Raw genomic sequence first — 57,671 nt, forward strand, 5'->3', positions numbered from 1 at the left:
ACCCGCGACCTCCGGCGTGACAGGCCAGCATTCTAACCAGCTGAACTACCGCTCCACACTCAAACTTTTACCGCGGTGCTGTGGTGGGTGCTGAGGGTTTCGAACCCCCGACCCTCTCCGTGTAAAGGAGACGCTCTACCGCTGAGCTAAGCACCCCAGCGAGCCGCTTAGTTTACAGCATCCTTCAGGGCCTTACCAGCCTTGAACGACGGATTCTTCGAAGCAGCGATCTTGATGGTGTCGCCGGTCTTCGGGTTGCGGCCGGTGCGTGCAGCACGGTCGCGGACCTGGAAGGTACCGAAGCCAACCAGGGTGACCGCATCGCCGTCCTTCAGCGCCTTGGTGACGGCAGCAACGACGGCATCGACAGCGCGGCTGGACTCGGCCTTGGTCAGGTCGGCAGCTTCAGCAACGGCATCGATCAATTCGGTCTTGTTCATTCTCTACAACTCCTTTGGCGGTGGGTTCCGCTTATTCGACAGGGAAGCAACCGCATGCCTTCTGCATGCGGCCGCCATGTGGAAACGGTTCGCCGATTCAGTCATCGCTGACAGCGATCACTCATTCGCGAGTGCTGCTTTTATACCAGTGGCCCTACCCCCACGCAAGCTGGAAAGCCAGCAACGACGCGGGTTTCGGGCCATTGGACAGCGCGCGTCAATGCTTGACGCGCGCGCTTCCACTCGGTTTGGCCTTGCTGCGCACCGTGACACGTTGCGCACTCTTGCGCGCCTTCTTCGGTGCCAACGGACGCTCCAGCGCCAGGTCCAGGACTTCTTCGATGTACTTCACCGGCACGATCTCCAGATCGCGGGTGACGTTGGCCGGAATGTCGGCCAGGTCCTTGCGGTTCTCTTCCGGGATGATGACCGTGCGGATGCCGCCCCGCAGTGCGGCCAGCAGCTTCTCCTTCAAGCCACCGATGGCGGTGACACGACCACGCAGGGTGATCTCGCCGGTCATCGCCACGTCGGCACGCACCGGCACCTTGGTCAGCATCGACACCAGCGAGGTGACCATTGCCGCACCGGCACTCGGGCCGTCCTTCGGCGTGGCGCCATCGGGCACGTGCAGATGCACGTCGTGCTTCTGCAGGAAGTCGCTGTCGATGCCGAAGCCCACGGCGCGCGAACGCACCACCGACAGTGCCGCCGACGCCGATTCCTTCATCACGTTGCCGAGCTGGCCGGTCAGGATCAACTGCCCCTTGCCCGGCACCAGCGTCGATTCGATCTGCAGCAGATCGCCACCGACTTCGGTCCAGGCCAGGCCGGTGACCAGGCCGATCTCGTTTTCTTCCTCGGCACGGCCGAAGTCGAAGCGACGTACGCCCAGGTACTTGTCCAGGTTCTTGCTGGACACGCTCACCAGCGCCTTGGACTTCTTCGTGCCCTTCTTCGCCTTCACCGCCGGCTGCGGGCCGGCCAGTGCTATCTCCTTCACTACCTTGCGGCAGATCTTGGCGATCTCGCGTTCCAGGTTGCGCACGCCCGATTCGCGCGTGTAGTAGCGCACGATGTCCTGGATGGCATCACTGCCGATCTCCAGCTCTTCCGGCTGCAGGCCGTTGGCCTTGATCTGCTTGGGCACCAGGTAGCGGGTGGCGATGTTGAGCTTCTCATCCTCGGTGTAGCCGGGGATGCGGATCACTTCCATGCGGTCCAGCAACGGGCCCGGAATGTTGAGCGAGTTCGAGGTGGCCACGAACATCACTTCGGACAGGTCCAGATCCACTTCCAGATAGTGGTCGTTGAACGCGTTGTTCTGCTCCGGGTCGAGCACTTCCAGCAGCGCCGAAGACGGATCGCCACGGAAGTCCATCGACATCTTGTCGATCTCGTCGAGCACGAACAGCGGGTTCTTGCTGCCGACCTTGTTGAGGTTCTGCACGATGCGGCCCGGCATCGAACCGACGTAGGTACGACGGTGGCCACGGATCTCGGCCTCGTCACGCACGCCGCCCAGCGACATGCGCACGAACTTGCGGTTGGTGGCCTTGGCGATGGACTGGCCCAGCGAGGTCTTGCCCACGCCCGGCGGCCCGACCAGGCACAGGATCGGGCCCTTCATCTGCTTCACGCGCGACTGCACCGCCAGGTACTCAAGGATGCGCTCCTTGACCTTCTCCAGGCCGTAGTGATCGGCATCGAGCGTGTCCTGCGCCACCTTCAGGTCCTTGCGCACCTTGCTGCGCTTCTTCCACGGCACGCCCAGCAGCCACTCCAGGTAGTTGCGCACGACCGCGGCTTCGGCCGACATCGGCGACATCTGCTTGAGCTTGTTCAGTTCGTTGCGTGCCTTGGCTTCAACGGCCTTCGGCATGCCGGCTTCGGCGATCTTGCGGGCCAGCTCTTCCAGCTCGCCCGGCGCGTCGTCCAGGTCACCCAGTTCCTTCTGGATGGCCTTCATCTGTTCGTTGAGGTAGTACTCGCGCTGGCTCTTCTCCATCTGCGACTTCACGCGGCCGCGGATGCGCTTTTCCATCTGCTGCACGTCGATCTCGCCATCGACCAGGCCGACCAGCATCTCCAGGCGATCGCCGACGGCCAGCGTTTCCAGCAGGCGCTGCTTGTCGGCCAGGCGCACGCTGATGTGCGCGGCGATGGTGTCGGCCAGGCGCGCCGGCTCATCGATGCCCGACAGCGTCTGCAGCAGTTCCGGCGGCAGCTTGCGGTTGGTCTTGACGTACTGCTCGAACAGCGACATCAGCGAGCGGGCGATCGCCTCGACCTCGCGCGCTTCGCGCTCGTCGGTGGCGTCAATTTCCACCGCCTGCCCATGCAGCGAGCCGTTGCGCTCGTCGACGTGGGTGACCTGCACGCGCGACAGGCCTTCGACCAGCACCTTGATGGTGCCGTCGGGCAGCTTCAGCAGTTGCAGCACCTGCGCCAGCGTACCGACCTGGTAGAGGTCGGCCGCATGCGGGTCATCGGTCTCGGCCGACTTCTGCGCCAGCAGCAGGATGCGCTTGTCCGCCTCCATTGCCTGTTCGAGCGCGTGCATGGACTTGTCACGGCCGACGAACAGCGGGATGACCATGTGCGGGAACACCACTACGTCGCGCAGCGGCAGGACCGGCAGGTCGAGGGTTTCACTTGGGGAACGGGCCATGGGGGCTCCAGGGAAGGGGAAAACCGCCTCCGGGAGGGCATCTTCCGGAGACAAAAAAAGCCGATGGCCCCGTTATGGGGCCATCGGCTTTCAGATGCAAGGCATTCCTTGAAAATCCTTTCCAATCAACAACCTGGAAGGATCACTCAGCGCCTGCGGCCTTCTGTTCAGGGGCCGCCGGGGTCTGGTAGATCAGGTACGGCTCGGACTTGTGCTCGATCACCGATTCGTCCACCACCACCTTGCTGACGTTTTCCTGCGACGGCAGGTCGTACATGGTGTCCAGCAGGACCGATTCGACGATGGTGCGCAGGCCACGGGCGCCGGTCTTGCGCTTGAGCGCCTTGCGGGCGATGGCCGACAACGCGTCCGGACGGAACTCCAGTTCGACGCTCTCCATCTCGAACAGCTTCTTGAACTGCTTGGTGATGGCGTTCTTCGGCTCGGTCAGGATCCTGATCAGGGCCGGCTCGTCCAGCTCCTCCAGGGTCGCCACCACCGGCAGGCGGCCGACGAACTCGGGGATCAGGCCGAACTTGATCAGGTCTTCCGGCTCGACTTCGGCCAGCACCTTGCCCACTTCCTGCTTGCGCTCGCTGCTCTTCACCTTGGCGCCGAAGCCGATGCTGCCGACGTCGGTGGAACGGGCCTGGATCACCTTGTCCAGCCCGGCGAACGCGCCGCCGCAGATGAACAGGATGTTCTTGGTGTCCACCTGCAGGAATTCCTGCTGCGGATGCTTGCGGCCGCCCTGCGGCGGAACGCTGGCCACGGTACCTTCGATCAGCTTCAGCAGGGCCTGCTGCACGCCTTCGCCGGACACATCGCGGGTGATCGACGGGTTCTCGCTCTTGCGCGAGATCTTGTCGATTTCATCGATGTAGACGATGCCCTGCTGCGCCTTCTCGACGTCGTAGTCGCACTTCTGCAGCAGCTTCTGGATGATGTTCTCCACGTCCTCGCCCACGTAACCGGCTTCGGTCAGCGTGGTGGCGTCGGCCATGGTGAACGGCACGTTGAGCAGGCGGGCCAGGGTCTCGGCCAGCAGCGTCTTGCCCGAACCGGTCGGGCCGACCAGCAGGATGTTCGACTTCGCCAGTTCGACGTCGTCGTTCTTCTGCCGGCTCTCGATGCGCTTGTAGTGGTTGTACACGGCCACGGCCAGGGTGCGCTTGGCGCGGTTCTGGCCGATCACGTACTGGTCGAGCACCTCGAGGATCTCGCGCGGCTTCGGCAGCGAACTGCGCGCCGACTGCGCCTTTTCCTCAAGTTCCTCGCGGATGATGTCGTTGCACAGCTCCACGCATTCATCACAGATGAACACGCTCGGACCCGCAATCAGCTTGCGCACTTCATGCTGGCTCTTGCCGCAGAAAGAGCAGTAGAGGATCTTGCCGGTGTCCGTGGAACGACCTTGGCGGTCTTCGCTCATGCTTCGCTTACCCAGTTACCCCACCCGCTGAACGGGGGTTCGATTCGAGAATAGCACAGGGCCGAGGGGACACCAGTCCCGCTCGACCCTGCAGGAACGGGGCCTCCATGGCCCCGTGAAGGCCGGTCAGCCGGCCTGGATCGACTCATCCGGACGACGCTCCAGGACCTGGTCGACCAGACCGTAGGCCTGCGCCTCGAAGGCGCTCTTGAAGTTGTCGCGCTCGGTGTCACGCGCGATCGTCTCCAGCGACTGGCCGGTGTGCTTGGCCAGCACCTCGTTCAGGCGCGAACGCAGGGTCAGGATCTCACGTGCGTGGATGTCGATGTCGGTGGCCTGGCCCTGGTAGCCGCCCAACGGCTGGTGGATCATCACACGCGAGTTCGGCAGCGCATAGCGCTTGCCGGCTTCGCCTGCGGCCAGCAGCAGGGCGCCCATCGAGGCCGCCTGGCCGATGCAGGTGGTGCTCACATTCGGCTTGATGTACTGCATGGTGTCGTAGATCGCCATGCCGGCGGTGACCACGCCACCCGGCGAGTTGATGTAGATGTTGATGTCCTTTTCCGGGTTCTCCGATTCCAGGAACAGCAACTGCGCCACCACCACGTTGGCCATGTGATCGTCGATCGGGCCCACGAGGAAGATCAGGCGCTCCTTCAACAGGCGCGAATAGATGTCGTAGGCACGCTCGCCGCGGCTGGTCTGCTCGACCACCATCGGAACCAGGTTCAGGGCTTTGGTTCGGTTGTCCATTACGTGAGGTACCTATCTTGGGGGGCAACAACCCCGCGCCGGCAAAGGCGCGGGGCATCCGGTGATCCGCCCGGGCTTACTGGCGGATCGCGTCCTGGAACGACAGCTTCTCTTCGGTGTGCTGGGCACGCTCGGCGATCCAGTCGATCACCTGCTCTTCCATCACACGGTTCTGCAGGCCAGACATCAGCTGGGGGTCATTGCGGTACATCTCAATGACCTGCTCCGGCTCTTCGTAGGTCGAAGCGATCAGACGCATCGTTTCGTTCAGGCGCTTGGCTTCCAGGCGCAGGTCGTTGATGCGGGCCACTTCACCGACCAGCAGGCCGACCAGCACGCGCTTGGCGGCCGCTTCCTTGAAGCCTTCGTGGGCATCGGCCGGGATCTCGCCAACGTTCTGGCCGTTGCGGCGGATCTGCTCGACCTGCTGGGCCAGCATGGCGCGGGCTTCGTTCTCGACCAGGCGCGGCGGCATTTCCACCGAGGAATAGGCGGCGATCAGCTGCTCGCCGACCTCGCGGCGCAGGCGGTTCATCAGGGCACCCTTCAGCTCGCGCTCCAGGTTGGCGCGGATGTCGCTGCGGAACTGCTCCACGTCGCCGCCCTTCACGCCGAAGCTCTTGATGAAGGCTTCGTCGACCGCCGGCACGACCGGCTCGGAGACTTCGGCAACCTTGACGGTGACCTGCACGGTCTTGCCGGCCAGCACCGGCACGCGCCAGTCAGCCGGGAACTCGACGTCCAGGGTCTTCTCTTCACCCTTGGCCAGGCCGACCAGGCCCTTTTCGATGGTCTCGAACATCATGCCCTGGCCGAGCACGATCGAACCCTTCTCGGTGCCTTCGGCCGGCAGGCGCTCTTCGCCGGCCTGCGACCAGGTTTCCACCGCGACCAGGTCACCGTCCTGCGCGCCACGGCTGACCGGGGCCCAGGTGCGACGCTGGTTCTGCAGGTTCTCGATCATCTGGTCGATGTCGGCGTCGGTGATCTCGGCGGTATGGCGCACGACGGTCAGCTTGCTGACGTCGATGTCGCCGAAGTCCGGCACCACTTCCACGGTGGCCACGAAGGAGAACTCACCCTCGTCGCCCTTGTCGATGCGCGGGCTGCCGACGATGCGCAGGTCGTGCTCGCGCACGGCCGCGTCGAAGGTTTCGCGCAGCAGGCCGTCCAGCGCCTCACCACGGACCTGCGCGCCGAAGCGCTGCTCGATCACCTTGGCCGGCACCTTGCCCGGACGGAAACCCTTGATGCGGGTGGTACGGGCGATTTCGCCCAGGCGGCCGACGATGTGGCTCTGCAGACGCTCTTCCGGCAGCGAGAAGCTCAGGCGGCGTTCCAGGTTGCCGGTGGATTCGATCGAAGCTTGCATGTTGACTCCTGCCACCGGTGGCCCACGCCCCCGGCTCGATGATTGGGATGAAACGGTTGTAAGGACACGACGTCTGGGACGCGCCTGCTTGCCGCAGCCCTTTAGTTTCGCCCAATTCGGCCTGCACTGCCAGCGCGTGCCGGTCAAGTGGGCGTCGATGGCCCGATCAGGGCGGGGACAGGCCGGCACTGGTGCGAAAGGGGGGACTCGAACCCCCACGCCTTGCGGCACTGGAACCTAAATCCAGGGCGTCTACCAATTCCGCCACTTTCGCGTGGCCGGCTCAGGCATTCATTGTCGCAGGCGACGGCGGGAATCGGAAGGCCTGCACAAAACTGAACATGACAGCCCTGTGCTCATTGCCCGCGCCAAAGGCCGCCCCGAAGGTCGTGCGACCGTTCGGGACGGCGGCGACTCAGTGCTTCGCCTCGGCAGGGGACGCAGGTGCGTCAGCGCCCTGCCCGGCCGCCACATCCACCTTGCGGATGTCCACGCCACCCTTGTCGGTGCGACGCAGCCCCATCGCCTCCGGCGCAGCCTCACCCTCCACCGGCTGCGCCGGCTGCATCTGCATGGTGTCACCGACCGGGCGCGCCGGAACCGCCCCTGTACCTGCATCGCGCTCCATGGTCTGCGCCGGATCACGTTCCGGCGCGCAGGCCACCAACACCAGCAACGCAAATGAAACCCACAGCCCCCGGTGCAGTCGTTTCATATCGGCCATCTGGATCTTCCTTCGTATATGCATGCGCCCTCGGCGCGGAAGATCCATTGGGTGCGATGAAGGGCGCAGCGCGGTGAGAAGCAGCGCACAGCATTGAAAACACTGATGACGCGTATGCCCCTGATTTCAGCATCGCTTCAGTAGATCCACGCCATGCGCGGATGAAACGCCACCCGGCGAACAGGCAAGAAAAAAGCCACTTGGCGAACCAAGGGGAAGCTGCTGCGCATTCGCGCCGCAGCCCCACGCTTTGCATGGCAAAGTGCGGGCCCCACTTCACCAGCCCCCACATCCCCGCGGCTTCGCCGCGCCCCCTTGACTCAAGGGGGCTCCACTCCAGCCAGCACCGCTGGTATCTGCAGACGCCACCCGGCGAACAGGCAAGAAAAAAGCCACTTGGCGAACCAAGTGGCTTTCGTCTGGTGGGCTGTCAAGGATTCGAACCTTGGACCTATTGATTAAGAGTCAACTGCTCTACCAACTGAGCTAACGGCCCGTGAAACTCAGACGCACATTGTAGCGTGCTTTCTGTTTATTGCAATACCGTTTCGGCTGCGCCGATGCGGTTGAATCAGTGGGGTGGCTGAGGGGATTCGAACCCCCGACCACCGGAATCACAATCCGGTACTCTAACCAACTGAGCTACAGCCACCACTGAAACTTTCGCTCCACCGCCGATGAGGCTGACGTTGGAACTTGATGCTTTGCTACAGGGCCGAACCAGAAGTCCGTCCCCCGAAGCGAGTCCGGCATTTTCCGGGAGTCGCGAAGGAATTGCAAGCACTTCTTCACATTGATGTGCAGGGGCCGGAACAGGAGATCAGAGCTGCTCGGCCGAGATCACACGCACGGCGTCCCCGTGCTCGTCCAGGAATGACAGCGTGGCCTCCCCCTTCGGCGTGACCTGCAACTGCTGGCGAGGCTGGCCCGCTCCGTCGAGCAGCTGAAACATCGCATTGTGCGACTGCGTCCTGCCAGGAAACACACGACGGGTAATGGCTTGCACACCTGCGCGTGCAAGCGCTCATCTTCGGCCGAGAACATCGGCCGCCGCTGTCCATCGGCAACATCGTTTCGATCACGTCGATCGACGCACTGCGTTGGTCCGTCGCCCCGTCAGAAGGCCAGTCAACGCCAGCGAGGTGACACCGCCGCAGTACAGGGCAAGCCGCCGTTGGCAACTGCGCAGACGATGCACTTCGGCCAGCACCTGCTCTACCTCTCCCGCGCCTTTCCAAACTGCATCTCATGCCGAGCGCCAGAAGGTGCGTGCCGCCTGCGCCGAAGGTCAGGCGCAGGCAAACAGCTCGCCATGGTCGGACGCACTCCCGACGGCGTGAACGATTGGTGAACGAATCGTGAATGAATCTCAAACGGGAATGGGGGAGATCCATTCATACAACGTTAGCTGCAGGACATGGAACGCGAGGCGCGCGTTTGCAACCATGCCGGTTCCTGCAATGAAGGTGAGATCAATAGATGAGCAAGCGGCTAATCGGATTCGTCACGCTGGCAGCGGTGCTGGCAGTGGCAGCCGTTGCAATGTACGGCTACCGGCAGCAGCCAGCTGCCGATGCCACGGCAGAGGAATCCGGGAACAGTGGCAGCCTTGATGAAAGGCCCGACCAGGGAAGGCAGCTTCCGGCGTCAGGTGCGGCGGCCGCGCAGAGGCTGGAGCGGGACAACAAGATCCCGCCGGGCTCGTACAAGGCGGTGGGCCCCAAAGCCTACGAGATCGTAAGAGGCAATGAGTTCCGGCCTCCCGGTGACGCGCTCGCCCACGTCAAGCAACTGATGCTGCGCTCCGAATCCGGAGATGCCACGGCAACCTACGAAATCTATCGAACCATCGAGCAGTGCCAGACCTTCATCTCGGATCGCGCTGACAAGCTGGCGGATTCAGCCACCACGGTCGGGTCCGGCAACTGGTTCCTGGAGCGATCGGAACGAATCCTCAAAGAGTGCGAGTCGCTGGCTCTGGATCAGGACATCTATCACGCCGATTGGCTTTCGAAGGCCGCCGCCATGGGCTCGCAGGAAGCGATGCGCGCTTACTCGCGATCGCCGGAGAAAGTCATCGGTTCGCTTGATGACGCAATCCGTGATCCCGCGGCGCTCGAGGCGTGGAAGGACACCGCCACCGGATATCTGCGCGAACTGGAATCACAAGGGAACGTCAATGTCATCAGCGACATGGCGATGGCCTACACGTATGGCGGCATCGTTCCTGCGGATCCCGTTGCCGCCCTGGCGTACACCCGCGTCCTCAACCGGCTGGACCCACGTTTTGCCACCACCACTGACATTGCCAACCATGAGAAAAACCTGAGCAGCCAAGAGAAAGAGAAAGCCCGCATTTCATCGAACGAAATCTTCAAGAACTGTTGCATCCCACGATAAGGACCTATTGTGAAAGCTAGACTGATTGGGATTATCCCTTCGCTTGGTAGAAACTCCATTCCCGCCATTGCAGGCGTGCTGCTGTTCATGGCAGCCGGGAGTCTTCAAGCGAAAAAGCTTCCTGGCGTCATCAACTGCACCGCCGGATGCACGCTGACAACCCCGTATCCCGATCCGGTGACCAACCAGCAGCTTTCCCAAGAGGTCCAGAAGCTCAATGACGGCCGGACCACCGTCTGGACAGCCCAGACGCGAGTCCAGACCGGCGATGTCCTGACCGTCTGCAACGGTATTTCCTGCGTCAACTACACGTGGCGAGGTGCAGGTTTCGACTCCGGCGAAGTGATTTCGACCGTCCTCCCGCCCAACTCCCGGGGCGGTGGTGGTGGCGGCGGTGGTGGTGGCGGCGGCGGCGGTGGCAGCGGCCCGATCAGCGGCGGCTGCCACGGCAACTGCGGTGGCGGCAAGGTCCGGGTGGGCGAACTGGAACAGATGTGATCCATCCAGGGCGCACTCGACCAGAGTGCGTCCATCGCGACCATCGCGACTTGGGAAAGGCCAGCGCATAGCGCTGGCTTTTTTTCGTTGCCGGGCACATTGCCCCAACCCAGGCGGCGCTGCTCAAGCACCTGCGGAGTGAGCCGATCATCGCCAGACGCAGGTTCACCGCAACCCGCTTGGCATCACGCCGTGCGACTGCCCCCCAGGCAAAGGGCATCTTTCATCGGAAAAGAGGAAGGTGGAATGCTCGCCACCCAGGATTGCCCAGCCATCGAATGGGAACCGATGTTCGCGGGCGTGAGTTCATAAACCATTGATTCCAATGGCGCGCCCGACAGGAATCGAACCTGTAACCGCCGGCTTAGAAGGCCGGTGCTCTATCCAGTTGAGCTACGGGCGCCCGAACCGGAACGGTGTCCAATCCGACGTGATGTGGGATTGGTCGGGGTAGAGGGATTCGAACCCCCGACATCCTGCTCCCAAAGCAGGCGCGCTACCAGACTGCGCTATACCCCGGTCTTGCAATCCCCTCGGGCCATGCCCGGGGAGTTGGTCATTGTCGCCAAGCGCATTGGGAACTGTCAACGCAGGATGTGCAGATCCGGCGCCTGCCACAACGCCGAAAGCAGTCATCGGCTATGCTCACGCCCATCGGCCGGATGGCCGTCCAGACCCTCATTCGCACGGAGAACGCGCATGCGCAGCGGCAACCCGGCTCTTTCCGAGTCCACCTTCCTCGACCTCGCCAGCGGCTCGGTGGTGACCAGCCCCGACCAGGCAATGACCCTCAACGGCACCGTCAACAAGACCGGTTTCCTGCTGCTGTTGACCGTGCTGACGGCCGCTTTCGCCTGGAACCAGACCATCGGCGACTACGGTCAGGTTTTGCCTGGTGCCAGGCTGTATGCCATGGGCGGCGCCATCGGCGGCCTGGTGCTGGCGCTGATCACCGTCTTCAAGAAGGAATGGTCGCCGGTCACCGCGCCGATGTACGCGCTGGTGGAAGGCCTGTTCCTCGGCGCCATCTCGGCCGTGTTCAACGCCAAGTTCCCGGGCATCGTGTTCCAGGCCGTGCTGCTGACCTTCGGCACTCTGTTTGCGCTGCTGTTCGCGTACCGCAGCGGCCTGATCAAGGCCACCGAGAACTTCAAGATGGGCGTGGTCGCGGCCACTGGCGGCATCGCCCTGCTCTACCTGGCGTCGTTCGTGCTGGGCTTCTTCAACATCGACGTGCCGGTGATCCATGACTCCAGCTGGCTGGGCATCGCCTTCAGCCTGTTCGTGGTGGTCGTGGCCGCGCTGAATCTGGTGCTGGACTTCGACTTCATCGAGACCGGTGTCGCCCAGCGTGCACCGAAGTACATGGAGTGGTATGGCGCATTCGGCCTGATGGTGACCCTGGTCTGGCTGTACGTTGAATTCCTGCGCCTGCTGTCGAAAATCCAGCAGCGCTGAGCCGCAACATGCAATAGACGACAAAGGGCGCCCTTCGTGGCGCCCTTTGTCGTTCCTCCCTCAGCGCGCCAGCAGCACCGGCAGCGACGATGCCAGCAACGCGATGCCTGACGCGGTCAGCAGGCCCAGCACGAGCTGCCGGAAGCGCGCCTCGCTGATGCCGATGTAGACCCTTGCACCCAGCAGGGTCGGCACCAGCATGGCCGGTGCCACGATGGCGAAATACGGCAGCATCTGCCGGCTGACCAGGCCGCTGCCGACATAGGTGGCCATGGTCACCGCCAGCATCGCCAGGTTGAAGTTCTGGATGACCGCGCGCTGTTCGTCCTTGCCGAAGCCTCGCAGGGTGCTCCACAACGTCGGCACCGGCCCGGCAAAGCCGCCAATGCCACTGAGCACGCCACCGGCCATGCCAGCGATCGCATCACCGATACGGCCGCCGACGCGGACCGGAGGCAACGAGCGCGTCATCAGCATCACCGGGCACCACAGCGCCAGGAAGCCGCCCAGCAGCGCCTTGAACCAGTCCATGTCCAGCTGCGGCAGCACCATCACGCCCAGCGGAATGCCGGCCAGCCCGCCCAAGACGAAGGGCAGCAACAGGCGCAGGTTGAAGCCACGGCGCACGGTGAACACAGCCACCAGCTGACCGACCAGCGCACCAAACACCGACAGCGTCGCCGCCAGCCGCGGCTCCAGTCCCCATGCCCAGAACGACATCGCCACCATGCCAAAGGCGAAGCCGGACAGGCCCTGCACGAATCCGGCGACGATCGCGCCCAGCGCGACCAGCAGATACACCGACTCCATCACCACCTCGGTTGCAGCCGCGCGACTATCCTGCCGCGCCCACCTGTGCAGCGTAGTGCGCCGCGAGGTGCTCGACCAGCGCACGCACTTTCGGCGCCAGCGCACGTGCATGCGGATACAGCGCGAAGTAGCGGCGCTGCCCGGCATGCCAGGCCGGCAACACGCGGATCAGACGACCGGCGCGCAGGTCCTCCTGTACGGTCAGTGCGGTGAACAGGCTGATGCCCATTCCGGCCAACGCCGCGGCATACAGCGCGGGCGTGGCATCCACGCGCAGGCGCTGGCCGGCCTCGATGCTCACGCTGGCACCGCGCGGCCCCTGCAGCTGCCAGGGCGGCATTGACGGCGTGGGACTGAATCCCAGCAGCGTATGTTGTTCGAGATCTGCAGCCTGTCGCGGCAGACCACGACGTGCCAGATAGGCCGGCGCAGCAACCAGGATGCGCGGGCAGCTGGCCAGTTCGCGCGCGACCAGCTGGCTGTCCGGCAACGAGGGCGCGATGCGAAGAGCCAGGTCGAAACCGCCCCCCACCACGTCGACCAGTTGATCATCGGCCGACAGGTCCAGCGAGACCTGCGGGTAGCGCTGCAGGAACGACGGCAGCCACTGGGGCAGCTCCTGGCTGGCGACCACCTGCGGCACGCTGATGCGTACGGCGCCACTGGGCTGCGCCTGCCCGGCGCGCGCGCGGTCGTCCGCTTCCTGCAGGCGATCGAGCAGCACGCCGGCCTCCCGGTGATAGTCGCGCCCGGCTTCGGTCAACGACAGCCGCCGACTGTTGCGATCGAGCAGGCGAACCTGCAGGTGATCTTCAAGCTGCCGCAGTTGCCGTGACATCGCCGAGTGGGTCGTGCCCAGGCGTTCAGCCGCAGCGGTGAAGCTGCCTGCGTCGACGATGGCGCGCAGCGCACGCAGGGCGGCGAAGTGATCCATCGGCGAGCGACTCCAGGTGACGGGGCCCACGGCATGCGGGCCCCACCAGCTTATCAAGCGCCGTCGCCGGCCTTGCGCACCGGCAGCGCCAGGATCGCGTCGGTGTTCATGACATCACCGAAGGCGTCTTCGATCTGCGCCAGCGAGGCGTCATGCAGCGCGCGATGATCGATGCGCTGGCCACTGGCCAGGTCCAGGTCGCGGCTGGCGCTGGCATCGGACGATACGATCACCCGGTAGCCGCGCGGTGCCGCCGCCGCGTCGCGCGCAGCACCGGCCACACAGGCATGGGTCTGCAGGCCGGTGACGATCAGCGTGTCGATGCCGGCATCCTTCAGCACCGTGTCGAGCACCGCGGCCGAGTTGCCAGCGAACACGCTGACATTGTCCTTCTGCACCACGGTCTCACCCTTGCGCGGCTTCAGGTCGTGATGGAAGGCGGCATTGACGCTGCCCTGCGCGAACAGCGGTGCGCCGGCCGGCAGCACATGCTGCACGTGGATCACGCGGATGCCGTGAGCATCGGCGAACTCGACCACCCGCCTGGCCTGGCGCAGTGCGGCCACGCCATCGGGAATGACCATGCGGCCACCAGCAAAGCCGGGCGCGGCGCTGGCATCGAAGTATTCGTTCTGGAAGTCGATCACCAGCACGGCGGTCTTCGCTGCATCCAGCGAGGCCGCGACCGGCGCGCCGGCCATGTGGCGGATGGTGGGATGGGACGGTTCGGCGGCAGCGACCGGGGCGGTGGCGGCCATGCCGATCAGGCTGGCCAGGCCGAAGGCGGTGAGGTTCATGGGAGGGTTCCTGTGCGGTGGGTGTGGGGCACAGGATGCGGAGCGATTGGCGCACGAACCAGCCGTGCGGGGGCACATGACCTGTGCGAAAACCGCACAACCGATCATTCCGTCATCCACGCATGGCGTGGATCTACCGGAAAACGCAACGGGGCGCCCGAAGGCGCCCCGCTGGGATCCAACCGAGGCCGACCGGCCGCTTACAGGCGGCTGGCGATGGCCTTGGCGAAGCTCATGGTGGTGCCGGTGCCGCCCAGGTCGCCGGTCAGCGAGTCCTTGGCTTCCATGGTCGCCACGATGGCCTTGCGCAGGCGCTCGGCGTTTTCCGGCTGGCCGACGTGGTCCAGCATCTGCGCGGCTGCCAGCAGCAGCGCACACGGATTGGCCTTGCCCTGGCCGGCGATGTCCGGCGCGGTGCCGTGCACGGCTTCGAAGATCGCCGCATCCTTGCCGATGTTGGCACCCGGGGCCAGGCCCAGGCCGCCGACGAGGCCGGCGCACAGGTCGGAGATGATGTCGCCGAACAGGTTGGTGGTGACGATCACGTCGAACTGTTCCGGACGCATCACCAGCTGCATGCAGCAGTTGTCGACGATCATTTCCTGGAATTCGATGTCCGGGTACTGCGCGGCCACTTCACGGGCGACATTCAGGAACAGGCCCGAGGTCGACTTGATGATGTTGGCCTTGTGCACGGCGGTGACCTTCTTGCGGCCGGTGCTCTTGGCCAGCTCGAAGGCATAGCGCACGATGCGCTCGGAGCCCTTGCGGGTGATGCGGGTGCCGGAGAAGGCGGTCTCGCCGTCGGCCGACACTTCCTGGCCTTCGGCCAGGTACGCACCTTCGGTGTTCTCACGAACGGTGATCAGGTCGACGTTGTCGAAACGCGACTTGGTGTTCGGGAAGGTGTGGGCCGGACGCACGTTGGCGTACAGGTCGAAGTGACGGCGCAGGCTGACGTTGATCGAGGTGAAACCACCACCGACCGGGGTGGTCAGCGGGCTCTTCAGCGCGACCTTGTTGCGCGCGATCGATTCCAGGGTCACCGCCGGCATCAGGTCGCCGTGCTTTTCCAGGGCCACCAGGCCGGCGTCGGCGTCTTCGTACTCCAGGCCAGTCTTGAGCTGGTCGAGCACGAACAGGGTGGCGTCCATGATTTCCGGGCCAATGCCGTCGCCGCGGATGACCGTAATTTTCTGCGTCATTGATCGATGTTCCGAACAGGGGGAAAAACGCCGTCCGGACGTGCCCGGAAACGCCGGCGCAAAGGAAGTTTCACCGGCAATTATGCCTTAGCCGGGCCCGGCTACCCAAGTAGACCATGGTCCTGACCCCGGCAAAGGCATAATTGCCCGCGCATTTCTCCTCTACCCCCGCCTGTCGGCGCGCCCCTTCAACAAGAAGGGGCTCTTGGGCGGTTGGATCGCGGGAAATGCCCCGGCGCTACCTCAGTGTTCGTGCGCTGCCGGGGCGGCGGCGCCGCCTTCGAGCTGGTCGAGGAAGTCGACCGCGCGGCGCAGGTGCGGGATCACGATCGAGCCGCCCACCACCAGGCCGACCGAGAAGGTCTCGAAGAACTCCTCGCGGGTCACCCCGGCGTCCTTGCACTGGGCCACGTGGTAGCTGATGCAGTCGTCGCAGCGCAGCACCATCGAGGCCACCAGGCCCAGCAGTTCCTTGGTCTTCACGTCCAGCGCACCGGCCTGGTAGGTCTGCGTGTCCAGCGCGAAGAAGCGCCGCACCACCTGGTTCGGCTCGCCCAGGATGCGCTCGTTCATGCGCTTGCGGAACGCGGTGAACTCGGCGATGCGGTCCTTGCTGCCGTCGTCGGCCGCGCTCATGCCTGGCCCTGCCCGGCCAGCAGCGGCTCGAGCTTGCCTTCACGGTGCAGGGCCATCATGTCGTCGTAGCCGCCCACATGGACGTCGCCGACGAAGATCTGCGGCACGCTGGTACGGCGGGTCTTGGCCATCATCTTCTCGCGCTCGACCGGGTCCAGGTCGATGCGGACCTCGGTCCACTGCTGGCCCTTGCTCTTCAGGAAGTTCTTGGCGGCCACGCAGTACGGGCAGACGGCGGTGGAATAGATGGTGATGGCGGGGGCACCGCCGGCGGTCTGGGCTGTCACGGGAAACTCCACGATGGATCGACGGTCTACATATGGTACCGGTGCGCTGGAATTTCCACGCCACCGCCGCAACACTGTGGATTAACGAATGGTTGCCCCCCGGCCTGCCACGCTTGGCGCGCCCTGCCCGAGGACCTTCTGCTTGCGAGCCCTGCTGCTGACTACCGCCGTCACCCTGGCCCTGGCCATGCCGCTGGCCCAGGCCCAGGAGAAGCTGCCCGACATCGGCTCGTCGGCGGGCGAGCTGCTGACCCCGGCGCGCCAGGCCGAGTACGGCGCCATGATGCTGCGTGAGCTGCGCAACTACGGCTACCTGCTGGACGACCCGTTGGTGAACGACTGGCTGCAGACCATGGGCACCCGCCTCGGCTCCAACAGCGACCAGCCGCGCCAGCCTTACACGTTCTTCGTGATGAAGGACCGCCAGATCAACGCCTTCGCCACCCTGGGCGGCTACATCGGGGTCAACGCCGGCCTGGTGCTGACCGCCGAGCGCGAAGACGAAGTGGCCGCGGTGCTGTCGCACGAAATCGCCCACGTCACCCAGCAGCATGTGCTGCGCGGAGTCGAGCGCGCCCAGCGCGACCAGATCCCGATCCTGCTCGGCATGCTGGCGGCGGTGGTGGCCGCGCAGGCCAGCAACAGCACCTCCTCCGGCAACGCAACGATGGCCGCGATCAGTTCCGGCATGGGCCTGATGCAGCAGCGGCAGATCAACTACACCCGCTCCAACGAGTCCGAGGCCGACCGCCTCGGCATCCGCACCCTGTCGCGCAGTGGCTACGACGTGGATGCCATGGCCGGCTTCTTCGAGCGGATGGCATCGGCGATGCGCGGCAACGAGGGCGGCTACAGCGTGCCCGAGTTCCTGCGCACCCACCCGGTCAACATCACCCGCATCAGCGAGGCCAAGGCCCGCGCCGAGCAGATGAAGAAGGACACGGTGCTGCTGACCACCACCACCCCCAGTGGCGAGCGCAGGGAGCGCGTGGACCCGACCGATCCCAGCCTGGCCGAACCCCTGTTGCGCGGAAACAACCCGCTGCTGCCCAGCAGCGTGCTGCGCATCCCGATGGGCCAGCTCAGCCGCGGCGCCAGTGGCGACTTCGACTGGGCGCGCGAGCGCCTGCGCGTGCTCAGCGCGGACTCCACCCCCGAGCTGGAACGCGAGTACGCCGATCTGGCCAAGCGCCAGAAGGACGGCCTCAACGATGCCCAGCGCTATGGCCAGGCGCTGGCGGTGATGCGCAGCGGTCGCGCCGGCGCCGCCCAGGCCCGGCAGACCCTGGCAGGCCTGCTGCAGACCCGCCCGGACAATCTGTGGCTGGCACTGGGGCTGGGCGAGGCCGAATCGCGTGCGGGCCAGACCGCCCAGGCCAACAGCCGCTTCGAGCAGCTGCTGCGCCAGCACCCCAACAGCCGTCCGGTGGCGCTGACCTATGCCGAGATCCTGAACGAACAGGGCAGCCGCGAGGCCGGCCAGCGCGCGCAGGCCATGCTGCGGCCCCTGCTGTCGCAAAGCGGTAACGATCCGGTCTTCCAGCAGCGGTACGCCCGCGCCAGCGAACTGGCCGGCGACAGCGTGCGTGCCAGCGAGGCCTACGCCGAGGCGGCCTTCCTCAGCGGCCGCCCGGAACAGTCGCTGATGCAGCTGCAGGCGCTCAAGCGCAACCCGGCGCTGGACTATGTCGGCCGGGCACGGGTGGATGCGCGCATCGAGGCGATCACCCCCACCGTGCTGGAGCTGCGCCGCCAGGGCGTGCAGGACCCGGATCTGGACCGCCGCTGAGCGCTGCATGACCGGCCGATGGCAATCCAGGCCGGTTCCGGCCAGGCAGTCACAAACATGTCATCAAACCGTAGTCTACTGGCACCACTCCAGTAACCGAGCCCTACGGTGTCCTCGTGCAGAAACGCATCCTGATCGTCGATGACGAGCCCGCGATCCGTGAAATGGTCGCCTTCGCCCTGCGCAAGGGCGATTACGAACCGGTCCACGCCGGCGACGCCCGTGAGGCCCAGACCGCCATCGCCGACCGCGTTCCCGACCTGATCCTGCTGGACTGGATGCTGCCCGGCACCAGCGGCCTGGACCTGGCCCGCCGCTGGCGCAAGGAAACCCTGACCCGCGAAGTGCCGATCATCATGCTGACCGCCCGCGGCGAAGAGAACGATCGCGTCGGTGGCCTTGAAGCTGGCGTCGACGACTATGTGGTCAAGCCGTTCTCGGCGCGCGAACTGCTGGCCCGCATCCGTGCGGTGATGCGCCGCGCCCGCGAAGATGACGAGGACGGCAGCGTGGCCGTCGGCCCGATCCGCATCGACGGTGCCGCCCATCGCGTGTTCGCCAACGACCAGCCGGTGCCGATCGGCCCCACCGAATACCGCCTGCTGCACTTCTTCATGACCCACCCCGAGCGCGTCTACACCCGCGCCCAGCTGCTGGACCACGTGTGGGGCGGCAGCGTGTACGTGGAGGAGCGCACCATCGACGTGCACATCCGCCGCCTGCGCAAGACGCTGGAACCGTTCAACGCCGAAAACATGGTGCAGACCGTGCGCGGCGCCGGCTACCGCTTCTCCACTGCTACCTGAGTCTCGTCGTGCCGGCGCCACGCACCTGCGGGTGCCGGCGCCGGCAACTCTGCTATAACCCTCGGTTCACCCCAGTGAACCGCCGCACCTCAACGACGAGATCGCAATGCCCCGCCACATCCGCTCTGCCTGGTTGAAGACCCTGGCCACCGTTGCCGCGGTACTGCTGTTCGCCGGACTGGTGGGGTGGTTCACGGGCCATCTGTGGTTGTGCATCGCACTGGGCGCACTGGCCACGCTGGCATGGCATTACTGGCGCCTGCGCAGCGTGCTGCGCCGGCTGACCGCGCGCCAGCGCTGGGACACCGCCGAAGAAGGCACCGGCGTCTGGAACGAGCTGGACCGCCTGCTGTACCGCAACCAGGTGGAAATGCGCGTGCGCAAGCGCCGCCTGCTGGACATGCTGCGCAGCTACCGCGCCGCCGCCGCCGCGCTGCCCGATGCCGTGGTGGTGCTGGATCGCAACAGCCAGCGTGTGCAGTGGTTCAACGAAGCGGCCACCGCCCTGCTCGGCCTGCATCATCCGGGCGACCTCGGCGAGGCCCTGGTCGAACGCCTGCAACCGATGCCGCTGGCGCATTGGCTGGCTGGTGGCCGCAATGCCGAGCCGATCCTGGACGTGCCCTCGCCGGTCGACCCGGCGATCCGCCTGAACCTGCGCCTGATTCCCTATTCCTCCGATTACTGGCTGCTGATCGCCCGCGATGTCAGCAAGCTGCTGCGCCTGGAGCAGGTGCGCCGCGACTTCGTCGCCAACGTTTCACACGAGCTGCGCACGCCGCTCACCGTGGTCCACGGCTACCTGGACATGATGGACCCGGAGGATTTCCCGGGAACCGGTCCGATGCTGGAAGAAATGCGCAAGCAGAGCCAGCGCATGGCCCAGCTGGTGGAAGACCTGCTGACGCTGTCGCGCCTCGAGTCGCAGGAACACAGCGAGGAAGAGACCGTGGCCATGCAGCCGATGCTGGCCACCCTGCGCCGCGAAGCCGAAGCGCACAGCCAGGGCCGCCACCAGATCAGCATCGACGATCTTGCCGGCGTTGACCTGCAGGGCTCGACCAAGGAACTGCACAGCGCCTTCTCCAACCTGGTCACCAACGCGGTGCGCTATACGCCGGCCGGTGGCCGCATCGCCGTGGAATTCCGCCGCGAAGGCGACGGCGCCGTGCTGGCAGTGCGCGATTCCGGCTACGGCATCCCGGCCACCCACCTGCCGCGCCTGACCGAACGTTTCTACCGTGTCTCCAGCAGCCGCTCCCGCGAAAGCGGTGGTACCGGCCTGGGCCTGTCCATCGTCAAGCACATCCTCGGCCTGCACCATGCGCGGCTGGAGATTGAAAGCGAGGTTGGCAAGGGCTCGGTGTTTTCCTGCCATTTCGATGCCGACCACGTGCGCCCGCGCGAGTCCGCCCCCCTGACTTCCATCGAAGAATGACGCCATGAGCAGCCTCGGATCCCTCCCCCTCCCCGTGAGCCCGGACAACGATCCGCTGCGTGACCCGGCGCTCTACATCAACCGCGAACTGTCGCAGCTGGATTTCAATTTCCGCGTGCTGGCCCAGGCGATGGACCCGCAGGTGCCGCTGCTGGAGCGGCTGCGTTTCATGTGCATCTCCTGCACCAACCTGGACGAGTTCTTCGAGATCCGCGCCGCCGCCGTGCGCCACGCGCAGGAATTCGGCCTGCCGCCGGCACCGGACGGGATGAGCCCGCAGGCCATCCTCAATGCCATCCACGACCGCGCCGCGGAACTGGTGGACCAGCAGTACCGCTGCTGGAACGAGACGCTGCGCCCGGCGCTGATGGAGGCCGGCATCGGCGTGCTCGGCCGCCATTCCTGGACCGACCGCCAGAAGCGCTGGCTGCGCGCCTACTTCCGCAACGAGATCATGCCGGTGCTGTCGCCGCTGGGCCTGGACCCGGTGCATCCGTTCCCGAAGATCCTCAACAAGTCGCTGAACATCGTGGTGGTGCTGAAGGGCACCGACGCGTTCGGCCGCGCCGGCCATCTGGCCATCGTACGTGCGCCGCGCTCGCTGCCGCGCATCATCCAGCTGCCGGAGAAGCTCGGCGGATCGCAGAACTTCGTGTTCCTGTCGTCGGTGCTGTCCACCTTCGTCGATGAGCTGTTCCCCGGCATGGAAGTGCAGGGGGCCTACCAGTTCCGCGTTACCCGCAACTCCGAGCTGGTGGTGGACGAGGAGGAAGTGGAGAACCTGGCGCTGGCACTGCGCGACGAACTGGTCGACCGCGGCTACCGGCCGGCGGTGCGCCTGGAAATCGCGCAGGACATGCCACGCGACATCGTGCGCACCCTGCTGCAGAATTTCGGCCTGACCGAGAACGCGGTGTACCGCATCGACGGCCCGGTCAACCTCAACCGCATCATCCAGCTGTACGACCTGATCGCGCAGCCGGACCTGAAGTACCCGCCGATGACCCCGCGCACGCTGCGCGACAGCGACGGCATCTTCGAGACGGCGGCGCGCCAGGACCTGCTGCTGCACCACCCGTTCGATGCCTTCACCGCAGTGCTGGACCTGATCCGGCAGGCGGCGATCGACCCCAACGTACTGGCGATCAAGCAGACCCTGTACCGCACCGGCAAGGATTCGCTGATCGTCGACGCGCTGATCCAGGCCGCGCGCAACGGCAAGGACGTGACCGTGGTGGTTGAACTGCGCGCACGTTTCGACGAAGAGGCCAACCTGGGCCTGGCCGATCGCCTGCAGGAAGCCGGCGTGCAGGTGGTGTACGGCGTGGTCGGCTACAAGACCCACGCAAAGATGCTGCTGATCGTGCGCCGCGAGGGCCGCAAACTGCGCCGCTACGTGCACCTGGGCACCGGCAACTACCACAGCGGCACCGCCCGCGCGTACACCGACATCAGCCTGATCACTGCCGATGCGGACATCGGCAACGACGTGCACCTGCTGTTCCAGCAGCTGTCCGGGCTGGCCTCGAAGATGAAGCTCAAGCGCCTGCTGCAGTCGCCCTTCACCCTGCACACCGGCATCCTCGGCCGCATCGAGCGCGAAACGCGCATCGCCGCCGCCGGCCGCCCGGCGCGGATCATCGCCAAGATGAACGCACTGAACGAACCGCAGGTGGTGCGCGCGCTGTACGCCGCCTCGCAGGCCGGCGTGCAGATCGACCTGATCATCCGCGGCGCCTGCACCCTGCGCCCGGGCGTACCGGGCATCTCGGACAACATCCGCGTGCGCTCGATCGTCGGCCGCTTCCTGGAGCACAGCCGCGTCTACTGGTTCGGCAACGACGGCGCACCGGAGATGTACTGCGCCAGCGCCGACTGGCTGGAACGCAACCTGCTGCGCCGTGTCGAGACGTGCTTCCCGATCCTCGACCCGGAGCTGGCCAAGCGGGTCTACCGCGAAGTCCTGCAGAACTACCTGGACGACAACCTCAACGCCTGGGAGCTGGACGCCGACGGCATCTACCACAAGCGTGCCCCGGCGCACGACGAAGCCCCGCATTCTGCGCAGATGGCATTGATGCAGGGGCTGTAACCCGGTGTGTCGACCAAGGTCGACACCTACCAACAGCAGCGGAATTCTGTCGAAGGCGGGGTGGGTCCGGTGGCAGGGGTGTGAGCCGCATGGATGCGGCGACCAAGCCCCCATGGACGGGTTAACGGCGTCCCCTGCCATCGGACCCACCCCGCCATCCTACAGATAGCCCGCTTTTGCTTTTGCTTTTGCTTTAGCCGTTGCCGTTGATTCGGCGGGTGCAGGGCGCAGCCCTGCCGCACTCCCCTCTTCCAAAATGTGAAGACCGCGCGGTGACGAGCACACCGCCCCTTCGGCTAACATTCGTCCATGCCGCATACCACCACGACTCCGCCCGCATTGCAGGATGGCGACCTGCTGGCCGCCATCGACCTTGGCTCCAATAGTTTCCACATGGTCATCGCGCGCTACACGCTCGGCCAGCTGCGGGTGATCGACCGCCTGCGCGAGACCGTGCGCATGGCCGATGGCCTGGATGGCAAAGGTGGGCTCTCCTCCGCTGCGCGGCAGCGCGCGCTGGAATGCCTGGCCCGCTTCGGCCAGCGCATCCGCAACGTGCCGCCGCACCGGGTACGTGCACTGGCCACCAACACCGTGCGCCAGCTGCGCTCGCCGCAGTCGTTCCTGGTTCCCGCCGAAACCGCGCTCGGGCATGCCATCGAAGTGGTCAGCGGCCGCGAAGAAGCGCGCCTGATCTACCTGGGCGTGGCCCACGCGCAACCGCCCAAGCCCGGCCAGCGCCGGCTGGTGATCGACATCGGCGGCGGCTCCACCGAATTCATCATCGGCATGGGCATGCAGACCCTGGAGCGCGAAAGCCTGCAGGCCGGCTGCATCGCCAGCACCCGGCGCTTCTTCCCCGGCGGCAAGCTGAGCAAGAAGCGCTGGAAGGACGCACTGGCCGAGATCGGCCGCGAGTTCCAGCCCTTCGCCAGCAAGTACCGCGCGCTGGGCTGGCAGGAAGCCTTGGGCTCGTCCGGCACGCACAAGGCGATCAGCGAGATCTGCGCCACGATGAAGCTGAGCAAGGGCGCGATCACCGCCGAGGCCCTGCCCCAGCTGCGCGACGAACTGCTGAAGGCCAAGAAGATCGACGACATCCAGTTGCCGGGCCTGTCCAGCGACCGCCGCCCGATCATCGCCGGCGGCATCCTGGTGCTGGAGGCCGCCTTCCAGGCACTGGGCCTGCAGAAGCTGCTGGTCAGCAAGGCGGCGATGCGCGAAGGCATCCTGTACGACATCGTCGGCCGCGCTGGCGAAAACGACCTGCGCGATGAATCGGTGTCCGCACTCAGCCAGCGCTACGGCATCGATACCGTGCAGGCCGATCGCGTGCAGGACACCGCGCTGTCACTGCTGGAACAGGTGCAGGAACGCTGGCGGCTCGATGCCGACGACGCGCGGATGCTCGGCTGGGCCGCACGCCTGCACGAGCTGGGCCTGATGATCGCGCACAGCGGCTACCACGTGCATGGCAGTTACGTACTGGAACACTCGGATATCGCCGGCTTCTCGCGGCAGGAACAGCAGATGCTGGCCGCGCTGGTGCGCAGCCATCGCCGCAGCGTAACCAAGACCGCCTTCGACGCCCTGCCCGAGCGCCTGTTGCTGACCGCTCGCCGGCTGGCCGCCCTGCTGCGCCTGGCGGTGCTGCTCAATCGTGCCCATGAGGACGATCCACTGCCCGCGCTGGAACTGACCGCCGACGACAACCGCCTGTCGCTGATCGTGCCGCAGGCCTTCATCGATGCCCGGCCGCTGCTGCGCGCCGATCTGATCGGCGAGACCGACGGCATCGCCGGGCTGGGCATCCAGTTCCGGCCGTTCGTGGCCTGAGGCTCACGCTTTCCCACGAGGGGAAGAAGGTCACACACCGTTACGATTCGCGCATGCGCCCCCCGTTGACCTGCTGCGATGCAGCAGATCATGTCGGGGGAGCGCATTCAGGGCTACAGCTAAGCGACTGCTTTTGTTGAGCTTTCGTGAAATCTGACGATGAAGCTTGGTACAAATCGACACGCCCTCTTTACATGGCATTAACCAACGAGACTACTATCGGGTCATCGGTCCGCTTATCGGCGGCCGATTCCTTCGACGCCCCTTTTGGCGTCCCTGCACGACCTGAGAGAGAGAGAGCTCGTCATGACTTCACGCACCCCCCCCCTGGGGCAGGCCATCCGCTACGCCCTGGCAACCACTGCGACGCTGGCCGCGCTGCCTGCGTTCGCCCAGAGTGGCAGCACTGCCGCGCCGACCACCCTGGATCGCATCGAGATCACTGGCTCGCGCATCCGCCAGGTGGACGTGGAGACCGCACAGCCGGTCCTGGCACTGAGCCGGCTGGACATCGAGCGCCAGGGCTTCAGCTCGGTGGCCGACATCCTGCAGAACGTCACCGCGATGGGCAGCCCGGCGATCAGCCGCGCCAACGCACTGAGCTCGGGCGAAAACACCGGCGGCACCTACATCGACATGCGCAACCTGGGCGCGCAGCGCACCCTGGTGCTGGTCAACGGCAAGCGCCTCGGCATCAGCACCTCGGGCCTGCAGGACGTGTCCTCGCTGCCGGTGTCGGCGGTGGAACGCATTGAAGTACTGAAGGATGGCGCTTCGGCCATCTACGGTTCCGATGCGATGGCCGGCGTGATCAACATCATCACCCGTTCCAACGTCAACGGCGTGACCGCCAACGTCTACCACGGCCAGTACAGCGAAGGCGACGGCGCCCGTGACCGCTTCGACGTGGTCGGCGGCTGGAGCAATGACCGCGTGTCGCTGACCCTGGCACTGGAGCACTCCGAAGAAAAGAGCGTCTGGGCCAAGGACCGCTGGTTCAGCAAGTACGGCGTGAGCGACCGCCACCCGAACGATGCCTCCAACTGGACCACGCTGAGCCAGTGGGGCCAGGTCACCGGCCTGAAGGGTGGCCCGGGCTGCACCAACACCAGCCAGGGTTGCGGCTACTCGCTCAACCGCGGCGCTGATCCGACCAACCCGGCCAACTACCACCTGACCGACGCGACCCCGTTCACCGGCGATGTCAGCAACGCCAACGAGCAGATGCACGTCATGTATCCGCTCAAGCGTGACTCGGTGTACTTCGACGGTCGCTTCAAGATCACCGACCAGGTCAACCTGCGCACCGAATTCGGCTACAACAAGCGTTCGGCCGAGCGCCAGATTGCAGGCTACCCCCTGCAGTCCAGCTCGGTGTCCATCTCGGGCGACCCGACCGCTACCGGCTTGATGTCCAAGGACAGCTACTTCAATCCGTTCGGCAACCAGCACGGCTATGCCAAGCCAACCGACGTGGCCTGGAACCGCCGCACCTGGGAAATCCCGCGTGTGAGCACCAGCGAACTGAAGACCTACCGTGCGGTGGTGTCGCTGGATGGCAGCTTCGAGATCGGCCAGCGCTACTTCGACTGGGACGTGGGCTACCAGTACAACCGCAACGAGCTGACCGCTACCGCCACCGGCAACCTGCACAAGAAGCGCGTGCGTGACGCCGTGGGTCCGTCGTTCCTGGATCCGGCCACCGGCAAGGTGATGTGTGGCCGTCCGGGCGCGGTGATCAGCGGCTGCACGCCGTGGAACCCGCTGGTGCCCTACGGCAAGAACGATCCGAACGGACTGACCGGCAATGAAGAACTGATGGCCTGGCTGTTCCCGGCGGAGCACACCACCGGCCGGACCACCACCAAGAACGCGTTCGCCAACCTGTCCGGCAGCATCATGACCCTGCCGGCCGGCGACCTCGGCTTCGCTTTCGGCGTGGAAAGCCGCAAGGAAGATGGCCGCTACACCCCCGATGCCCTGGCCCAGACCGGCGCTACCACCAACCTGGCCGCAGGCCCGACGGGTGGCAGCTACAACGTGAAGGAAGCCTACCTGGAGCTCAGCGTGCCGGTGCTGGCCGACCTGCCCGGTGCGCGTGAGCTGAGCTTCAGTGCCGCCACCCGCTACTCCAAGTACAACACCTTCGGCAACACGCTCAACAGCAAGTTCGGCTTCAAGTGGAAGCCGATCGACCAGCTGCTGGTCCGTGGTACCTGGGCCGAAGGCTTCCGCGCACCGACCATCAACGATCTGTACGGTGGCGGTTCGGAAACCTTCGCGCAGTTCAGCGACCCGTGCGACACCGTGTTCGGCTCGGCCAAGGGCAGTGCTGAAGTCCGCTCGCGCTGCGCACGTGACATCGCCGATGCCGCCAACTTCCGCCAGCTGAAGCAGGGCAACACGCCGGTAACCACGGCACAGGATGCGACCCCGACGCCGTTCGTTTCCGGTTCCAACCCACTGCTGGTTCCGGAAACCTCGACCAGCAAGACGCTGGGCCTGGTGTGGAGCCCGACCTTCGTCAGCAACCTCAACGTGGCGCTGGACTGGTGGAAGATCCGCATCGACAACACCATCGTCGGTGACAGCCCGAACCAGATCCTGAAGGACTGCTATGAGCAGGGCATCGAATCGCGCTGCAGCCGCTTCACCCGCGACCCGTCCAACGGCATCGTCACCGGCCTGAAGTTCGGCAACCGCAATGCTGGCTTCGCCGAGACCGAAGGCTATGACCTGGATGTCAGCTATCGCGTCGACACCAGCTACGGCAAGCTGAGCGCAGGCTGGACCAGCACCTATGTGAGCAAGAACGTCTACCGCTCCACCAATGATGTCCGTGATGCGATCACGCCGATCAACGGCGTGGCCAACACCATCGGCACCGCCACCAGCCTTGCCTTCCGCGTGCGCTCGAACCTGGTGCTGGGCTGGGATGTGGGTGACTTCGGCGTCAGCTGGACGGCACGCTACTACTCCGGTGTGAAGGAGCGCTGCCTCAACGCCTCGCGGTATCCGGACGAATGCTCCGATCCGACCTTCCTGGCTCCGTGGCTGAAGTCGCCCACCGCTTACAACGAGCGCGGCGCGGTGACCTTCCACGACGTGCAGTTCCGCTACAACCTGCCGTGGGATGCCACCGTTTCGGTGGGCGCGAACAATGTGTTCGGCAAGGAAGCTCCGGTGATGTACAGCAAGCCGAACTCGTCGTTCTCCTACTACGGTGGCTACGACATCGGTCGTTTCATGTACATGAAGTACCAGCAGCGCTTCTGATCCATCCACGCTGTTGAAGCTCGACGACCACGGCCCTTCGGGGCCGTGGTTTTTTTCTGCCCCGCGCAGACTGTCGCTTTCCACATTGACCCTGATGCGTTCAATCAGGGGCACGGTCCTCTGCGCTGCGTCCGCCGCAATGCCACAGGTTGGAGCAATCGGTTGATTTGCTTCTGCTTTGTGCAGAAGCGTCACGGCCGTCTGCGGTGCTTTCGTCGCTTGCCCATACGTCTCCGCGCCCGCTTTCACTAGGTTCGAACATCCACCGCCGCGGTGGAATTGACGCAGCCCCGCTTGGCTGTGTTCCGAAGACTTCGAAGACTGAGAGAGAGACCCATGACCATCCGTATTCCCGAACTCGGGTTGGCGATCCGTCGTGCACTGGCGTTGGCGGCCACCACCACACTGGCCGCCCCCGCATTCGCCCAGCACGCACCGGAAGCCACCACGCTGGACCGTATCGAGATCACCGGTTCGCGCATCCGCCAGGTCGACCTGGAAACCGCACAGCCGGTGCTGACCATCAGCCGCGCCGACATCGAGCGGCAGGGCTTCAATTCCGTCGCGGACATCCTGCAGAACCTGACCGCGACCGGCAGCCCCGCGCTCAGCCGCGCCAGCCCACTCAGCAGCGGCGAAGCCTCCGGCGGCAGCTACGTGGACATGCGCGGGCTGGGGGCGCAGCGCACGCTGGTGCTGGTCAACGGCAAGCGCCTGGGCATGACCACTTCGGGTTACCAGGACATTTCCAGCATTCCCGCCGCTGCCGTGGAGCGCATGGAAGTACTGAAGGACGGCGCTTCGGCCATCTACGGTTCCGACGCGATGGCCGGCGTGGTCAACATCATCACCCGGCGCAACGTCCAGGGTGTGACTGCCAACGTCTACCATGGGCAGTTCAGCGAAGGCGACGGTGCCCGCACCCAGTACGATGTGGTTGCCGGCTGGTCGAATGACCGCGCCTCGATCAGCGTCGCCGCCGAGCATGTCGAAGAGAAGGGCGTGTGGGCGAAGGACCGCGGCTTCAGCGCCTACACCTATACCGATCGTCATCCGGACGATGGCTGGACCACGGTCGGCCAGTGGGGGCGCATCGTCGGCTTCAAGGGCCCGGGCTGCAGCAGCGCCCGTGGCTGCAGCTATTCACTCGATCGCGGCAGCCAGCCGGGCGGGCCGGACAGTTTCCACCTCAGTGACAACACACCGTTCACCGGTGACGTCAGCAACAGCAACGAACAGATGCACGTGCAGACGCCGATCAAGCGCGATTCGCTCTTCGTCGACGCACGCATGGACCTGAACGACCAGATCCGCTTCAACACCCAGTTGGCCTACAACCGACGCACCACCACGCGCCAGGTTGCCGGCTATCCGTTCCAGTCCGGTGCAGCCGGCATCACGCCGATGTCCGCCGACAGCTGGTTCAACCCGTTCGGCAGCCACCACGGCTATGAACGCCCAAGCGATGTGCACTGGAACCGCCGCAGCTGGGAGATTCCGCGCGTCAGCATCAGCGAACTGACCACCTGGCAGGGTGTCGCAGCGTTTGAAGGCAGCTTCCAGTTCGTCGGTCGCGAGTTCGATTGGGAAGCCGGCTACCAGTACAACCGCAGCGAGCTGGAGCAGCGAGCCACCGGCAACCTGCACAAGCAGCGCGTCGCCGATTCCACCGGTCCTTCGTTCTACAACCCGGCCACCGGCAAGGTGGAATGCGGCACACCGGACGCGCCGATTGCCGGCTGCAAGCCCTGGAATCCGCTGGTGCCGTATGGCCAGGATGACCCGTACGGCCTGACCGGCAACGGCGAACTGCAGGACTGGCTGTTCCCCGAGGAACTCACCCGTGGCCGAAACACCACCCGCAACCTGTTCGCCAGCCTCAGTGGCGGCCTTGCCACGCTGCCCGCCGGGGAACTGGGCTTCGCCCTGGGCGTGGAGAGCCGCCGCGAGGAGGGTCGCTTCATTCCCGACGCGCTGGCCCAGACCGGTGCCACTACCAACCTGGCGGCGGGCCCCACCGGCGGTGGCTACCGTGTCGACGAGGCCTATCTGGAGCTGAGCGTGCCGTTGCTGCACGACCTGCCCGGTGCACGCCAGCTGACCCTCGACACGGCGACGCGCTACTCCGACTACACCACCTTCGGCGGAACCCTCAACAGCAAGTTCGGCGTCTCCTGGAAGCCGATCGACCAGTTGCTGGTCCGTGGCACCTGGGCCCAGGGCTTCCGTGCGCCGACCATCTCGAATCTGTACGGTGGCGGCTCGCAGACCTTCACCACCGGCTTCCGTGATCCCTGCGATACCGTCCATGGCGCGGCCGCCAGCAGCCCGGAGGTACGTGCACGCTGCGCCGCCGACATCGCCAACGCAGACAGCTACCGCCAGCTAGGCCAGGGCAACGAGCCGATCACCGGCAGCAGCGGGCAGACGCCCCTGCCCTTCACCAACGGCTCCAATCCCGACCTGAAGCCGGAAACCTCGACCAGCCGCACGCTGGGCCTGGTCTGGAGCCCGACGTTTGCTGAAGGACTGAACATCGCGCTGGACTGGTGGAAGGTCCGCATCGACAACACCATCGTTGCCGACCATCCCAATGACATCCTCCGCGACTGCTACGAACTGGGCATCGCCGAGCGCTGCGGCAGCTTCACCCGCGACCCGGAACTGGGCATCGTCAACACGCTCAGCTATGGCAGCCGCAACAGCGGTTTCCGCCAGGCCGAAGGCTATGACCTGGAGATCGGTCACAAGTTCGAAACGTCCTGGGGCACGCTGAGCGCCGACTGGAAGACGACCTATGTGGTGGCTGCGGAAGAACGGACCACCAACGAGGCGGATGCCCCCCCCATTCCCAGCAATGGCATTGCCACCAACGGCGGCATCGGCTTCCGTGTGCGCTCCAACGCATCATTGGGCTGGGAACGTGGCAACCTCGGCCTGGGTTGGGGCCTGCGCTATTTCTCCGCGGTCAAGGAACGTTGCCTGGATGCGGCCACGTACCCGGGTGAGTGTTCGCACCCGGGGCAGCGCGCACCGTGGTTCAGTGGCAGCCGTGACTACAACCGTCGCGGATCGGTCACCTTCCACGACGTGCAGGCACGCTACAACCTGCCATGGGATGCGACCGTCTCGATCGGTGCCAACAATGTATTCGGCCGCCAGGGGCCGATCATGTACAGCCAGCCGAGCGCCAACTTCTCCTACTACGGTGGCTTCGACATCGGTCGTTTCATCTACATGAAATACCAGCAGCGCTTCTGATCCACCGCGCTCCCTGCACCACCGCCACGGCCCTTCGGGGCCGTGGCTCCATGGGAACCGGACCGCCGTCATCCCGTGGTCGCAAAGCGGTCATATCCGCTACATCGCCAGGCCCGAGCATGCCGGAAACCCGGAGGCCCGCCATGCGCTATGCCATCGTCACCGAGACCTACCCGCCGGAAGTGAACGGCGTTGCCCTGACCGTGCAGGGCCTGGAGCAGGGACTGCGCACTTCCGGCCATGACATCGACCTGATCCGGCCACGCCAGACCAGCGAAGCGCTGGACTCGGCGCCAGGCACGCTGCTGGTTCCGGGTGCCGCATTGCCGCGCTACCCCGGCCTGCGCTTCGGCCTGCCTGCACCGATCCGGCTCAACCGCCACTGGCAGCAGCAGCGTCCCGATGCGGTCTACATCGCCACCGAAGGCCCGCTGGGCTGGTCGGCGCTGCGCACCGCGCGCCGCCTTGGCATTCCAGTCGCCAGTGGTTTCCACACCCGCTTCGACGAGTACCTGCCCGACTACGGCGTCGCCTGGCTGCAGGCCGCTGCGATGCGCTGGATGCGCCGGTTCCACAACCAGGCCGACGCAACGCTGGTACCCACCCGCGAACTGCAGCAGTTCCTCGGCGAACAGGGTTTCGAACGTGTACGCCTGCTGGCACGTGCGGTCGACAGCCAGCAGTTCGATCCGGGCCGGCGCGACCCGGGGCTGCGCGAGGAATGGGGCGTGGACGGCAATGGCCTGGTCGCGATCCATGTCGGCCGCATCGCTGCGGAAAAGAACCTTGGCCTGGCGGTGAAAGCCTTCCGGCGCCTGCAGCAGATCCGGCCCAAGGCCCGCTTCGTCTGGGTGGGTGATGGCCCGGCTCGCGAAAAACTGGCACATGAAAACCCGGATTTCATCTTCTGCGGCATCCAGCGCGGCGAGGCCCTGGCGCGGCATTTCGCCAGCGGTGACCTGTTCCTGTTTCCCAGCCGCAGCGAGACCTTCGGCAACGTGACCCTGGAAAGCATGGCCAGCGGCCTGGCCACCGTCGCATTCGACTACGGTGCGGCCCGCGAATACCTGCGTAATGGCGAGAACGGGGCGGCCGTGGAAAACGATGAGCAGTTCATCGAGGCAGCCGTGCAGCTGGCCGCCGATGATGCACGGCGCCGCGAATTCGGCAGCAGCGCCGCGCGTGCGATGAAGCGCCTGCATCCACAGCAGGTGGTTGCCGAGTTCGATGCGCTGCTGTCCGAGCTGGCCCAGTCGCGGAGGAGAGGCCATGCGCACCACGCCGCTTGAGCTGTTGGCCGGCCGCGAGGCGCGGCTCTGCCGCCGGGCCAACCACTACTGCCGGCGTCGCCGCGTGCGTCGCCTGTTCTCGGTCATCAGCCGTCTCGGCGATGGCGTGTTCTGGTACGTGCTGATGGGCGCGCTGGTGCTGCTCGACGGCTTCGACGGACTGCGCGCCTCCGTGCACATGGCCGCCACCGGTCTGGCCGCGCTGCTGCTCTACAAAGGCCTCAAGCGCTGGACCCGGCGTCCCCGCCCGTATGCGGCCGATCTGCGCATCCGTGCCTGGGTGGCACCGCTGGATGAGTTCAGCTTCCCCTCCGGGCACACCCTGCACGCGGTGTCGTTCACCATCGTCGCGTTGCCCTACTACCCGTGGCTGGCACCGCTGCTGGTCCCGTTCACCTTCGGCGTCGCGCTGTCGCGGGTGGTGCTGGGCCTGCACTACCCGTCCGATGTACTGGCCGCCACCGGCATTGCCATCCTGCTGGCATCGGCCAGCCTGGCCTGGTTGCCGCTGCCGGTGTGATGGCCGCCACGCATGGCCCGGCGCTACCGTCATCGTTGATGGCCTAGAATGCAGGCATGACCACGCTGTTCATTTCCGACCTGCACCTGGACCCCAGCCGTCCGGAGATCACCGACCTGTTCCTGCGCTTCCTGCGCGAACAGGCGCCCGGCACCGATGCGCTGTACATCCTCGGCGACCTGTTCGAAGCCTGGATCGGCGACGACACGCCCTCGCCCGCCGCCGATGCAGTGGCCGACGCGCTGAAGGTGCTCTCCGACAGCGGCGTGCCGGTGTATTTCATCCGCGGCAACCGCGACTTCCTGCTCGGCGAAGACTATGCGCGCCGTGCCGGCCTGCGCATCCTGCCCGACCCGTGCGTGATCGAGCTGTACGGTCGCCCGGTGCTGCTGCAGCACGGTGACCTGCTGTGCACGGACGACATCCCCTACCAGCAGTTCCGTGCACAGACGCGCGACCCGGCATTCCAGGCGCAGTTCCTGTCGCAGCCGCTGGCCGCACGCATCGCCTTCGCGCAGAAGGCACGCGACGCCAGCCAGGCCCGCCAGTCGGAAATGAAGCAGGGCGATCGTGCGCAGTTCGAGACCGTGACCGATGTGGCTCCGGCCGAAGTCGACGCCACCTTCGTGCGCCATGGCGTGGACACCATGATCCACGGCCACACCCATCGCCCGGCGGTGCACACGCTGCAGGCCGGTGGCCGCACCTGCAACCGCATCGTGCTGGGCGACTGGTACGAACAGGGATCGGTACTGCGCGTGGATGCCGGCGGCTGGTCGCTGGATACGCTCGCGCGCGAATGATGGATCGCAGGGTGCCAACCAAGGTTGGCATCTACCAGGGCAGGTGCACGCACCCGGGTAGACGCCGACCCCGGTCGGCGACTGGCTTCAGCGGAAGGCCGCGATGGTGGCCTTGGTATTGACCAGCACGCGCTGGTTGTCGGCGGTACTGGCATTGCCCATCGGGATGCCGTTGTAGCTGATGTTCGGGTTGGACCAGTAGTTCAGGCGCGGGCAACCGGCCGAGCAGTCATAGGCCATGATCGTGCGCCAGCGCGAACCGGAGGACGGCTCGTAGCGATAGCCGTGCCCATAGGCATAGGGCGACGTGCTGGGATCACTGGCGATATCGTGCCGCGCACTCTGCAGATGGCCGATCTCATGCGCGAAGGAGTAGTAGCCGGTCGCGCAATCCCAGTACACCGCCGCGAAGGCCGTCGATGCCGTCGAGCCGATGCCCGAGGCCAACCCGCAGTAGCTCGTGTTGTTGATCAGCAGGACGCCGACATCGGCCGCGGTGTTGTTGCGGCTGGTGTGGATGCTGTCCATGTAGCCGTCGCTGGTGTTGCGGAAGCGGGTCAGGTCGGTGGTGAAGTTGCCGGACTCGGTGTAGTTGGTGGTTTCATAGCCGGCCAGCTGCAGGGTGATGCCAACGTTGCTGTTGACGTAACCCTGGTTGGATTCGGCCACCGCCAGCTGCACCAGCGACTGCATGTTGCCGCCATAGGCCGTTACCGCTGCATTGGTCGCCACCACCAGCACGCGGATGGTGGCTGGGGTGCCGGACGAGGCCTGCGCGATGCCGATGCGGTCATTGTTGCCCATCGGGATTTTCGGCAGCTGGTTGTAGTCGGCCGGATGATCGGCCGGCATCCGCGATTCATCCACTTCCACCAGTACATGGCGGTTGCCCAGCGGACGCAGCCGGTAAAGCTTGCCGTCCTTGCGGATCGAGCCGGTGAGGGTGTTGCCCGAACGCACCAGGATCACTGAATTGCCAGGATCATCCTGACCGTTCGAAGTGGCGGCAGTCAGCCGATCGGACGGCGAGCGCAACTGGCCGTACCAGATGCTGCCGCCATCGGGCAGGGCTTCCACCTTGCTGCGCACCGCCTGCACGCGCTGGCCAAGCAGTTCGAACTCCAGTTGCGGCTGCGCGGTGGCAGCAGCGTCGACACGCACTTCCTGTACCGTCGCGGTGGACGGGGTGGCCAGCAGCTTGCCCAGCGCGGGCTCACTGTTTGCCGATGCCCGGCTGATGACCGTCACCGGCTCGAACAACGGTGCCGCATGCGCGGCCGCTGCCACCGACAAACCCAACACCAGGCCACCTGCCGCTTTGCCAATCGATCTGGACAACATTGCGTCGCTCCTTGAATGATGTGAACAGCGTTGATGCAGCACGCCCGGGTTTGCCGGGTCTGGCCATATGGCCTGCGCGGGTCGTGTGAATTCAATAGAAGATGGGAATGAAAATCAGGAACTGTGATCGACCGCATCTGCGTTAAGTAAGGTCAAAAGCGTCACTACACTTCGTCAATACACCGCTTTCGCGCTACCGTGACGCAGTCACGACGGGACATGCACATGGCACCATCGCAGGACACGGATGAAGATGTCGGCATGCTGCGGATTGGCCTGTTCTTCGATGGCACCCGCAACAACGCACACAACCTGGCACGCGGTCGCCCACAGGTTCCGCAGCCACGTCCGGCGCAGCTGCGCGCGGATGATGATTCGACCTACCAGAGCCGGCTGACCAGCAGCTACGACAACGGCCTGACCAACATCGCGCGCCTGCAGCAGCTGTATCCGGACAGCCGCCGCAATGCGATGGGCGCACCTTCGTTGTCGATCTATGTGGAGGGCGTGGGCACCCGCGATGATGCCGATGATGATCTGATCGGACTGGCCTTCGGTATCGGTGCCAGTGGCGTTCGTGCGAAAGTGCAGCGCGCGCTGCAGGTGCTGCTGCCGGCGGCACTGGCCGAGCTGTCCGCGCGCTGGCAGCGACCGTTGCGTGGCGTGCAGCTGGATCTGTTCGGCTATTCGCGCGGCGCTGCCGCGGCACGTGATATCGCCAACCAGCTGCAGGGCTGGGACAGCGCGCGCTGGCGCCAGCTGCTGCAGGGCGCCGGCCTGTCCTGCACTGCGGACTTCGCCCCCGCCACACCGGTGCTGCGCTTCATCGGACTGTTCGACACCGTGGTCGCAGTCAATGGCGGCCGCGCCGATGAGCAGCCGCAGCTGGCCCTGCACAGCGGCATCGCCGGTCGCGTCGTGCAGCTCACTGCACGCGATGAACATCGCCAGCACTATCCGCTGACCAGCGTGGCGCCGCCATTCGCCGAGATCGTCCTGCCCGGTGTGCATGCCAACATCGGTGGTGGCTACAACCAGCTGGAGGAAGGCCCCAAGCTGCTCAGCCGACCGCGCCGGCAACAGTTGCGCCGCCCAGCGGTTGCCGACTACCAGGTCCCGCCATTGGCGTTGCTGCAGGCCACCACGGCCTACGCTGAAACACAGGCCGATGCCGAACGCTGGCGGCAGCAGCTGGGCGTTGGGGAAAAAGAGATCTGGGTGGATGTCTGGCACCAGTGGCAGCAGCAGCGTCGCGCCGGCAGCCGCAGCGTGCTGCTGTCACCGGTGCTGTATGTGACTGCCGCGGTGGTGCTGCGTCGGCGCATCGACTGGCGTTATCAACTGATCGCACTGCAGGTGATGCAGCAGCAGGCCATCGATGCCGGCGTGCAATGGACCGCCAATGCGGCCGGAGTTCCCGGCTGGGAGCTGCCATCCGCCCTGCAGCCGATCGCACGCCGCCTGCTGGCCGGACAGCCGCTGACGCAGACACAGGAGGCGCTGCTGCGGCGGCGTTACCTGATGCAGTCGGCACACTGGAATTTCGACGCCCTGGGCGACACCGCACTGACCTACGCCGCCGATGCCGGCGTCAGCGAACTACCGTACCGGCCGGGCCCAGGCCTGTTCTACATCAACCGGCCGACCGTGGACGGCAAGCGCGTGGTGTTGCCGAATGCATAAGAAAAAGGAGACGGAGGGGATCAAGTCGTTTGTGGCATTAACGACTTGATCCCCTCCGTCCCCTTCTTCTCAACCGGCCTGCTCGACCAGGTTGGCGAGCTCATCCGCATCAAAACCAGCCAGCAGGCGCGCTTCGATGTTGAACGGCCCGTGCAGGTAGCCGCCGGCGTACTCCACCAGCAGTTCCTTGAAACGTGCGCGCGGTTCGACATCGGCGCGGTCGCAGTACCAGCGGTACCAGCGCGAACCGGCGGCAACATGCGCCACTTCCTCGCGCAGGATCACTTCCAGTACGTCGGCGGTCTCGCCATCGCCGACATTGCGCAGCTTCTCGATCATCCCCGGGGTGACGTCCAGGCCGCGCGCTTCCAGCACGCGCGGCACCAGCGCCATGCGTGCCAGGCCGTCATGCGCGGTCTTTTCGCACATTTCCCACAGGCCGTTGTGCGCGGGGAAATCGGCATAGTCGTGGCCATGCACCTGCAGGCGTTCGCGCAGCAACATGAAGTGCCGCGATTCGTCGTCGGCACAGCTGACCCAGTCGGCATGGAACGCCGGCGGCAGGCCGCGGAAGCGGTACACCGCATCCCAGGCCAGGTCGATCGCGTTGAGTTCGATATGGGCGATGGCGTGGATGAAGGCGGCCCGCCCTTCCACGCCGCCCAGTCCGCGCCGCGGTACCTCGCGCGGATGCACCAGCACCAGTTGCGCGGGCCGGCCAGGCATGCGGATCGGTTCCGGCGGCGGCGCATCGGCGGCCACTCTCAGGCGACCGGCACGGAACGCGGCGGCGTACGCCTGAGTCAGCGCGACCTTGCGCAGCGGGTCGGCTTCGGCCAGGCACTGCTGCGCCGCACGCAGCAGGTCACCACCAACGTCGGGCACGTCAACCACGCCTAGACCTCAGGCGCGGCGCCTGTGCTTGGCATCGTCCGAACGCAGCTGCTGGATGCGCTCGAAGTAGCCCGGCTCGATACCGGTCGGGTAGTGGCCGTTGAAGCAGGACGAATCGAAGTTGCGCAGCGCCGGATTACCCTCGCTTACCGCCGCTTCCATGTCTTCCAGATCCTGGTAGATCAGCCAGTCGCAGCCCAGGTGCGCTTCGATCTCTTCCACGCTGCGGTTGTGCGCGACCAGCTCTTCGGCGGCCGGCATGTCGATGCCGTAGATGTTCGGGTAGCGCACCGGCGGCGCAGCACTGGCCAGGTAGACCTTGCGTGCGCCTGCATCACGGGCCATCTGCACGATCTGCTGGCTGGTGGTGCCACGCACGATCGAGTCGTCCACCAGCAGCACTACGCGGTTGCGGAATTCCAGGTGGATCGGATTGAGCTTGCGGCGCACCGACTTCACGCGCTCGCCCTGCCCCGGCATGATGAAGGTGCGGCCGATGTAGCGGTTCTTGATGAAGCCTTCGCGGTACTTCACCCCGAGTACGTTGGAGATCTCCAGCGCGGCGTCGCGCGAGGTGTCCGGGATCGGGATGATGGTGTCGATGTCGTGGTCCGGGCGCAGGCGCAGGATCTTCTCGCCCAGCTTGATGCCCATGCGCATGCGCGCCTTGTGCACCGACACGTTGTCGATCATCGAATCCGGGCGTGCGAAGTACACGTACTCGAAGATGCACGGGGTGTGCTCGGCCGGCTCGGCGCAGATCTCCGAGAACAGCTCGCCACGCGCGGTGATCACCAGCGCTTCACCCGGCTGCACGTCACGCACGCGCTGGAAGCCCAGCACGTCCAGCGCGGCCGATTCGGACGCCACGATGTACTCATCACCCTCGGCGTGGCTTCGCTTGCCCAGCACCAGCGGGCGGATACCATGCGGGTCACGGAAGGCGACCAGGCCCAGGCCCAGCACCACGCTGACCACCGCATAGCCGCCCTTGCAGCGGCGGTGCACGCCAGCCACGGCACGGATGGCCGCTTCCGGGCTGAGCTGGCGCTGCTGCTCCAGTTCGTAGGCGAACACGTTCAACAGCACTTCGCTGTCCGAATCGGTGTTGACGTTGCGCCGGTCCTGTTCGAACACCTGCTGGCGCAGCGCCTCGGTGTTGATCAGGTTGCCGTTGTGGGCCAGCGCGATGCCGTACGGCGAGTTGACGTAGAACGGCTGTGCCTCGTCCATGCCTTCCGAACCGGCGGTCGGGTAGCGCACATGAGCGATGCCGACGCTGCCTTCCAGGGTGGACATGGTGCGGGCATCGAACACGTCGCGGACCAGGCCGGTGGCCTTCTGCACCCGCAGGCGGCTGCCATTGACGGTGGCGATGCCTGCTGCGTCCTGGCCGCGATGCTGGAGGACGGTCAAGCCGTCATACAACTGCCCGGCGACGTTCTGGTTGCCGACGATTCCGACGATGCCACACATGGTGCGAGGTCTCCGCTGGGCTTTGCCCAGTTACAAGGAAGGTGGCCGTACCTGGCCGCGGTGGTCGCCGCGCGCGCGGTCGACATTGGCCGGATCGCCCGGCTCGATACTGTCCGGCAGTGCTGGGGCGTCCGGACGCACTTCGGCCGGATCGTAGGAATCGCCCTGTTCCGCTTTCGCAGGCCGCAGCCATCCGCTGCCTGCCACTACCTGGTTGAGGATGCCATTATCGCCTGCCGCGCCCGGCTTTCCCAACCCGGCGCCTGCGTTCTTCCCCAACTCCATCAATGCAGATGGGGACAGGGCGTCGGTGGGCAAGCCCTTGGGCAGCAGATCGGCGCCGGGAACCTCCCAGTGCGGCAGCTTGCTGTTCATCCAGGCAACGGTGGGGTTCAGCAGTGGGCGCACCGCCGAACGCTGCCAGGAAGGCTCGGCGGTCAGCGGGGTGAAACTGCCCAGCAGCAGCAGGATCGCGGCGATCAGGCCGCCCCGCACCGCGCCCAGCACCCCGCCCAGCAGGCGGTCCAGGCTGGTCAGCATGCTGCGGTGGACCAGGGCCTTGATGACCATGCCGATCACCGCGACCACGATCATCACGCCGATGCCGACCCCCAGGTAGCCACCGACGAAGTGTTCGCCACCGGGGGCCGCCGGGGCGGCCCACCAATGGGCGGCATCATTGCCGAAGGCGAAGGCCGCCCACGCCGCCAGCAGCCACGACAGGGTGCCGATGACGATTCCCACAAAGCCGCGCAGCATCCCCAGCAGGGTGGAGGCGGCGATCACGATCAGCAGCACAACGTCGATCATGGCGCCCCGCTCCTTCGGCGGCGCTGGCAACGGGGCTGCGCGTGGGTCATGGGTGCGGTCGCACCATGCCGGCCACGCCGACCTTGGCGGCGACCTGCGCCTTCAGCTGCTCGGCATCGGCGCGGTTGGCCACCGGCCCGACGCGGACGCGATGCAGGGTGCCCTTGTCCGTGCGCACCTGTTCAACGAACGCGCTGAAACCGGCGGCGCGGACCTTGTCGCGCAGGGCATTGGCATCGTTGGCCTGACCGAACGCGCCCAGCTGCACGGCAAAGCCGACGCCGCTGGCAGCCGGTGCCGCCGGCGTGGTCGGCGCCGTCGCCGGCTTGCTGGCGGTGGCCTCCGGCTTCGGCTCGGGCTTCGGCGCCGGCTTCGGCGGTTCCGGCCTGGCGGCCGGGGTGGTCGTTGCGGTCGGCGTACTCGGCGGAAGGCTTTCGCTGCGGACCGGGTTGCTGCTGGCCGACGGCGCAGTGGCTGCGGACGGAGTGCTGGCGCTCGGCGTAGCCGATGCCGGAGTGGCCGCGACCGGGGCACTGCTGCCGGCCGCCGCGTCCAGAGTGATCACTTCGGCCTTCACATCCGCGCGGATCTTCACCGCCTGCAGGCGGGCCGCCTCGGCCTGGGCGCGGTCGGCATACGGCCCGACCCGCACACGCCATGCCTGACGGCCGCCAATGGTGGCGGTTTCAGTGAAGCCCGGCAGCTGCGAGCGCTTCAGGTAGGCGATCACGGCATCGGCATCGGCCTTGCTGCCGTAGGCACCGAAGGTGACCGCATAGTTGCCGGCGGCAACCGTCGGCGACGTGTCCACGGTCGGCGGCGTGGCCGGCGTGGCGGCATCCTGCAGCGGCTTGGCCTGTCCGGTCTGCAGGCCGGTGGCGCCACCGGCCGGGGCGACCAGGGGCAGCTCACGGGTTTCGAACTGGCCATCGGCCGGTGCATCCGGCGCGGCGATCGGCACATTGGCCACACCGCTGTCCGGTGCCGGTCCCTTGACCAGCATCGGCAGGAAAATCACGGCCAGCGCCACCAGCACGATGGCACCAATCAGACGCTGTTTCAGAGGCGTATCCACGTGAGGCAGGCAACTGTCCGGAGGTTGCCGTCGATTATACGGGTGCCGGACCGGACGGCGTCGGCGTTGGCTGAACGCGGATCAGGCATCGCCCTGCAGCATCTGCAGGGCAGCCGCGGCGGTATGGAAGGAGCCGAACACCAGCACGCGGTCGCCGCGCTCGGCCTGGGCCAGCACCTGCGCCAGTGCCTGTTCGACGCTGTCGGCCAGCGGCGCCTTGGCCGCAGCCGTGCCAGCCAGGCGCGCCTGCAGCTGGGTGGCGCTCTGCCCACGCGGGCCATCCAGCCCGGCCAGAGTCCACTCGCCCACCACATCCTGCAGCGCCTGCACCACGCCCACCGCGTCCTTGTCCTGCAGCGCGGCGTACACCGCCAGGGTGCGCCCGGCCGAGACCTCGGCCTTCAGCGCACGCGCCAGCTGGCCCGCTGCCTGTGGGTTGTGGCCCACGTCCACACGGATCTGCACGCCATCCCGCTCGAATGCCTGCATGCGGCCGGAAATACGCGCCGCCGCGATACCGGCGGCCCACGCCGCACGCGGCACCGGCTTGTCCAGCGCGCGCAGGGCGGCGATGGCGGCACCCGCATTGGCCAGCTGGATCGGGCCGGCCAGCGCCGGGGTCGGCAGCTCCATGCGCAGGCCGACATCACGCCAGCGCCAGCGCTGTGCATCGATCGGTTCGTAGAAATAATCGCTGCCGCCGCGGATCGCGTTGGCACCCACCAGATAGGCACGTGCGAGCACGCTGGACGGCGGATCGGTCTCGCCCAGAATCACGGGCTTCCAGCCACGGATGATGCCGGCCTTCTCGGTGCCGATCGCTTCGCGGTCCTCGCCCAGCCACTCGGCATGGTCGATGTCCACGGTGGTGATCACCGCCACGTCGGCATCGACGATGTTGACCGCATCAAGGCGGCCACCCAGACCCACTTCCAGTACCGCCAGATCCAGCCCGGCGTCGGTGAACAACTGCAGCGCGGCCAGCGTGCCGTACTCGAAATAGGTCAGCGTGGTCTCGCCCCGCGCGGCCTCGATGGCGTTGAACGCAGCGACCAGCGCTGCATCGTCCACATCCTGCCCGTCGATGCGCACACGCTCGTTGTAGCGCAGCAGATGCGGTGACGTGTAGGCGCCGACCTTCCAACCAGCAGCACGGCCGATGGCCTCGATGAAGGCCACCGTGGAGCCCTTGCCGTTGGTGCCACCGACCACGATGGTGCGCCCGGCCGGCGCGCCAAGACCCATCGCCGTGGCCACGGTGCGCACGCGCTCCAGGCCCATGTCGATGGTCGCCGGGTGCTGGCGTTCAATGTAATCCAGCCAATCGGCCAGGGTGGTCGGGGTGTTCGTCACGGCAGTGCTTCCAGCAGGTACAGGTGGTTCGGTGTGGCGGGTCAGAGTGCGCGGTGCTTGGCTTCGCCGAAGAACGGCGTGTGGTGGGCGCAGTCGTTCAGGCGCACCACTTCCAGGCTGTCCAGGTCGGCGCCCTCGAGCAGGTTGAGCGTGGTCGGTGCCTGGCGGAAGGTCCACAGGCGGGAGATCGGCAGGCCCAGCACCTTGCACAGAATCACGCGGTTGACCGCGTCATGCGCGACCACCAGCAGGGTGTCGTGCTCGCCGAGGCCTTCGGTGGCACGGGCCAGGCCACGCCAGCTGCGTTCCAGCACCAGGCGCAGCGATTCGCCGCCGGGCATCAGCACGGTATCCGGTTCCTCGCGCCAGGCCTGCAGGCGCGACGGATCCTTTTCGTTGATTTCGCTGGCCAGCAGGCCTTCCCATTCGCCGTGGGCGATTTCCTGCAGCTCCGGCTCGGTCAGCAGCATGTCGGCGCGGGCGGCGCCAAGCGCCAGCTGCGCGGTGCGCTGCGCGCGCGACAGCGGCGAGGCAACGGCACGGGTGATGTCCACCGAGGCCAAGCGGGCGCCAAGCGCCTGGGCCTGGGCTTCGCCGATCGGCGAAAGCGGAATATCGATCTGGCCCTGGTAGCGGCCTTCGGCGTTCCACGGCGTTTCGCCGTGGCGGGCAAGCAGGATGCGCATGCGTGCAAGGGGTCCTGGGGGAAAGAGGTTTCCGCGTTTCGTTCACATCCTGTGAAGTGCGCGGAACAGGGATGATACCTGTTCGGCGCACCGGGCCGGGCCGGGCATGAAAAAACCCCGCGACGTGGGTCGCGGGGTTTTGGAACTCCGGCTATCTGGTCGAGGTTGCCGGCCAGCGGCCGGCACTACCGCAACCGGTTTATTTCGCCAGGTTCAGTTCCTTCAGCAGCTGCGGCGCCGGCGCCACTTCCTGCATGATCCACTGCATGTAGCGGCTGTCGACGGCGATCATGCGGGTCATCACCGGATCGAACACCCAGTTGGAGCTGACCGATTCCCAGTTGCCATCGAATGCCAGACCGACCAGCTTGCCGTTGGCGTCCAGCACCGGCGAGCCCGAGTTGCCGCCGGTGATGTCCAGATTGGACAGGAAGTTCACCGGCACCGAACCAATGCGCTTGTCTTCCAGGCCGCCGTAACGCTTGGCCTTGACGGCATCGAGCAGCGCCTTCGGCGAATCGAACGGATCTTCGCCGGTTTCCTTCGCCGCTACGCCTTCCAGGGTGGTGAACGGGGTGTACTTCACGCCGTCCTTGCCATAGCCCATGACGTTGCCGAAGGTGATGCGCAGCGACAGGTTGGCGTCCGGGTAGACGAACTCGCCCTGGCTCTTCTTGTAGTCGGCCACGGCCTGCAGGTACAGCGGGCGGGCGGTCAGCGATTCGCCTTCGCGGATCTTCTTCTGCTCTTCCTGCTTCAGCAGTGCCGGCATCACAGCCACGGCGTACTGGATGGCCGGATCGCTGCTGGCTTCAAATGCGGCACGGTCGGCCTTGAACCACTTCAGGCGGGTGTCCAGGCTGCCCAGTCCGGTGCCGCCTAGCTTGGCCACCAGCGACTTCACCGCAGCGGCATCGCTGCCGGCCAGCCACTTGTTCAGCACTTCGTTGTCACGCTGCGCGGCCGGCAGCGCCACGTACTGCTCCAGCCAGTAGGCCTGCAGCTGCTGGTCCATCTTCGCCACATAGCGGCGGTCCATCTGCTTGAGGCCACCTTCGATGGTTGTCAGGTCGCGTTCCTGGTAACCGGCTTCGCGCTCGGCATCCGGCTTGCTGCGCTCGATCGACAGGCGGTACAGGGTGATCGCTGCGCCAACGGCCGAGGTGTTGTTGAACTGGCCGACGAACAGGTCGCGTTCGCGGGTCGACTTGCTGGTATCCAGATGCTTGAGCAGCTGCGCGTGTGCGGCCAGCGCCGGCTTGCCGGCAGCGCCCTGCTTCTTCAGCCACGCCAGCACGGCGGCTTCTTCAGCCTGCTTCTGACCAGCGGCGTCGATGCGCTTGAAGCCTTCCAGCTGGCCCAGGTAGTTCTTGGCCACGTTGTTCATGCTGGCGGCGGTGGCGGCGTACTTCACCTTGACGTCGGCGTCGGCCTTGCCGGCGTCGGCGATCATCTTCAGCACCGCGTTGTAGTGCTTGGCGATGGTCGGGTAGGTGAAGCTGGCGGTTTCGTTGAACTCACCGGCCAGTGCATAGCGGTTGGTGCGGCCCGGGTAGCCAGCCACCATCACGAAGTCGTCGGCGCCCAGCGGCTGGTCGGCGAACTTCAGGAAGTGCTTGGGCTGGTACGGCACGTTGTCGGCGGCGAAGGCGGCCGGCTTGCCGTCCTTGCCCACGTAGGCGCGGTAGAACGAGAAATCGCCGGTGTGGCGCGGCCACATCCAGTTGTCGACGTCGCCGCCGAACTTGCCGACGCTGCCCGGGGGCGCGTAGACCAGGCGCACGTCCTTGATTTCCATGTTGCGGAACAGGCGGTAGGTGTTGCCGCCGGAGAAGCTGTACAGGCGGCAGCGGAAGCCGGCATCGGCTTCACAGGCCGCAACCTGGGCCTTGTCGAAGGCGTCCAGCGCGCGGCTGCGGGCCAGCGGGTCGTTGCCGGCGGCAGCGATGGCGGCCTTGGCCTGGGTGGTGACGTCGGTGATCTGGTCGAGCACGAACACGCGGGCGTTCGGGCCGGCGCTCAGTTCGTCCTTCAGGGTCGGCGCGTTGAAGCCGTCCTTGATCAGGTTCTTCTGCGCGGTCGAATTCAGCTGGATGGCGCCATAAGCGCAGTGGTGGTTGGTGACCACCAGGCCCTGCGGCGAGACAAAGCTGGCGGTGCAGCCGCCGAGGGCGACGACCGCACCCATCGGGTCGCCGGTCAGGTTGGACAGCTGTTCCGGGGACAGCTTCAGGCCGGCCTTCTGCAGCGGGCCGGCGATTTCCGGCAGCTGCTGCGGCACCCACATGCCTTCAGCGGCATGGGCGACCTGGGCCAGCCCGAGGCTGGCGACGATGGAGAATGCAAGCAGGTTCGAGCGCATGGAGCGGCCCCTGGTAGTGGAACCTTCGATTGTAGCCCGCCGCCCTGCCCCGGCCCGAACCCCGGAAGTCATGCAATCGGATGCTTCCATCGTTCAGCGTCTCCACTGCGATCGGACGGAGGCGGGAGGCCAGGCCGATGCAGGACACGCCGTAAACCCCGCTCCGCGGCCCGGCCCAGCCGCTGGCGGCTGTGCGTTCTGGCGCTTGCGAAGCAGTGCTTCGCGAGCAAAGCGCCCTCACCCATGGGGCTCGATCGCGCCATCCATGGCGCTCACGGTCCTGCATCGGCCTGGCCTCCCGTCTCCCGACAATTGCCTGGCCTCGGACGGTAGCGCCGGGCCATGCCCGGCGAGTGCAGCGGCCACGTTCGAAATGCCCGCCGGCGCACGCCTTTCGTTCCACCACTGCACCCGCAGCGCAACATGGGAAATCCGTGCGGCACCCTATAATCCGCGCTTTCCCCCTGATGAGTTCCACCCCGATGGCGCAGCAAACGATGAAGGCCCTGGTCAAGCGCGAAGCGGCCAAGGGCATCTGGCTGGAAGAAGTTCCGGTTCCGACCCCGGGCCCGAACGAGGTCCTGATCAAGCTGGAGAAGACCGCGATCTGCGGTACCGACCTGCACATCTACCTGTGGGACGAGTGGAGCCAGCGCACCATCAAGCCGGGCCTGACCATCGGCCACGAATTCGTCGGTCGCGTCGCCGCACTCGGCTCGGCCGTGACCGGCTATGAAATCGGCCAGCGCGTCTCGGCCGAAGGTCACATCGTCTGCGGCCACTGCCGCAACTGCCGTGGCGGCCGCCCGCACCTGTGCCCCAACACCGTCGGCATCGGCGTCAACGTCAACGGCGCCTTCGCCGAATACATGGTGATGCCGGCCAGCAACCTGTGGCCGATCCCGGACCAGATCCCGTCGGAGCTGGCTGCGTTCTTCGACCCGTACGGCAACGCCGCGCACTGTGCGCTGGAGTTCAACGTGATCGGCGAGGACGTGCTGATCACCGGTGCCGGCCCGATCGGCATCATCGCCGCCGGCATCTGCAAGCACATCGGTGCACGCAACGTGGTGGTGACCGACGTCAACGACTTCCGCCTGAAGCTGGCCGCCGACATGGGCGCCACCCGCGTGGTCAACGTGGCCAACCAGTCGCTGAAGGACGTGATGAAGGAACTGCACATGGAGGGCTTCGACGTGGGCCTGGAAATGAGCGGCAACCCGCGTGCGTTCAACGACATGCTCGACTGCATGTACCACGGCGGCAAGATCGCCATGCTCGGCATCATGCCCAAGGGCGCCGGCTGCGACTGGGACAAGATCATCTTCAAGGGCCTGACCGTGCAGGGCATCTACGGCCGCAAGATGTACGAGACCTGGTACAAGATGACCCAGCTGGTGCTGTCCGGCTTCCCGCTCGGCAAGGTGATGACCCACCAGCTGCCGATCGACGATTTCCAGAAGGGCTTCGACCTGATGGAAGAAGGCAAGGCCGGCAAAGTGGTATTGAGCTGGAACTGATCCGCCCCACGGTAGCGCCGGGCCATGCCCGGCGTCACCGGAATGAAAAAGGCGCCCGATGGGCGCCTTTTTCCAATGCGTGCCAGGCAAGCCTGGCACCTACCGTAACGCCTGCGGCGTTACTTGCCGACGGCCACGCTCAGCATCACCCGGCTGTGGGCCAGCTTGCCGGAGTTGTCGCGGCCGTTGCCGTCGGTGCCGTAGTAGCCCAGGCCGACGTTGAACAGGCCGAACTGGCGCGCGACGCCGACGTTCCAGTCGGTGTAGTCCTTGGCGATGCCGTCCTCGAAGGTGCTGCGACCGACGTTGGCATTCAGGGTGAAGTCCTTCGGCAGGCCCCAGCTGCCGCCCAGGCCGAAGTACCAGCCATCGGTACTGCTGTTCCAGACATCGTTGGTGTAGGCCACCGTCAGCTTGTAGGTGTCATCCAGCGTGGTGGTGGTGATCAGCTCGTTGTAGTTCTGGTGGCTGGACTTCAGGTAGGTGTAGCGGTTCAACAGCACATCGACGTTCACGCGCTCGGTGACATCCACGCCGTAGCCGATCAGGTAATCGACCTCGGTCTTCGGGTCACCCGCACCAAAGTCCACACCCGAACCCCACACGCCGGCATACAGGCCAACCGGGCTGGTGTAGGTGAAACCGGCCTGCAGGGTCGGATCCTCGTCGGTCTGCGACACACCACGGAACAGGTAATCGGAAACGGCGGTGACGTTCCAGCTGTACGGCGATTCGTTTTCCTGGGCGCTGGCGGCGAACGGGGCGGCCAGGGTCAGGGCAGCGGCAATGGCGAGGCAGGCACGGGCATGCTTCATGAGCGTCTCCGGTGGGGGCGGTGGCGTGGAAGGCGGGGAGCAGGCGTAGCGGCCGGAGCGGGACAGCTCCGGTTCACGAATTTTTAACCAGTTTGCTATTGCGATGCAACATGTGCCGGCCGTGGCGATGCCCCGCCGGGCCGGTCGGCACGCGGCGATGCCCGGTAGAATCAGCGGTTTCCCCGTTCAGAGCCGTGCCCACGCCATGACCGACGCTTCCTCCGCCCTGACCCGCCACTACGCCGAGGAACTGGACGCCATCCGCGCCCAGGGCCTGTTCAAGTCCGAACGGATCATCACCAGCCCGCAGTCGGCCGAGATCACCCTCGAGGACGGCCGCAAGGTGCTGAACTTCTGTGCCAACAACTACCTCGGCCTGGCCGACCATCCGGACCTGATCCAGGCCGCCAAGGATGCGCTGGATACCCACGGCTTCGGCATGGCCTCGGTGCGCTTCATCTGCGGTACCCAGGACCTGCACAAGCAGCTGGAGAAGCAGATCGCCGACTTCTTCGGCAAGCAGGACACCATCCTGTATGCGGCCTGCTTCGACGCCAACGGCGGCCTGTTCGAACCGCTGCTCGGCGAGAACGACGCGATCATTTCCGATGCGCTGAACCATGCTTCGATCATCGACGGCGTGCGCCTGTGCAAGGCCAAGCGCTTCCGCTACGCCAACTGCGACATGGCCGACCTGGAAGCGCAGCTGCAGGCCGCCGATGCCGCCGGCTGCAAGACCAAGCTGATCACCACCGACGGCGTGTTCTCGATGGACGGCTTCATCGCGCCGCTGGACGAAATCACCGCGCTGGCGAAGAAGTACAACGCGCTGGTGCACATCGATGAGTGCCACGCCACCGGCTTCCTCGGTACCACCGGCCGCGGCTCGGCCGAGGTCAAGGGCGTGCTGGAGAAGATCGACATCATCACCGGCACCCTGGGCAAGGCCATGGGCGGCGCACTGGGCGGCTTCACCTGCGCCAGCGCCGAGGTGATCGAGCTGCTGCGCCAGCGTTCGCGGCCCTACCTGTTCTCCAACTCGCTGCCGCCGCATGTGGTTGCCGCCGGCATCAAGGCATTCGAGATGCTGGCCGCCGCTGACGACCTGCGCGACACCCTGGTGGAGAACACCCGCTACTTCCGCGAAAAGATGGTCGCTGCCGGTTTCGACGTGAAGCCGGGCGTGCACCCGATCAGCCCGGTGATGCTGTACGACGCGCCGCTGGCGCAGAAGTTCGCCGAGCGCCTGCTCGAAGAAGGCATCTACGCGATCGGTTTCTTCTTCCCGGTGGTGCCCAAGGGCCAGGCGCGCATCCGCACCCAGATCAGCGCCGCGCACAGCCGCGAGCATCTGGACCGCGCGATCGATGCGTTCACCCGCATCGGTGTAGAGCTGGGCGTGATCAAGGGCTGATCGCCCCGGGGTCGGATCCCCACGGGTAGCGCCGGGCCATGCCCGGCGGTTTCCCGATAGCCGCGCTATGCGCTCGCCGGGCACGGCCCGGCGCTACCGAAATGACGCGCGACGCGCGTCATTTCTTTTTCTTCTTGCCCTTCGGCTCGTCCTTGCTGGCCACCACCACCGGCTTGGCGGCAGCGTCCTGGCCGTTGCCCTTGGCAACGCGGATGCCGTTGGCCTTCATCCAGGCATCGAACTCATCGGCGGTCATCTTCTTGTCGCCGTTGCTCATCAGGAAGCGGTAGCTGCCGCGGCCATCCAGCTCCGGGGTCTTCACTTCCACCACCGGTGTTTCAGCCGGCGTTTCCGCCTTGGCCACCTTCTTGTGGCCACCACAGGCGGTCAGCAGCACCATCGGCAGCAGCAGGCCTGCGCAGCGCAGGGTTTGGTTGAGGGTCGGGTGGTACATGGGCAGGCTCCGTTCGGGAAATTCAGCAACCAGGCGCCCCCTACGCCTGGAACGGTGGCCGGCAACCGCCGGCCGCGGGCGATAATCAGCCCGGTGCAGCGGCCCCCAGCCGCTGCTGGTCACTGACCTCCAGCATCCGCCATTGCCCCTTGCCGAGATCGCCGAGCTGCAGCCCGCCGATCGCGACCCGGACCAGGCGCAGTACCTGCAGGTCGAAGGCCGCCAACAGGCGGCGGATGTGGCGGTTGCGACCCTCGTCGAGGACCACCTCCAGCCACGCGGTCTTGTCGCCGCTGCGCAGCACGCGCACGGCCTGGGCAACGAGGAACTCACCCTCGTCCTCCACGCCGGCCTGCAGGGCCGCCAGCGTGGCGTCATCGGGCAGGCGGTCGACCTGCACGTGGTAGGTCTTGTCCGGCCCGGTCTGCGGGTCGGTCAGGCGCGCCGCCCACTGCGGATCGTTGCTGAACAGCAACAAGCCTTCACTGGCCTTGTCCAGGCGCCCGACCGGCGCGATCCACGGCAGCCCGGCGCCATCGAAACAGCGGTAGACGGTGTCGCGGCCACGCTCGTCCTGCGCGGTGGTCACCACCCCGCGCGGCTTGTTGAGCATCAGGTACAGGCGCTGAGGCGCACCCATCGGCTGGCCATCGACCTCGATCGGCGGCGCCGGCTGGCCAATCGGGAACTCGGGATCCCGCACGATGCGGCCGGAGACGCGTACGCGGCCCTCGGCGATCCAGCGCGCGGCCTCGCTGCGCGAGCAGACGCCGGCCTTGGACAGCACGCGCGCCAGGCCATGACGGACACCGGCGGCTGTGGCAGCGGGAATCGCACGCCCACGCGATGCGTGGGAGCGGGCGGCGGGGGCGGCAGGCGGGCGGCGCGTGCGCAAGCCTCTGCTCCCCGCGGCGCTTACTTCTTGTCGACCGGCTTGGTCTCAGCCGGTGCTTCGGCCGGAGCCGGGGTGGCGGCCGGAGCCGGACGTGCCTTGACCACACGCACGCCACGCGCCTTCATCCAGGCATCGAACTCTTCAGCGGTCATGCGCTTGCCGTTCTGGCTCATGTCGAAGCGCCAGGGCGTGTTGTCGAATTCGGTCTGCGGCTTGTAGGCCGCCGGATCGTTCGGCTTCACCGCCGGGGCGCTCGGAATGGCCTTGGCGATGTTCTGGCAACCATCGATGCGCAGGCGCTGCAGCACCTGGTCCAGCGACTGCGACGGATCGTAGTTGCTGCTCAGCACACCGGCCGGCATGCCCAGCTGGTTGCCACGGATGTAGAGCTCGTCGGCCACCGGCGCGATGGTCGTGGCCGGCAACGGCAGCGGCGAGGCGCTGGTGTTGACCGAGCAATCGACCGCAGCGTGGGCGGCGGGAACCAGGGCCAGCGCCAGGAAGGCGGCCGATGCAGAGCGCAGCATGAAGGGCATCCAGGAAAGGAAGTGACGCGGCGAGTTTAGCAATGCCGCGACAGCTTTCAAGCGCCACTTTCAATGAATACGGCAACTCATTGGTTTTACGAACAAAAACCCGACGAACGGTTGCCTGCGTAGCAGTAGATACCCGGATTCCGGGCCGCAGAAACAACAAGACCCGGCCGAAGCCGGGTCCTGCTGTGTCCTACAGGCAGAGCGTCAGAACTTAGTTCTGGACGTTCAGCTCGGTACGACGGTTCTTGGCGCGACCTTCCGGGTTGTCCGAACCATCCGGGTTGGTGTTCGGAGCAATCGGACGGCTCTCACCGTAGCCGATCGGGCCGACCAGGCGACCGGCGTCAACGCCGTTCTTGGTCAGGTAGTTGTACACGGCGGTAGCACGACGCTCCGACAGCTTCTGGTTGTAAGCGTCGGTACCCTTCGAGTCGGTGTGACCGGCAACTTCAACGCGCAGATCCGGGTAACGCTTCAGGATCTCGGTGGCTTCGCTCAGGATCGCCACGGCGTCCGGACGCAGGTTCGACTTGTCGAAGTCGAAGTTGACGCCCTTCAGGTCGATGGAGACCGGCACCGGGCAACCGTCCGGACCGATGGTCTGACCCGGCTGCGAGTTCGGGCACTTGTCGTCGCAGTTGTTGACGCCGTCACCGTCGTCGTCCAGGTCGGCGCAGCTCGGGGCAACCGGAGCCGGAGCCGGAGCAGCCGCGACCGGAGCCGGGCCCAGCGGGATCACGACGCCGACCGAAGCCAGCACGTCGCCGAACCAGTCTTCCTTCGGAGCGGCAACGCTCTGGTCGTCGAAGTCAGCGCGGTAGGCCACTTCGGCGCGGACAGCAACGCGCTTTTCGAAGGTGGTCTGCAGGCCGACGCCCAGCTTGGCGGCAACGTTGCCGTCCTTACGCTGGCGCGGACCATTGGCATTCAGCGCCGGGTACTCTTCTTCCGACTTCTGGTAGCCCAGGCCACCGACGATGTACGGGTTCCAGCCGCGGCCTTCCTTGATGAAGTGGCGACGCAGGTCCAGCGAGACGCCGTACTGCGACCAGTTCAGGTCCTTGTTCGAATCGAAGTTCGGGTTCTGATAGTTCAGCTCACCGTCCAGCGACCAGTTCGGGCTGATGAACTTGCCCAGGCCCAGGGTCACGAACGGAGCGTCATTGGTCAGACGGTCGCTGTCCTGGAAGTTGAAGCCGGCCGAACCGGTCAGGTACCAGCGGTCATCGAACTCCTGCGCCGAAGCTGCCTGGGCAAAAGCCAGGCCGCCCAGCAGCGCGGCAGTAAGGATCTTCTTGTTCATTGAGTACAGCTCCTATTTCGGGGGTATGAAACCGGTAGAGGCATGGGCCAGCACAAGTGCGTCGATGTACGACAGCCGATTCAGCACGCCACCGCCGCGAACATTATGCTCAGGCGGGTGAAGGCCATGTTAACAGTCCCGTAACATGTGAAGTGTTGCGCCCGACCGTCCACCGGTCCGACGTTGAAACCCTATACAGGATGATGAAAATCCGCAAGACCCTCACGCTGCAAGGGTTTGACGGGGTTTAGGCGGGGAAAACGACATATTGCGCAACGTACTGCATCACACGGTTCAGCGTGTTTGCGGAAAGGTGAGGAACCTTATGATGGAGCCACGAACCCAGCCGGAGCCGTGATGAAAGCCGTCGCCCTGAGTCGTGAATCCGCCCCTGCCCTGTGCGATATCCACCTGCCCCCGCCGCTGCCTCCCCGGGGGCGTGACCTGCTGGTCCGGGTCGAGGCGGTTTCGGTCAACCCCGTCGATGGCAAGCAGCGCGCCAGCACGGATCCGGCCACGCTCCAGGCGCCCCGCGTGCTGGGTTGGGACGCCGCCGGCGTGGTCGAGGCGATCGGCGACGAGGCCAGCCTGTTCGCCTCTGGTGACGAGGTCTATTACGCCGGTGATGTCACCCGCCCCGGCTGCAATGCGCAGTACCAGTGGGTGGACGAACGCCTGGTCGCGCGCAAACCCACCACGCTGGATTTCGCTGAGGCCGCAGCGCTGCCGCTGACCACGCTCACCGCCTGGGAGCTGCTGTTCGAGCGCATGCCCCTGCGCCTGGACGATCGCCGCCACGCCGGCCAGCACCTGCTGGTGATCGGCGGTGCGGGCGGGGTCGGCTCGATGGCGATCCAGCTGGCCCGCCATGCGGGTTTCGAGGTGATCGCCACGGCGTCGCGCGAGGCCTCGGCCGACTGGTGCCGGCAGATGGGTGCCCGGCACGTGATCGACCACCGGCAACCGCTTCAGGCCCAGCTGCAGGCGCTGGACATCGACGCGGTGCAGGTCGCACTCAACCTGGCCGACACCGATCACTACTGGGACGAACTGGGCCTGTTGCTGGCGCCGCAGGGACACGTCGGCCTGATCGTCGAGCCACGTGGGCCGCTGCGGATCGGCGATCCCTACAAGGCCAAGTGCATCGGCATCCACTGGGAGTTCATGTTCGCGCGCTCGCGCTTTGCCACTGCCGACTGCATCGAGCAGCACCGCATCCTCAGCCGCACGGCCAGCATGATCGATGCCGGCCAGCTGCGCGGCACCCTCAGCGAGACGCTGGGCCCGATCAATGCGACAAATCTGGACATCGCGCATCAGCGCCTGGCCGGCGGACGCACGGTGGGCAAGCTGGCGCTGGCAGGCTGGGGCGACTGACGCGTCATGTAGCGCCGAGCCCATGCTCGGCTGGTGGTGCCAGGCAAAGCAGCCGAGCATGGGCTCAGCTCTACAGATTCCGCCTGTAGCGGCGGATTGGTCGGCATCTGTATCTATTGAAGTGACTGGATCGGGATTACGGTGGGAACAGATCCCCCTCCCCCGAGACCGCCATGCCCACCGCCCTGCCCCTGCGCATGCTGCAACTGATCGCCGGCCTGTTCCTGTACGGCTTCGGCGCATCGCTGATGATCCGTGCCGCCATCGGCGTGGCGCCCTGGGACGTGCTGTCGCAGGGCATCGCCGCGCAGACGCCGCTCTCGTTCGGGCTGGCCACCAATGTGATCGGTGCGCTGGTGCTGCTGCTGTGGTGGCCGCTGCGGCAGAAGCCGGGCGTTGGCACCGTGCTCAACGTGATGCTGATCGGCCCGTCCGCGCAGTTCGGGCTGTGGCTGCTGCCGCCGGCGGTCGGCCTGGGCTGGCAGCTGGCGATGTTCTGCGCCGGCATGCTGCTGGTCGCGCTGGCCACCGGCCTGTATATCGGCGCCAAGCTGGGCCCTGGCCCGCGCGACGGCCTGATGACCGGCCTGCACGCCCGTACCGGCTGGCCGATCTGGAAAGTGCGCAGCCTGATCGAGGGCAGCGTGCTGCTGCTGGGCTGGTGGCTGGGCGGCAATGTCGGCCTCGGCACGCTGGCCTTCGCCCTGCTGATCGGGCCGCTGTGCGGAATGACGCTGGGCTGGTTCGGGATTGGCCGGCCGATGCCCGGACCGCGCCCGGCGAGCGCACAGCGCGGCCATGGGTAGCCGCGTCCCCGGGCATGGCCCGGCGCTACCGATTCGCCAGCCCTTGCTCCGGCCGCCGTTTCGCGGCACGCTTCGCGCTTCCGTACGCAAGCGTATCGACCATGTCGCCAGCCAACGAAAGCGCCTATCCCCACCTGTTCGCCCCGCTGGACCTGGGCTTCACCCAGCTGCGCAACCGCGTATTGATGGGCTCGATGCACACCGGCCTGGAGGATCGCGCCCGCGACTTCCCGCGGCTGGCGGCCTATTTCGCCGAACGCGCCGAGGGCGGCGTCGGCCTGATCGTCACAGGTGGCTTCGCGCCGAATGTAGTGGGCTGGTTGAAGCCGTTCGGCGGCAAGCTGTCCTGGCCGTGGGAAGTACGCCCGCACCGCCAGCTCACCGCCGCCGCGCACCAGCACGGCGCGAAGATCTGCCTGCAGCTGCTGCATGCCGGCCGCTATGCCTACCACCCTTTGTCGGTGGCGCCGTCGAAGCTGAAGGCACCGATCAACCCGTTCACCCCGCGCGCGCTCTCGGCCAGCGGCGTCGAGCGCCATATCGCCGACTACGCACGCAGCGCGAAGCTGGCCCGCGAGGCCGGCTACGACGGCGTGGAAGTGATGGGCTCGGAGGGCTACCTCATCAACGAGTTCATCGCCCCGCGCACCAACAAGCGCACCGATGCCTGGGGTGGCGACGCGCGCCAGCGCATGCGCTTCGCGGTGGAGATCGTGCGCCGTATCCGCGAGGCCTGCGGCCCGGACTTCATCATCATCTACCGCCTGTCGCTGGTGGATCTGGTGGACGACGGCAGCAACTGGGAAGAGATCGTGCAGCAGGCGCAGGCGATCGAGGCGGCCGGCGCAACGATCATCAATTCCGGCATCGGCTGGCACGAAGCGCGCATCCCGACCATCGCCACCTCGGTGCCGCGCGCTGCCTTCGCCGGGGTCACCGCCAAGCTCAAGCCACATGTGAAAGTGCCGCTGGTGGCGACCAACCGCATCAACATGCCCGACGTCGCCGAGCGCATCCTCGCCGATGGCGGCGCCGACATGGTGTCGCTGGCGCGGCCGCTGCTGGCCGACCCGCAGTGGCCGAACAAGGCCCGTGCCGGCCGCGCCGAGGCGATCAACACCTGCATCGCCTGCAACCAGGCCTGCCTGGACCACGTGTTCGAGAACAAGCTGGCCAGTTGCCTGGTCAACCCGCGCGCCGCGCACGAGACCGAGCTGGTCTACCGCCCCACCACTACGCCGAAGAAGGTTGCCGTGGTCGGTGCAGGCCCCGCCGGCCTGGCCTGTGCCACCGTCGCTGCCCAGCGCGGCCACCAGGTCACCCTGTTCGATGCCAACGAGGAGATCGGCGGGCAGTTCAACGTGGCCAAGCGCATCCCCGGCAAGGAAGAGTTCTACGAGACCCTGCGCTACTTCCGCCACACGCTGCAGGAGACCGGCGTGCAGCTGCGCCTCGGCACCCGTGCTGACGCCGCCAACCTGGCCGGCTTCGACGAGGTGGTGCTGGCCACCGGCATCACCCCGCGCAAGGTCGATTTCCCCGGCGCCGACCACGCCAAGGTGGTCAGCTATCTGGACGTGCTGCTGGGGCGGGTCGAAGTGGGCACCAATGCGGCGATCATCGGCGCCGGTGGCATCGGCTTCGATGTCGGCGAGTTCCTTAGCCACGCCGGTGAGTCTCCCTCGCTGGACCCGCAGCGCTGGATGGCCGAATGGGGCGTGGACAGCACGTTCGAGGCCCGCGGCTCGCTGGCCAGGCCGCAGGCCGAGGCATCACCGCGGCGGCTGTGGCTGCTGCAGCGCAGCCCGGGCAAGCCCGGCGCGCGACTGGGCAAGACCACCGGCTGGATCCATCGCGCCACGCTGAAGGCCAAGGGCGTGCGCATGCTCGGCGGCGTCGAGTACCTGGGCGTGGACGACGAGGGCCTGCGCATCCGCGTGGAAGGCAGCGAACAGCTGCTGCCGGTCGACCATGTGGTGATCTGCGCCGGGCAGGAACCGAACCGCGCATTGCAGGCCGAACTGCAGGCCGCCGGCATCAACGCGCAGCTGATCGGCGGCGCCGATGTGGCCGCCGAACTGGATGCGAAGCGGGCGATCGACCAGGGCAGCCGGGTCGCCGCTGCGCTCTGATGAGGGCCTGAATGGGGGGCGGAATGTGATTTCCGTCACCCCTGCCGAACCTGAATGTCAAGCCGCACGGTTCACGATGCGTTCGGCTATCCCCCCCTACCTTGCGCCATCTTTCCGCTCACCAGCCAGTTTCCGGTGAGCCGGCGCAGCCCCCTCGATCGGTACTGATCGTTTCTTTTGGGGCTGCCCACGGGGCGGCCCCGATGGCCGCCTCCCCATGACGCCAAGTCGTACCCCGCCTCCTGTCGCCCCCGCGGCAGGAACCGGAGGGTGCGGCCCACACGGAGCAAGGAGTTATATGAAACTGGCTTGGATTCTCTGGCTGTCGCAGTTGTTGCCGCAGCCGGCCGCTGATTCATTGTGTTTGAGCACCACCGTTTACCTGGAAGCCCGCGACCAGACCCTGCGGGGCCAGCAGGCCGTCGCCGAGGTCGCCCTGCGCCGTCTCGACAGTGGCCTGTGGGGCGACTCGATGTGCCAGGTGGTCACCGCGCGCAAGCAGTTCGCACCGACCATCGTCTCCCCCGGTACCCAGCTGGGCAACGACGCGGCCTGGAGCGAGGCGATGAACGTGGCCTTCGACGCCGAGCGCAACTGGGCGCTGCCGGCCGGCGAGCGCCGCGAGATCGTGCCCGGTGCCAGCCACTTCGCCGCGCTGTCCATCGCCAGCCCGAACTGGCGCAATGCGTACCAGGTGGCCACCATCGGCGATCACACCTTCTACAAGGTGCAGAACCTCAAGCCGCGGCAGTCGTAACGATCCGTGCTGGCGGCAGCGTTGCCGCCCGCGGGCAGGCTCTGGGATAGTGGGCGTTTCCCGCCCGCATCACCTGGAGTTCCCATGAAGCTGTACAGCAAGCCCGGTGCCTGTTCCACCGCCGACCACATCGCCCTGCAGTGGACCGGCCAGCCGTTCGAGGTTGAACTGCTGAACAAGGACACCCTGAAGGGGCCGGAATTCCTCAAGATCAATCCGGCCGGTGCCGTCCCCGCACTGGTCGACGGCGACTTCGTGCTGCTGCAGAACGCCGCGATCATGGGCTATATCGCCGACACCTACCCGCAGGCCGGCCTCGGCGGCGATGGCAGCCCGCGCCAGCGCGCCGAAGCCACCCGCTGGCTGGCCTTCGTCAATTCCGATGTGCATCCGGCCTTCTCGCCGCTGTTCGCGCCGGGCAAGTTCATCGCCGACGAGAGCCAGTTCGATGCGAT

The 57,671-nt window shown here is 66.1% G+C and carries 47 protein-coding genes and 6 tRNA genes (1 of these 53 running past the window's edge); 21 read left to right on the plus strand and 32 right to left on the minus strand.

The annotated features are described in order from the left end of the window. Positions 1-81 precede the first annotated feature (81 nt). From ACTJJM_RS04305 to ACTJJM_RS04355, 11 genes are all read right to left on the minus strand, one after another. A tRNA-Val gene (locus ACTJJM_RS04305) sits at positions 82-156 on the minus strand. An 11-nt stretch (positions 157-167) separates the two neighbouring features. Beyond that, positions 168-440, minus strand: coding sequence for an HU family DNA-binding protein (locus tag ACTJJM_RS04310; protein WP_004146343.1), 273 nt, complete (start codon positions 438-440; stop codon positions 168-170). 217 nt (positions 441-657) lie between these two features. Further along, on the minus strand, positions 658-3,111 hold the full coding sequence (lon, locus tag ACTJJM_RS04315) for an endopeptidase La (protein ID WP_053442573.1): 2,454 nt from the start codon (positions 3,109-3,111) through the stop codon (positions 658-660). A gap of 142 nt (positions 3,112-3,253) precedes the next feature. Continuing rightward, the gene (gene clpX / locus ACTJJM_RS04320) at positions 3,254-4,543 is read right to left on the minus strand and encodes an ATP-dependent Clp protease ATP-binding subunit ClpX (protein ID WP_019336555.1); all 1,290 of its coding nucleotides are present in this window, start codon (positions 4,541-4,543) and stop codon (positions 3,254-3,256) included. A gap of 126 nt (positions 4,544-4,669) precedes the next feature. Continuing rightward, positions 4,670-5,296 (minus strand): ATP-dependent Clp endopeptidase proteolytic subunit ClpP, encoded by a 627-nt coding sequence (gene clpP, locus ACTJJM_RS04325; protein ID WP_004146318.1) that lies wholly within the window; start codon positions 5,294-5,296, stop codon positions 4,670-4,672. A gap of 76 nt (positions 5,297-5,372) precedes the next feature. Beyond that, complete coding sequence (gene tig / locus ACTJJM_RS04330) at positions 5,373-6,668, minus strand: trigger factor (protein WP_010483893.1); 1,296 nt, start codon at positions 6,666-6,668, stop codon at positions 5,373-5,375. 189 nt (positions 6,669-6,857) lie between these two features. Continuing rightward, a tRNA-Leu gene (locus ACTJJM_RS04335) sits at positions 6,858-6,942 on the minus strand. Between the two features lie 141 nt (positions 6,943-7,083). Next, positions 7,084-7,392 carry a hypothetical protein gene (locus ACTJJM_RS04340; protein WP_311068958.1) on the minus strand — a complete coding sequence of 103 codons (309 nt, stop codon included), beginning with the start codon at positions 7,390-7,392 and terminating at the stop codon, positions 7,084-7,086. 420 nt (positions 7,393-7,812) lie between these two features. Beyond that, positions 7,813-7,888, minus strand: a tRNA-Lys gene (locus ACTJJM_RS04345). Between the two features lie 79 nt (positions 7,889-7,967). Continuing rightward, positions 7,968-8,044, minus strand: a tRNA-His gene (locus ACTJJM_RS04350). 168 nt (positions 8,045-8,212) lie between these two features. Beyond that, the gene (locus ACTJJM_RS04355; RefSeq protein ID WP_019336556.1) at positions 8,213-8,344 is read right to left on the minus strand and encodes a hypothetical protein; all 132 of its coding nucleotides are present in this window, start codon (positions 8,342-8,344) and stop codon (positions 8,213-8,215) included. A gap of 527 nt (positions 8,345-8,871) precedes the next feature. Between ACTJJM_RS04355 and ACTJJM_RS04360 the strand changes: the two genes are divergently transcribed. Beyond that, positions 8,872-9,792, plus strand: a complete 921-nt coding sequence (locus ACTJJM_RS04360; RefSeq protein ID WP_049454898.1) for a hypothetical protein — start codon at positions 8,872-8,874, stop codon at positions 9,790-9,792. Positions 9,793-9,867: 75 nt separating this feature from the next. Beyond that, complete coding sequence (locus tag ACTJJM_RS04365) at positions 9,868-10,290, plus strand: hypothetical protein (RefSeq protein WP_065427980.1); 423 nt, start codon at positions 9,868-9,870, stop codon at positions 10,288-10,290. A gap of 326 nt (positions 10,291-10,616) precedes the next feature. Here the strand turns inward: ACTJJM_RS04365 and ACTJJM_RS04370 are convergent. Further along, positions 10,617-10,693, minus strand: a tRNA-Arg gene (locus ACTJJM_RS04370). A 39-nt stretch (positions 10,694-10,732) separates the two neighbouring features. Then, positions 10,733-10,809 (minus strand) — tRNA-Pro (locus ACTJJM_RS04375). A gap of 180 nt (positions 10,810-10,989) precedes the next feature. On the opposite strand from ACTJJM_RS04375, the gene ACTJJM_RS04380 reads away from it, so the two are divergent. Continuing rightward, complete coding sequence (locus ACTJJM_RS04380) at positions 10,990-11,748, plus strand: Bax inhibitor-1/YccA family protein (RefSeq protein ID WP_010483901.1); 759 nt, start codon at positions 10,990-10,992, stop codon at positions 11,746-11,748. Between the two features lie 60 nt (positions 11,749-11,808). Here ACTJJM_RS04380 and ACTJJM_RS04385 read toward each other — a convergent pair whose 3' ends face one another. From ACTJJM_RS04385 to grxC, 6 genes are all read right to left on the minus strand, one after another. Continuing rightward, positions 11,809-12,558, minus strand: coding sequence for a sulfite exporter TauE/SafE family protein (locus ACTJJM_RS04385; protein WP_010483903.1), 750 nt, complete (start codon positions 12,556-12,558; stop codon positions 11,809-11,811). 25 nt (positions 12,559-12,583) lie between these two features. Continuing rightward, entirely contained in the window at positions 12,584-13,492 is a 909-nt protein-coding gene (locus ACTJJM_RS04390; protein WP_010483905.1) for a LysR family transcriptional regulator, read from the minus strand. Positions 13,493-13,545: 53 nt separating this feature from the next. Beyond that, entirely contained in the window at positions 13,546-14,289 is a 744-nt protein-coding gene (locus ACTJJM_RS04395) for a cysteine hydrolase family protein (RefSeq protein ID WP_010483907.1), read from the minus strand. 200 nt (positions 14,290-14,489) lie between these two features. Further along, a complete protein-coding gene (locus tag ACTJJM_RS04400; protein ID WP_019659534.1) occupies positions 14,490-15,494 on the minus strand; it encodes an isocitrate dehydrogenase in 1,005 nt (334 codons plus the stop codon). A 243-nt stretch (positions 15,495-15,737) separates the two neighbouring features. Continuing rightward, complete coding sequence (locus ACTJJM_RS04405) at positions 15,738-16,130, minus strand: carboxymuconolactone decarboxylase family protein (RefSeq protein WP_065199551.1); 393 nt, start codon at positions 16,128-16,130, stop codon at positions 15,738-15,740. Next, entirely contained in the window at positions 16,127-16,417 is a 291-nt protein-coding gene (gene grxC, locus ACTJJM_RS04410; RefSeq protein WP_010483913.1) for a glutaredoxin 3, read from the minus strand. Before grxC ends, ACTJJM_RS04405 begins: the two co-directional genes overlap by 4 nt. An 88-nt stretch (positions 16,418-16,505) precedes the next feature. Here grxC and ACTJJM_RS04415 point away from each other — a divergent pair, with 88 nt between their 5' ends. The 10 genes from ACTJJM_RS04415 to lpxH all read left to right on the plus strand — a co-directional run bounded on the left by ACTJJM_RS04415 (position 16,506) and on the right by lpxH (position 33,527). Next, positions 16,506-18,206 (plus strand): M48 family metalloprotease, encoded by a 1,701-nt coding sequence (locus ACTJJM_RS04415; protein ID WP_262103075.1) that lies wholly within the window; start codon positions 16,506-16,508, stop codon positions 18,204-18,206. A gap of 116 nt (positions 18,207-18,322) precedes the next feature. Then, positions 18,323-19,012, plus strand: coding sequence for a phosphate regulon transcriptional regulator PhoB (gene phoB / locus ACTJJM_RS04420; RefSeq protein ID WP_005408258.1), 690 nt, complete (start codon positions 18,323-18,325; stop codon positions 19,010-19,012). A gap of 106 nt (positions 19,013-19,118) precedes the next feature. Next, positions 19,119-20,450: a phosphate regulon sensor histidine kinase PhoR gene (gene phoR, locus ACTJJM_RS04425; protein WP_005415460.1), complete on the plus strand. Its 1,332-nt coding sequence runs from the start codon at positions 19,119-19,121 to the stop codon at positions 20,448-20,450. 4 nt (positions 20,451-20,454) lie between these two features. Continuing rightward, complete coding sequence (ppk1, locus tag ACTJJM_RS04430; RefSeq protein WP_019337026.1) at positions 20,455-22,542, plus strand: polyphosphate kinase 1; 2,088 nt, start codon at positions 20,455-20,457, stop codon at positions 22,540-22,542. A gap of 309 nt (positions 22,543-22,851) precedes the next feature. After that, positions 22,852-24,378: an exopolyphosphatase gene (gene ppx / locus ACTJJM_RS04435; RefSeq protein WP_010483920.1), complete on the plus strand. Its 1,527-nt coding sequence runs from the start codon at positions 22,852-22,854 to the stop codon at positions 24,376-24,378. Between the two features lie 306 nt (positions 24,379-24,684). Beyond that, complete coding sequence (locus ACTJJM_RS04440; RefSeq protein ID WP_440865174.1) at positions 24,685-27,654, plus strand: TonB-dependent receptor domain-containing protein; 2,970 nt, start codon at positions 24,685-24,687, stop codon at positions 27,652-27,654. A gap of 336 nt (positions 27,655-27,990) precedes the next feature. Further along, positions 27,991-30,915, plus strand: coding sequence for a TonB-dependent receptor domain-containing protein (locus ACTJJM_RS04445; RefSeq protein ID WP_010483924.1), 2,925 nt, complete (start codon positions 27,991-27,993; stop codon positions 30,913-30,915). Between the two features lie 143 nt (positions 30,916-31,058). After that, positions 31,059-32,204: a glycosyltransferase family 4 protein gene (locus ACTJJM_RS04450; RefSeq protein WP_440865175.1), complete on the plus strand. Its 1,146-nt coding sequence runs from the start codon at positions 31,059-31,061 to the stop codon at positions 32,202-32,204. Beyond that, positions 32,185-32,724, plus strand: a complete 540-nt coding sequence (locus ACTJJM_RS04455; protein ID WP_100447800.1) for a phosphatase PAP2 family protein — start codon at positions 32,185-32,187, stop codon at positions 32,722-32,724. Before ACTJJM_RS04450 ends, ACTJJM_RS04455 begins: the two co-directional genes overlap by 20 nt. Positions 32,725-32,780: 56 nt before the next feature. Beyond that, on the plus strand, positions 32,781-33,527 hold the full coding sequence (gene lpxH, locus ACTJJM_RS04460; protein WP_100447798.1) for a UDP-2,3-diacylglucosamine diphosphatase: 747 nt from the start codon (positions 32,781-32,783) through the stop codon (positions 33,525-33,527). 87 nt (positions 33,528-33,614) lie between these two features. Here lpxH and ACTJJM_RS04465 read toward each other — a convergent pair whose 3' ends face one another. Then, on the minus strand, positions 33,615-34,868 hold the full coding sequence (locus ACTJJM_RS04465) for a zinc-dependent metalloprotease (protein WP_010483932.1): 1,254 nt from the start codon (positions 34,866-34,868) through the stop codon (positions 33,615-33,617). A gap of 225 nt (positions 34,869-35,093) precedes the next feature. On the opposite strand from ACTJJM_RS04465, the gene ACTJJM_RS04470 reads away from it, so the two are divergent. After that, a complete protein-coding gene (locus ACTJJM_RS04470) occupies positions 35,094-36,551 on the plus strand; it encodes a DUF2235 domain-containing protein (RefSeq protein ID WP_317216480.1) in 1,458 nt (485 codons plus the stop codon). A 69-nt stretch (positions 36,552-36,620) separates the two neighbouring features. Here ACTJJM_RS04470 and ACTJJM_RS04475 read toward each other — a convergent pair whose 3' ends face one another. The 7 genes from ACTJJM_RS04475 to ACTJJM_RS04505 form a co-directional block, all read right to left on the minus strand. Further along, a complete protein-coding gene (locus tag ACTJJM_RS04475; RefSeq protein ID WP_049412624.1) occupies positions 36,621-37,445 on the minus strand; it encodes a ferritin-like domain-containing protein in 825 nt (274 codons plus the stop codon). Between the two features lie 9 nt (positions 37,446-37,454). Further along, a complete protein-coding gene (gene purF, locus ACTJJM_RS04480) occupies positions 37,455-38,921 on the minus strand; it encodes an amidophosphoribosyltransferase (protein WP_053442565.1) in 1,467 nt (488 codons plus the stop codon). A gap of 30 nt (positions 38,922-38,951) precedes the next feature. After that, positions 38,952-39,731 (minus strand): CvpA family protein, encoded by a 780-nt coding sequence (locus ACTJJM_RS04485; RefSeq protein WP_019336370.1) that lies wholly within the window; start codon positions 39,729-39,731, stop codon positions 38,952-38,954. Between the two features lie 46 nt (positions 39,732-39,777). Further along, a complete protein-coding gene (locus ACTJJM_RS04490) occupies positions 39,778-40,806 on the minus strand; it encodes an SPOR domain-containing protein (protein ID WP_010483942.1) in 1,029 nt (342 codons plus the stop codon). Positions 40,807-40,887: 81 nt separating this feature from the next. Beyond that, positions 40,888-42,159: a bifunctional tetrahydrofolate synthase/dihydrofolate synthase gene (gene folC, locus ACTJJM_RS04495; protein ID WP_049454882.1), complete on the minus strand. Its 1,272-nt coding sequence runs from the start codon at positions 42,157-42,159 to the stop codon at positions 40,888-40,890. Between the two features lie 41 nt (positions 42,160-42,200). Then, positions 42,201-42,845 carry a histidine phosphatase family protein gene (locus tag ACTJJM_RS04500; protein WP_010483945.1) on the minus strand — a complete coding sequence of 215 codons (645 nt, stop codon included), beginning with the start codon at positions 42,843-42,845 and terminating at the stop codon, positions 42,201-42,203. Between the two features lie 199 nt (positions 42,846-43,044). Continuing rightward, positions 43,045-45,207 carry a S46 family peptidase gene (locus ACTJJM_RS04505; RefSeq protein ID WP_010483947.1) on the minus strand — a complete coding sequence of 721 codons (2,163 nt, stop codon included), beginning with the start codon at positions 45,205-45,207 and terminating at the stop codon, positions 43,045-43,047. Positions 45,208-45,704: 497 nt separating this feature from the next. Here ACTJJM_RS04505 and tdh point away from each other — a divergent pair, with 497 nt between their 5' ends. Next, on the plus strand, positions 45,705-46,727 hold the full coding sequence (gene tdh, locus ACTJJM_RS04510; protein ID WP_010483949.1) for an L-threonine 3-dehydrogenase: 1,023 nt from the start codon (positions 45,705-45,707) through the stop codon (positions 46,725-46,727). Between the two features lie 119 nt (positions 46,728-46,846). On the opposite strand, the gene ACTJJM_RS04515 is transcribed toward tdh, so the two are convergent. Continuing rightward, positions 46,847-47,542 (minus strand): TorF family putative porin, encoded by a 696-nt coding sequence (locus ACTJJM_RS04515; protein WP_010483951.1) that lies wholly within the window; start codon positions 47,540-47,542, stop codon positions 46,847-46,849. A 205-nt stretch (positions 47,543-47,747) separates the two neighbouring features. Between ACTJJM_RS04515 and kbl the strand changes: the two genes are divergently transcribed. Then, positions 47,748-48,956: a glycine C-acetyltransferase gene (gene kbl / locus ACTJJM_RS04520; protein WP_049412614.1), complete on the plus strand. Its 1,209-nt coding sequence runs from the start codon at positions 47,748-47,750 to the stop codon at positions 48,954-48,956. A gap of 118 nt (positions 48,957-49,074) precedes the next feature. Here kbl and ACTJJM_RS04525 read toward each other — a convergent pair whose 3' ends face one another. From ACTJJM_RS04525 to ACTJJM_RS04540, 4 genes are all read right to left on the minus strand, one after another. Further along, on the minus strand, positions 49,075-49,410 hold the full coding sequence (locus ACTJJM_RS04525) for a hypothetical protein (protein ID WP_005412356.1): 336 nt from the start codon (positions 49,408-49,410) through the stop codon (positions 49,075-49,077). 85 nt (positions 49,411-49,495) lie between these two features. Then, positions 49,496-50,305, minus strand: coding sequence for a pseudouridine synthase (locus ACTJJM_RS04530; RefSeq protein ID WP_029379898.1), 810 nt, complete (start codon positions 50,303-50,305; stop codon positions 49,496-49,498). Between the two features lie 20 nt (positions 50,306-50,325). Then, the gene (locus tag ACTJJM_RS04535; protein ID WP_010483956.1) at positions 50,326-50,832 is read right to left on the minus strand and encodes a hypothetical protein; all 507 of its coding nucleotides are present in this window, start codon (positions 50,830-50,832) and stop codon (positions 50,326-50,328) included. A gap of 220 nt (positions 50,833-51,052) precedes the next feature. Continuing rightward, positions 51,053-52,144, minus strand: coding sequence for an OmpA family protein (locus ACTJJM_RS04540; protein ID WP_010483958.1), 1,092 nt, complete (start codon positions 52,142-52,144; stop codon positions 51,053-51,055). A 357-nt stretch (positions 52,145-52,501) separates the two neighbouring features. On the opposite strand from ACTJJM_RS04540, the gene ACTJJM_RS04545 reads away from it, so the two are divergent. The 5 genes from ACTJJM_RS04545 to ACTJJM_RS04565 all read left to right on the plus strand — a co-directional run. Beyond that, on the plus strand, positions 52,502-53,521 hold the full coding sequence (locus ACTJJM_RS04545; protein WP_126559605.1) for a zinc-binding alcohol dehydrogenase family protein: 1,020 nt from the start codon (positions 52,502-52,504) through the stop codon (positions 53,519-53,521). A 173-nt stretch (positions 53,522-53,694) separates the two neighbouring features. Beyond that, a complete protein-coding gene (gene yczE / locus ACTJJM_RS04550) occupies positions 53,695-54,327 on the plus strand; it encodes a membrane protein YczE (RefSeq protein ID WP_019337047.1) in 633 nt (210 codons plus the stop codon). Between the two features lie 101 nt (positions 54,328-54,428). Then, on the plus strand, positions 54,429-56,459 hold the full coding sequence (locus ACTJJM_RS04555) for an NADPH-dependent 2,4-dienoyl-CoA reductase (RefSeq protein ID WP_125437313.1): 2,031 nt from the start codon (positions 54,429-54,431) through the stop codon (positions 56,457-56,459). 298 nt (positions 56,460-56,757) lie between these two features. Further along, the gene (locus tag ACTJJM_RS04560) at positions 56,758-57,216 is read left to right on the plus strand and encodes a cell wall hydrolase (protein WP_004154513.1); all 459 of its coding nucleotides are present in this window, start codon (positions 56,758-56,760) and stop codon (positions 57,214-57,216) included. A gap of 84 nt (positions 57,217-57,300) precedes the next feature. Continuing rightward, on the plus strand, positions 57,301-57,671 hold the 5' portion of the coding sequence (locus ACTJJM_RS04565) for a glutathione S-transferase N-terminal domain-containing protein (RefSeq protein ID WP_043401403.1). 241 nt of this gene lie beyond the right edge of the window; only the first 371 of its 612 coding nucleotides appear in the window; it begins with the start codon at positions 57,301-57,303; the stop codon falls past the right edge of the window.

This window comes from Stenotrophomonas sp. 22692, assembly GCF_052045015.1.
Classification (GTDB): Bacteria; Pseudomonadota; Gammaproteobacteria; order Xanthomonadales; family Xanthomonadaceae; genus Stenotrophomonas; species Stenotrophomonas geniculata.

Excerpts from the sequence above, each read along its gene's own strand:
- ACTJJM_RS04310 (WP_004146343.1), bottom strand. The coding sequence starts at position 440 with ATGAACAAGACCGAATTGATCGATGCCGTTGCTGAAGCTGCCGACCTG.
- lon (WP_053442573.1), bottom strand. The coding sequence starts at position 3,111 with ATGGCCCGTTCCCCAAGTGAAACCCTCGACCTGCCGGTCCTGCCGCTG.
- clpX (WP_019336555.1), bottom strand. The coding sequence starts at position 4,543 with ATGAGCGAAGACCGCCAAGGTCGTTCCACGGACACCGGCAAGATCCTC.
- clpP (WP_004146318.1), bottom strand. The coding sequence starts at position 5,296 with ATGGACAACCGAACCAAAGCCCTGAACCTGGTTCCGATGGTGGTCGAG.
- tig (WP_010483893.1), bottom strand. The coding sequence starts at position 6,668 with ATGCAAGCTTCGATCGAATCCACCGGCAACCTGGAACGCCGCCTGAGC.
- ACTJJM_RS04340 (WP_311068958.1), bottom strand. The coding sequence starts at position 7,392 with ATGGCCGATATGAAACGACTGCACCGGGGGCTGTGGGTTTCATTTGCG.
- ACTJJM_RS04355 (WP_019336556.1), bottom strand. The coding sequence starts at position 8,344 with ATGTTTCAGCTGCTCGACGGAGCGGGCCAGCCTCGCCAGCAGTTGCAG.
- ACTJJM_RS04360 (WP_049454898.1), top strand. The coding sequence starts at position 8,872 with ATGAGCAAGCGGCTAATCGGATTCGTCACGCTGGCAGCGGTGCTGGCA.
- ACTJJM_RS04380 (WP_010483901.1), top strand. The coding sequence starts at position 10,990 with ATGCGCAGCGGCAACCCGGCTCTTTCCGAGTCCACCTTCCTCGACCTC.
- ACTJJM_RS04385 (WP_010483903.1), bottom strand. The coding sequence starts at position 12,558 with ATGGAGTCGGTGTATCTGCTGGTCGCGCTGGGCGCGATCGTCGCCGGA.
- ACTJJM_RS04390 (WP_010483905.1), bottom strand. The coding sequence starts at position 13,492 with ATGGATCACTTCGCCGCCCTGCGTGCGCTGCGCGCCATCGTCGACGCA.
- ACTJJM_RS04395 (WP_010483907.1), bottom strand. The coding sequence starts at position 14,289 with ATGAACCTCACCGCCTTCGGCCTGGCCAGCCTGATCGGCATGGCCGCC.
- ACTJJM_RS04400 (WP_019659534.1), bottom strand. The coding sequence starts at position 15,494 with ATGACGCAGAAAATTACGGTCATCCGCGGCGACGGCATTGGCCCGGAA.
- ACTJJM_RS04405 (WP_065199551.1), bottom strand. The coding sequence starts at position 16,130 with ATGAGCGCGGCCGACGACGGCAGCAAGGACCGCATCGCCGAGTTCACC.
- ACTJJM_RS04415 (WP_262103075.1), top strand. The coding sequence starts at position 16,506 with ATGGTTGCCCCCCGGCCTGCCACGCTTGGCGCGCCCTGCCCGAGGACC.
- phoR (WP_005415460.1), top strand. The coding sequence starts at position 19,119 with ATGCCCCGCCACATCCGCTCTGCCTGGTTGAAGACCCTGGCCACCGTT.
- ppk1 (WP_019337026.1), top strand. The coding sequence starts at position 20,455 with ATGAGCAGCCTCGGATCCCTCCCCCTCCCCGTGAGCCCGGACAACGAT.
- ppx (WP_010483920.1), top strand. The coding sequence starts at position 22,852 with ATGCCGCATACCACCACGACTCCGCCCGCATTGCAGGATGGCGACCTG.
- ACTJJM_RS04440 (WP_440865174.1), top strand. The coding sequence starts at position 24,685 with ATGACTTCACGCACCCCCCCCCTGGGGCAGGCCATCCGCTACGCCCTG.
- ACTJJM_RS04445 (WP_010483924.1), top strand. The coding sequence starts at position 27,991 with ATGACCATCCGTATTCCCGAACTCGGGTTGGCGATCCGTCGTGCACTG.
- ACTJJM_RS04450 (WP_440865175.1), top strand. The coding sequence starts at position 31,059 with ATGCGCTATGCCATCGTCACCGAGACCTACCCGCCGGAAGTGAACGGC.
- ACTJJM_RS04455 (WP_100447800.1), top strand. The coding sequence starts at position 32,185 with ATGCGCACCACGCCGCTTGAGCTGTTGGCCGGCCGCGAGGCGCGGCTC.
- lpxH (WP_100447798.1), top strand. The coding sequence starts at position 32,781 with ATGACCACGCTGTTCATTTCCGACCTGCACCTGGACCCCAGCCGTCCG.
- ACTJJM_RS04465 (WP_010483932.1), bottom strand. The coding sequence starts at position 34,868 with ATGTTGTCCAGATCGATTGGCAAAGCGGCAGGTGGCCTGGTGTTGGGT.
- ACTJJM_RS04470 (WP_317216480.1), top strand. The coding sequence starts at position 35,094 with ATGGCACCATCGCAGGACACGGATGAAGATGTCGGCATGCTGCGGATT.
- purF (WP_053442565.1), bottom strand. The coding sequence starts at position 38,921 with ATGTGTGGCATCGTCGGAATCGTCGGCAACCAGAACGTCGCCGGGCAG.
- ACTJJM_RS04485 (WP_019336370.1), bottom strand. The coding sequence starts at position 39,731 with ATGATCGACGTTGTGCTGCTGATCGTGATCGCCGCCTCCACCCTGCTG.
- ACTJJM_RS04500 (WP_010483945.1), bottom strand. The coding sequence starts at position 42,845 with ATGCGCATCCTGCTTGCCCGCCACGGCGAAACGCCGTGGAACGCCGAA.
- ACTJJM_RS04505 (WP_010483947.1), bottom strand. The coding sequence starts at position 45,207 with ATGCGCTCGAACCTGCTTGCATTCTCCATCGTCGCCAGCCTCGGGCTG.
- tdh (WP_010483949.1), top strand. The coding sequence starts at position 45,705 with ATGAAGGCCCTGGTCAAGCGCGAAGCGGCCAAGGGCATCTGGCTGGAA.
- ACTJJM_RS04515 (WP_010483951.1), bottom strand. The coding sequence starts at position 47,542 with ATGAAGCATGCCCGTGCCTGCCTCGCCATTGCCGCTGCCCTGACCCTG.
- kbl (WP_049412614.1), top strand. The coding sequence starts at position 47,748 with ATGACCGACGCTTCCTCCGCCCTGACCCGCCACTACGCCGAGGAACTG.
- ACTJJM_RS04525 (WP_005412356.1), bottom strand. The coding sequence starts at position 49,410 with ATGTACCACCCGACCCTCAACCAAACCCTGCGCTGCGCAGGCCTGCTG.
- ACTJJM_RS04535 (WP_010483956.1), bottom strand. The coding sequence starts at position 50,832 with ATGCTGCGCTCTGCATCGGCCGCCTTCCTGGCGCTGGCCCTGGTTCCC.
- ACTJJM_RS04540 (WP_010483958.1), bottom strand. The coding sequence starts at position 52,144 with ATGAACAAGAAGATCCTTACTGCCGCGCTGCTGGGCGGCCTGGCTTTT.
- ACTJJM_RS04545 (WP_126559605.1), top strand. The coding sequence starts at position 52,502 with ATGAAAGCCGTCGCCCTGAGTCGTGAATCCGCCCCTGCCCTGTGCGAT.
- yczE (WP_019337047.1), top strand. The coding sequence starts at position 53,695 with ATGCCCACCGCCCTGCCCCTGCGCATGCTGCAACTGATCGCCGGCCTG.
- ACTJJM_RS04555 (WP_125437313.1), top strand. The coding sequence starts at position 54,429 with ATGTCGCCAGCCAACGAAAGCGCCTATCCCCACCTGTTCGCCCCGCTG.
- ACTJJM_RS04560 (WP_004154513.1), top strand. The coding sequence starts at position 56,758 with ATGAAACTGGCTTGGATTCTCTGGCTGTCGCAGTTGTTGCCGCAGCCG.